Origin of the sequence: Cytobacillus sp. S13-E01 (genome assembly GCF_029193815.1) — a bacterium.
In the GTDB taxonomy this organism is placed as follows: domain Bacteria; phylum Bacillota; class Bacilli; order Bacillales; family Bacillaceae_L; genus Bacillus_BV.
The window spans coordinates 57,672-115,342 of record NZ_JARFVC010000006.1 but is presented as its reverse complement, the minus strand read 5'-3'; the positions used below and the strand labels follow the sequence as shown (position 1 = coordinate 115,342).

Sequence of the window (57,671 nt, the reverse complement as noted above, 5' to 3'; positions counted from 1 at the left end):
AATTGGTTTTGGCCACGGGAAACTAGTGAGTGGGTACCTTGCCCTCTTATTACTAGCTGTTACACTTTACGCAGGAAACTTACGGCACAAAAAGGCTTCTGGATTTCGGAAAAAGTTTCACCGTATCATGGCGTTTTCTTTTACAATTATTTTTACGATCCATATATTTTTCCCTTTGTAAGAGTAGATGTTTTCTATTTTAAAGGGTTTTTTCTTCTTTGATCGAAATACTAAATAATACTTAAAAAGAAGGAGTGCTTATTGTTGTTACATAAATTAGATCTAGAATCCCAAAACCTTCACGGTTCCTTCAAAAAAGACTATAAACCTATATTGACAGTCGAGTCTGGTGATTCCATTCAATTAAAAACACCTGATATTCAGTGGGGATATTCCATAGCAAAAAATGAGGAAAGAGTGGTTTTTGAATCACGTGAGAAAGAGGATAAGCTTGGTCACCCAATGATTGGACCAATTGCTGTGAACAACGCCAAAGCTGGAATGGTCTTAGAAGTAAGATTAAATGAAATTGTACCTGGGTGGTATGGACGAAATTGGGCCGGTGGCATTAAAAACTGGCAAAACGAGAAACTTGGCATTTCAAATACCGAGAGGCTTCAAGTCGACTGGGACCTTAATTCCACGACCATGACAGGTAGCTGTCAAATAGGTAAAAATAAGTTTCATGTTGGACTCTCTCCTTTTATGGGATTAATGGGCGTAGCTCCAAAAGAGCCTGGTACACATCCTACACCCCCACCTCGGTATTGTGGTGGGAACATAGACTGTAAAGAGTTAGTAAGAGGAAGTAGTTTATTTTTACCTATTTCTGTAGATGGTGCATTATTCTCGATTGGGGACGGTCATGCCTTACAAGGAGACGGTGAAAGCTCAGGTACAGCAATTGAGTGTCCAATGGACCAAGTTGATTTCACGTTAATTGTTCATGATGATATAGAGTTGAATATGCCAAGAGCTAATACTCCGGCGGGATGGGTCACATTTGGGTTTAGTGAAGACTTAAATGAAGCAACAGCAATAGCACTTGATGAAATGGTTCAACTTATCCAACAGTTTTTTGACATTAATAAAGTCGAAGCAACGGCGTTAGCAAGTGTAGCAGTTGATCTTAGAATAACTCAAGTAGTTAATGGTGTTAAAGGAGTACATGCCATATTACCACATGGTACGATTCGATAAACACTTAAGCCCCCATGGATCTTCATGCGGGGTTAAATTTTTTTACAATGTTTTCCAGTTCGTTACGGGTATTACCTTCAGTTCTCGTTTTTTTCATACAATAGGTCTATTTTTTCATCAAGCTTCTCAATAAGGATTAACTCTTTCTTCCTATCCACTTTAAGGTAATGATGTGAATCTCCTGGCTTTTTATCTTTTTCATCTGCTAAATGCACTACCTTTTGCAGGTTATTTAAGGTATAGTCACCATTTGGAAGGACAGAATCAGTATGAAATAAGATAGCATGAGCAATTTCTTTTGCTGCTTGTTTATCTTCTCCTAGTCGAACAAGGAGCTTATGTGCTCGTTCGGCGCCTTTTATTGGGTGTATATCATAATCCCGATAAAGTTGATAGTCCCATTCACCATCTCTATACCATTTATAATGACCAATATCATGTAAAAATCCTGCTTTTGCTGCCCAATCAGGATTCACATTATGTTCTTTTGCAAGATGAAAGGCATGATAAGCCACTGATATAGCATGTGCCATGCCAGAACGTCTAACATATTTTTGTGTAATCTGGTGTTTATATATATCTAGTAATCGAACATGTCTCATCATGTGCCTCCTTAACAGTAAATTATCGATATAATATCATCTATGTAGAAATAAAGCAAATAAAAGTTAGTCCCTTGAAATTAGATCTCTAGGATGTTTTTATTAGTGTTTTTTGTCTGTTAAGCTTACTCTTGGCCATTTGGCTAACGATGAACAAGAAAAGCGCAGGGCACCCGCCTATCCGCGCGTCGATTAAAACCCGCCACGTCCTGTGGCATTGTCGACACTTGCACATCGTGTGCTTCGGAGACTCCGCCGAAAGAAGCGTTCTTTGCTTCTGTAGGAGGAGTTGAAGTTTCTCCTCGTTTCTAGGCGCTGGGGCTAGACAGACTTATGACCTCAGGTCCGATGGCGCCCGGAGCTAGACACTAAAATTAGGTACAAACTTTTATACTTTTGTATCTTTTAAAAAAGTCATCACCAGATTCAACCGATGATGACATTGTTTATCTAGAGCAATGGTTTAGAAAGTTTTGGTATGCAAAACCCTTCACTTCTTCTTCAGAATAATACTTTAATAGTTCATTTATTAAGTTTTGATATTTAGATGCGTCTTCTAACCCTTTAATGTGAGTAGCTATTCCATCAAAATCCGACCCAAAACCAACACAATGAACACCGCCTAAACCGCAAAAGTGATCTATATGACTAATTAAATGAGAAATTGTTGCTTTCCCATCTTCTTTAACAAATGGTGGACAATAGACGACGTGAATCATTCCACCTTTTGCAAACATTGCTTTTGCCTGCTCATCATACAGATTCCTTGGGTGATTGCATAGTGCTCTAGCATTCGAATGACTAGCAATCGGATAGTCAGCAAGTTCCATAACGTCCCAAAAACCTTTTTCACTTAAGTGAGAAACATCTGTAAGTACACGATGCTTATTATTGAAACGAACAATCTCTTTTCCAAACAGAGTTAAACCAGCACCACGTGGTTCTCCTACACCATCTGCTGCTAAATTGGCATTGTTCCATGTTAATCCAACTGAACGAACACCTAAATGATATAAAAGACTTAACTTATCTAAGTCATTTCCGATAGCATCTACACCTTCGAGTGTCAGCATCGCACCGATTTCTCCTGGTTTTAAAGTGGTAAAATCCCCCCACTCCTTAATCTGCTTCATTTCGGAATTCTTTGCTAAAACCTCGTTATAAAAGTAATTGATTTGGTCAAGTGCTGCTTGAAACTTTTCATCTGCTCTCATATCAGGTCTGATAAAAATCGCAAAGCATTGAACGATAACCTCGCCTTTTTGTAGGCGTGATTTATTAGTCTCTAATTCGGTATCATCACTATAGTTAAGCTGTCCCATTGAATCCGAAATCTTCATCAATGCGTCACAGTGTAAATCGATAATCTTCATTAAGGTTCCCTCCTAGTTAACAGCTTTTAAAAATTTATGAAATATACCCATTAACAACTAATGGCTTTAGGATGTCATAGAACCCCTAAAACGAACGTATGCTTAGTACTTTCTATCGCTTCAATAATTACATCCGATGCTCTGCTCCTGATACAATAAGGGGTTCGTTTCATCAAGGCAAACATTTCTTTCCCTACATTAGAAGTTTACTTACTTAGCATATAATATTTTTCTGAATATTCCAACCTTAAAACTAGAGGCGGAGTTGCCCTTATGCGTTTTAGAGTTTATGGATATAAATTATGAAACTACAAAAAGGCTACTTTAAAAAAAGTAACCTTTTCAAACTAAAAGAAATTCGGGCCATACCCTGGAAATGTTCCTACACCTGGATATCCTATGCCACCAACCGGTCCATATCCATAACCAGCACCTGGAAAACCTCCTCCGTAACCGGCACCAACTCCTGGATAGCCAACTCCAAAACCAGGACCGACTCCCGGATAACCATATCCACCATAATCAGGCCCATCTAGCAGTTCCCCACCTAAATATCCTATACCAGCTCCAAGTAGTCCAGCAGTTAAAGGACCAAATCCACCAAAACCGGCGCCAATTCGTCTTGGCTGTACTAGTCTATTTCTTGTTAAACCGTACCCGTATCTATACATTTAATGTTCACCCTCCATAGGTATTTGTTTAGTTTGTCACTACATCCTATGGAATATAGCTCGACCTAGACTGGGCAAAACACCTCATTTCTGGATATTAGTGAAACAGCCTAAATAATTAAAATCGCCTAGTTCTTCTACTAAGATAAGTACTTGTTTCGATGGCGCATAGAGCTAGATGTAGATAGAAAGAGACACGAACTTATACACAACCTTACAATTTTATAAATTCCTAAACAACAAAAAAAGGTCGGCACTGTAAATGTGCCAACCTCTTCTTATACAATGTGATTAGAGAGTACGCTTTGAAATTCTAACACTTAAGCATAAGATAGCGTATTCAACAACCGTCTTAACCTTAAATTAACTCTTCGTAGTAAGAGGCTTGCTCTGACAATTGTAAAGTGTAATTTAGGAAACAAGTGAAATAGAATAGCCAAAGTATATCCCTCCACATTGGAAATTAGTGTTAGACACTAACACTAATTTTATTTTTCCCTTTTATCACAAAAAATATTACAAAAACACCATTTATGTTCTCACAACTACTAATTAGCATCAACGTTTTTTGCAACTACCTGCTACCCTTGACTAGTTACTTTTCGTACTACCATCATGCTTGTTTCAGCTTTTAAATATTTGACAATACTTGCAACTACAATTAATTCCGCTAATAACCCGACCGATTGTGCTAAAGCTCCAATTGAGCCATTCCAACCTGCATTAAATTTAACACCGAGAACTAGGATGATAACGGTAATTATCAGGTTTGTAGACTGTGAAACAATCGTAACTTTGGTTTGTCTTTGTAGCATTAACAAGCCATTAAAAAAGTCGACAAATGGGAATACTAAGGCCATGATCATAAAGATTTGTAATGTTTGCAAGCTCTCATCTAATAATTGACCCTTTACCCCCATGAAATGCTCCATAACAAATGGTCCGATTGCTGTGTAACTAAAGAGAGCGATCAACAAAACTGGGATAAAACCTACAATTAGAGTAAATCTTTTTACTTTCGCCTCATGATATTTATAAAAATTAATAACAATTTGATGGGTGTATGAAAAAAAGCTCAAAAATAAATAGGTAATACTTAATGCAATTGTATAACTCGCAATTGCTAAGGTAATATCTTCCGTTTTACCCAAAAACACATTTATTACAGGTCCAATAAGAACCGTAATAATTGAAGATAACATCAGTGGGCTATAAAACTTAAATATCTGCGACTTCGATCGGATTTTCTCTGTTTTTATTTCTGGCATTTTCCGCACTAGCGAACGAGCTTCAATCATACTTATCGTACATTCTATCATCATACCTGCAAGGAAAATATATGCACCCGTTTTACCAGAAATGGTACCAGCTTGGATAAAATAGAACGATAATAGATACATTGCTGTTAGTCGGATAAGCATTCCTATCGTCAGCCATTTTGTCTGTCGGTTATAAATGATGATTCCCTGCGTTAAACAACGTAACCCTGAAAAAACTGTTACATAGATTAATACTTGATAAATTGCTTTAATTTGTTCAACCATCTCACTGTCTTTTACTCCAAATATCATAGCGAAAATAAAGTTCCCAATTGGAGTATAGGCAATAGCAAATGATACTACTAGTAAACTACCGATTACATAATAGGTAAAGTGAGTCATTATTTTATAGGACGTTTTATCTCTTACTAGGGTTGAACATGTTTGACGAAGTATGACAGCAAGGCGCTCAGTGATTGTAAACAGACTCATCGCAATTGCATAGGTTGCAATGATTTGTTCGGCATTGGCTGCCCTTGCTAATGTACTATTTATAATGATATGTGATAATGTAACAAGACTCGCAGATAACCCTAATGGAATGAAAAATAACAATAATGTTTTGGTCGTGAGTGTCTCTTCTTTCAAACCAGTCATACTTATCCAGCACCTTTTTTGTTCTCAGGAAAAATGAGATTTTAATGATAAAACTTCGAATGTCGAAATAATTACTCTTTATTTTAAATAAACGAAGACATTTTAACAAGAAGAATTTGCTGTTTAATCTACAAAACTATATTGTGTGATAAAATCAAGTAGAATTTCTGTTTCTAATGAGGAGCGAAAACGATGTGGACTAACTATTTCAAAAATCTTTATTTTACATATAAAAACAATGAAACTAGCTTTGTTGGTTTAGGTGATAGCACCGAACTATTAAAAAAGATAAAAGATGATAGTATTGATTTGATATTTGCAGATCCTCCATACAATATTGGGAAGGATTTTGGAAATAACGTTGATAAATGGGATGACACAAAAAAGTACATTGAATGGTGCAAACTCTGGATTGATGAGTGTTTTCGCATATTAAAACCAACTGGTACCTTTTATTTTATGACAGCCACACAATACATCGCCTATTTAGATGTTTATGTTTCCCAAAAGTACAATGTATTGGCCAGAATCATTTGGTCCTATGATAGCTCAGGTGTGCAATCAAAAAAAATGTTTGGTTCACTCTATGAGCCAATAATTATGGCTAATAAATGTGCTAAAAGCTCCTATATCTTCAACTACAAGGACATCATGGTAGAAGCAAAAACTGGTTCTAAGCGGAAATTAATTGATTATTGGAAAACTCCTCCACAGCCCTATAATACAGAAAAAGTGCCCGGCAATGTATGGGATTTTTCAAGGGTCCGATTCAAAATGGATGAATACGAAAACCACCCAACCCAAAAGCCCGAAGCATTACTAGAGCGTGTGATTAAAGCTTCAAGTAATGAAGGGGATATCGTCTTAGATCCATTTTCAGGTTCATTCACCACATCAGCTGTTGCCGTAAACTTAAATAGAAAAGCGATTGGCTTTGATTTAAATGAGGATTTCTTTAAAATTGGACTACGACGAACTGGTATAGCTAACCATTTCAATGGGGATGCCTTAGGGAAGGATAAAAGTAGGAAAACAAAAAATAAGTCTAAAAAAAATCATTAAGGGAGCTTAGGTTTACTTGCTCCCTCAATCAAATTGGATCTACTTTATAAACCATACCTTTTCAATTTTATAGTCATTCACTTCAAAGCAATAGCCAGAGCTTCATTACCATCAGAACGTCCCGTTGGTACAAGTAAAATTATCCTTGAAGGTAAAGAAGCATTTTGAGAACGATATAAAAACTTGTTTGAAGCAAATCAAGTACATCTAAGGAGGCTTTTTAAATGAAGCTACAATTTGATCATATTGTTCACTTAACAAAAAATCCTGAAAAAGCAATGCTTACTTTTAATCAACTTGGTTTCAATGCTATTCAAGGTGGAAACCACCCCAACTGGGGCACTCACAATCGTCTTTGTTATTTTGAAGGTTTACGATATATAGAATGGATTGGCATGAAAGATAGGAAGGTTGCAGAAGTTTCTGATAATGTATTAATTCAACAAATCGTTGCAGACTCACGGCATGGCGAGGGCTTTTCACAACTAGCATTCCGAACAAATGAAATAGACAAACTAGCACTACACTTTAAAGAAAAGGGACTTCTTGTTATTGGCCCTGTTGCAGGAAGCAGAAAACGTGAAGATGGCTCTGTTTTGAAATGGTCAATGCTATTTATACATGAAGAAAATACGAATGATTTACGTTATCCTTTCTTCATCGAGTGGGGGCAGCCAGATGATTTCCGTTTAAAAGAAATGGATGCATTAATCCAACATAAGGCTAGTTCGCTGCAGCAGTTCACCTCCATTCATTTCATGGTTAAGGACCAACAAACTGCAGTTGAAAAATTCCGGACTTTATTTGGCACCGATGAGGGTCTTGTAAAAGGAGGATCTGATTATACCTATGGTGACTATTTAGGAATGTCAATTGGAGGAATTGCTCTAAAATTTTTTAAAGCAACATCTAACAATTTAGTCCACGATATCCGTTCAGAAAGACCATTTCTTTGCGAAATAACCTCTACATCTTATGAAAAAACTATTAACATTAGTGGTGGGCTGTATACGTTCACTAAAATAATAACTGACCTTTAATTTATAACCAGAAAATCTTTGGCAAAAATACAACACTAAGATTAAATTTTTCGGGAAAAACACAGGGCGCCTGCCTTAGGAACGTTGACTAAAACCCGCCACGTCCTGATGCGAACATTGACAGCACAGCCATCCTGTGCAAATCAAACATGGAAGCTGGTTTTTCCTTCTTATAGGGGATGGATAATGGCTTATGACCTCAAGCTGTAACCATGATTAGCTAATATGATGCTCATACTTCATTGTAAATAAAGGCTGATTTTCCTTCCATTCTGCATATAAAACATCTTTAAATTTCGTTATGCCTTGCTGCGCTAATTCATTTTTCAACCATAGTTCATCAACACCAGCTTCTTTTAAATTATCTTTAACGACCTCGCCATCAAGAATTAAGATGATTGGTATCTCTACGGGCTTAAGGGGTAGATTAAGATCACTGTTTTTAGGAGTATCATATTTTGCTTTAGGAAGGACACTTACAATCCCATTGGTTTCTAAAATAGCATACTCTACCTCTTGAATAGAGAAGTAACCTTGTTGTCTTATGAGACTTAATAATTGGTTAATATCCAATTTACTTTTCTTTAGGGCTCCATATTTAATGAGCCCCTTTTGTACTACAATATTAGGCTCACCTTCTAAAAGTTTTCTTGATCGATTAGATTTTTGCGTAATTATTTCTACTATATAAATGAGTAATCCCCAAACCAATGTAGCAAACACTATTTCTTGAATTTTCACTTCATGGTCATATACAGCATTTCCTACTAATTCACCCAAAATTAATGCCGAGATAAAATCAAACGGTGTAATCTGTGAGAATTGCGTTTTCCCTAACAATTTCGTAATGATAAACAAGAGTCCTAACCCTGCAATTAACTCCGTTGCGATTGTTAAATAATTATTCATACTGCTCTTAGCCACCTACTTTATTAATCTCCCCCCATTATTGCCGAAAGAAGTATACATATATACTTCTTTACCTTCTATTTTAAAAATGCTCCTCGAAGTTATCAATCGTCTGGCAAAAATGGAATCATGACAAATGCTTTATAAGTTGTTATTACATGCACTTTTAAAAGATTGAATAACAAACGAATTTATATAGAAGTAAAAAGCAATTCCTGGGAATTTTGCTTCACTGAACGTTTTTAGGAAGCTAGGATTTAAAGAAGAATACTACTTACGTAAGCATTTATGACATGTTGTTTGACCTACTTTTTTAAAAGAATTGGTAAAATGTATGTATTCCCGTTTATTTCCATAATATTTTTTGAAAAATATAGAGGATTTTATCATATTTAATCGAATAGTTTTGTCATAAAAGGATTATTGTTTCAAAACTTGGAAGTGGTGATTATGATTGAATAGAGTTACACAAGATCTAAATAATGAGTTATTAGTAGAATTCCTTGAAGATAAACAAACAGTGTTTTTAGAAGATTGGTATAAGAACATTATCATAGCCGATTTAGACACAAATAAAGAAAAAATCATAGAAAACGGTTTACGTATGTACACACTAACAAAGTTCGTCATTAAAGATTCTTTTTCAAAAGATGATCTTAAAGAATTTGCATATTCAGTCGCAAAAGAGCGCCTTGATTCCAATACCAATATTGGTGATTTCGTCTATAATGTTAACTTAGGCAGAAGTATTATCATGAAGCATGTTAGCCAATCCGACAAGCTCTTTAAGGTTCTACCAAACTCTATAGATAATATTAATCAGCTATTTGACCATTTTATTTTTCATGCGGTATCAAGGTATACATATCTAAAGGATAAAGAACTTCAGGAGAAAACGGTCTTTATTAATGAAAATCATAAAGACAAACTTGCAATTCTTGGGCAAATGTCTTCAAGCTTTGTACATGAGTTTCGAAATCCGTTAACATCCATTATTGGCTTTACAAAAATACTTAAAAACGAACATCCAGAGCTTCCCTATCTAGACATTATTGAAATGGAATTAAATCAATTAAAATTTAGAATAACTCAATTTCTTCATACATCAAAAGTAGAAATTAATGAGGATTATCGAGAGGATATTTTACTTGCAAACCTATTAGATGACATCTATCAACTAAGTTACCCTAGCATTGTGGATACTGATGTTATAGTGGACACAGATATCGACAACGAACTAGCTATATCGGCAAATAGAGATGAAATCAAGCAGGTATTACTTAACATCGTTATAAACTCTCTTGATGCACTAAGATATAAAGCAACGAAACCTAGGATGTTAACGATATCTTGTTTTAAAGAGGATAGTAACTTGGTAGTTGATATATCAAACAATGGCCCAGCTATACCAACAGAATTAGTTGAAACAATCTTTGATCCATTTTTTACAACAAAAGAATTAGGAACAGGTATTGGATTATTTGTTTGCAAAAAAATCATTGAAAAGCATGGTGGTACAATTACCTGCACGTCAAGTGAGACATTAACATCGTTTACTATCCATTTGCCATTGTAAGCGTGTAGTAGTCACATCCCTATTTTCCTTTTAATAAACGCAACCTTTTGCTATTATAAAAGCACAATGTTAATTTAGGGAGGATTCATGGACCATAAATATCCGTATTTTTTTATACTTGCTGGTGCTGCGTTATGGGGGATCATAGGAATATTTGTAACCTTCCTTTATGAACTAGGCTTTACACCCACACAGGTTGTTGCAATACGCGCTTTATCCGCAGCTTTTTTTCTGATTGTATATGTTCTCTATAAAAATCGTAAGCTCTTAAAAATTCAGTTTTCAGACAGTAAATATTTTGTAGGGACTGGTGTTATTAGTATTGTTTTTTTTAATTGGTTTTTGTTTAGCGCCATAAAAGAAACATCCATTTCGATTGCGGCTATCTTACTTTATACTGCACCAGCTTTTGTAACGATATTTTCTCGAGTATTGTTCAAGGAGTCGCTAACACCACGGAAAATACTAGCATTGGTTACAACTTTCCTAGGTTGCACCTTAGTAATTGGTGTATTACCTAACAACAATGAAACCGTCTCTTTTTATGGAATGATGTTAGGTCTTGGTTCGGGGCTTTTTTACGCTCTTTATAGTATTTTTGGTAAATATGCACTTAGAAAGTACGATTCACTGACGGTTACTGTTTACACCTTTATTTTTGCCGCTATTGCGATTACACCTTTGAGCGGCTTATGGACTGTGCTGCCCTTATTTGCAAATATGCAAGTCTGGTTTTACATAATTGGCCTTGGCTTTCTATCAACGATGTTAGCCTATATTTTATATACGAAAGGCTTACAATCCGTAGAAACTAGTCGTGCCTCCATTATTGCAACAATTGAACCAGTTGTTGCTGCACTATTAAGCTTTGTCGTTTTCCAAGAAAAACTAAATGCCTGGCAGTATCTTGGGATTATAATGGTCCTTTTAGCTGTCATAATTGTTCAAGAAACCAAAAAAGAAAAGAAGAACCTAATAACAACAAAGACACCGACCTTTTAAAGATAATTCGACACCTTCGTAGAAGGTGTCGAATTATCTTGGATTTTACTTATTTTTTAATGTAAGGTAATAAAAGCGTGAACGTAGTCCCATCCGGTGAACTTTCTTTCAACACCAAATCACCACCCATTGAGTTTGCAAGCATTTTACTAAAGGATAAGCCAAGTCCTAAGCCACGAACCTTGAATTTTTTGTTTTCACCACGATAAAATCGTTCGAAGATTAAGCCATGTTCCTCTTTCGGAATCCCGCTCCCTGTATCTTTTATGTCAATAGCTAATTGTCCATTCTGGGCTTCAATTACATTTACGGTTATTGTTCCAGTTCCTTCAATTGATTGCTTTGCATTATTTAATAAATTAACTAAAATTTGCTGTAGACGCATCGAGTCAATATAGACTTCATACTTTTGATTAGGTAAGGAAAAATCAAGTGTTATAAATTCATTATCTTGTACAATATTCCATTGGTATGTGATCTCTTTTAACAAGTCATTAATCACATATCTTTCATTACTAAGAGGAACTGCGTTAACACTAAATGTATTAAATTCTAACAGGTCACCAACCATTTTTTGCATACGCCCTGTTTCTTTTAACGATATATCTAAAAACTCTTTTGCATCATCTCCCGTCACAACATCATCTCTAACCGCTTGAAGTAGTCCGCTTATAGATGTAACTGGCGTTTTTAATTCATGGGTGACACCTGCTAATAACTCTGCCCTTAATGATTCTAAATGTTGAAGTCTACTAGCCATATTTTTAAAAGAGGAAACAAGATCATATACTTCCTTCTCTCTTGGATCCTGTGGTAAATGTATATCGTAATTTCCATCTTGAATTTTTTTAGCTGCATCCGATACATGTTGAATAGGCCTAGAAAGTTTTCTGGAAAGAAAATAGATAGCGATCCATCCGAGGACTGCTAAACTAACAAGCATAACCCCTAATAATCGGTATTCTTGATTAACCATTGTTAAATCCTGTTCAGTTTGTACAATAACTACCCAACCGAGTACTATCTCATCTGATTGTATTGGCGTTTTCACGACATAATAATTCATACGATTTAACAACTTTAGCTTATATATCTCTTTTTCACTTTGTAAAATGGTAAGTGAGAGAGGTTGAGATTGAGAGCGCTGTGCGGGTAAATTGGTAGCAAGTACTATACCGTTTGTATCAACAATATAGATAGAAGGCTTCGTATCTAAATCCAGAAATTGCTGGCGGTCCTCTACTATCCCAGGCACACTGCGTCTATGAATTTCCTGACCAGAGTCATTATACACAAACCGGTCAGCGATTTCTTCTGCTAAAAACTTCGTTATATTTAAGCGATTCTCTAGGGTTGTATTTCGAATCCAAAAAACGGATATGATCGCAATTACTAGTAAACCAATAAATAATGTCGCTAAATAGCGTGTAGTCCAATAACGAAGTAAGGTCCTTTTACGATCTGTTTTCATAAACACAAAATTGATACCCCAATCCTCTAAATGTCTTTATTTCCCCTTCTTTTTCTGGCCAGTTTCCCAAGGATTTTCTTATCCGTTTTATCGATAAATCAACTGCACGGTCACTTCCATCATAATCCATACCCCATACTTTATCTATCAACTGTTCTCTCGTAAATGTCTGATTAGGATGTTCTGATAGAAAAATAAACAATGATAAATCACGTGGAGTAAGCTCAACCTCTATTCCCTTTAATTTTACTGAATGTGCTTTCCTATCTATTTGTAAACTACCAAATTGTTTTATACCATTTTCTTTGCTTATGTTTCCAGATCGTCTTAACACAGCATGAACGCGAGCAACTACCTCATCTGCGACAAATGGCTTTGTAATATAATCATCTGCCCCACCGTGTAATCCTGATAGTCGGTAATTCACATCCCCAAGTGCAGTAAGCATAATTACAGGACACGAGCTTTTTTCACGAATTTCTTTTAGAATAGTCCAACCATCTCTTCCTGGCAGCATGACATCTAATAATACTAATGTGGGAGATTCTAGCTCAAATTTCACAATGGCTTCATCACCAGTAAACGCTTGTTCAACTTGAAAGCCTGCCTTCTGTAAATAAACCTTAAGCACCTGGCTAATCGCAGGTTCATCTTCTACTACTAAAATTGATTTCATCGCTTTGATCCCTTTCTACTATCATAAAATGTAATTATAGCTTAAATTTTTAGAAAAGTGTGTTTTATACTGTGAATTTTCTTATCCATTTTGAAAAAATGCTTGCCTAAAGTGTCTAACTACTACTTTTTTCTTCACTATAAAACCTAGGTACCTGTTCCTCACAAGCATACTTTAACTTGGCAATATGTCAGTATGATGTCAAAGCTAGAAAATTATTATTGTGTACATAATTTTTCCTGTTAAACCCAAAATAAATTAGAGTTGAATTAAAATTTAGGAGGTGTCACATGGATAATCAGACTAACCATATTTCTTTAACAGCGTCTGAACTCGCCAACCTTTGGACACAATACATGAACGATAGCATGGCATGCCACTTTCTAACACATTCTCTCAAAGTGTGTAAAGATAAAGAAGTATACGCAATCCTAGAATATGCTCTAAGTTTGTCCAAATCTCATTTGACAAAATTAAAGGATTTTTTCCAGAATGAAAACTATCCTGTCCCACAAGGGTTTAGCAAATCAGATGTAAATTTAGATGCGCCACGATTATTCTCAGATACATTTATGTTGGTTTATTTGCAAATCATGTCTCTTCACGGTTTGAGCGGATATGCTTTATCAGTCGGTACTTCGGTGCGATCTGATCAAAGACGTTATTACATCCAATGCAATAAAGAAACGATGGAATTACACAATCGGACCGTAACTGTGATGTTAAAAAAAGGGATATATAGTAGGACACCAGTCATTAATCCACCTGACAATGTAGATTTTGTTAAAAAACAAAATTTTATGTTTGGTTGGATTGGAGAAAGAAGACCTTTAAATGCAATCGAAATTAGTGGCATTCATTATAATATGCAGAAGACGGTTGTAAAGGTGGTTTTAGAAATTGCATTTAGTCAAGTTGCAAAGTCAGCTGAAATTCGAGATTATTTCATCCGAGGAATAGCCGTTTGCGAAAAGCAAAATGAAGTATTAGGATCGATCTTAGTTGAAGAGCATCTATCCCCTCCAAGGTTTTGGGCATCTGAGGTTACGAATTCTTCAGAAGCTCCCTTTTCAGATAAGCTTATGCTTTTCCAAATCGTTTCATTAGTGTCTGTTGCTTTAGGATACAATGGTGCCGCAATGTCAGTAAGTCAAAGGAAAGACCTATCGTTACAATACATACGCCTTATGGCTGAGATGGGCCAATATGCAGAGGATGGAGCAAATCTTTTGATAAAGAACGGGTGGTTGGAGCAGCCCCCAACAATAGACGACCGTGAGGCAATTGCAAAGAAAAAATAGCCCTTGATAGTTTGAGGGCTATTTTACTTTCAATATAAAGTATTAAATGGACTAAAAGATCGTCTTCGCTAAGGTTTACATGAATAACTTTAGAAACATTTAAACCGTTAGGTAATTACTTTTAAATTAAAATCTTTTATGTATCTTCAATATAAATGTTATCCTTTTCTTGCCCCAGTTTAAAAAACCAGCTATAAAATAATCGCAACAGACTAAGTGTTGCAAAAACACTAATCCAAGAAACGTACCATGTCCAGTGAACGTATTCAATTAAATCTGTATATCTTTCAATAATTACTTCAGGAATAATAATCCCAGTACAGATAGCACTGCTATATAAGAAACGCAAGAGACGGCTTCGGTTTTCCGGATAAAATAAATTAAAAAAAATTCCAATGACAGGGTAGACAAAAAACTCGAATGTGAAACTGGTTTTGTTTACTGAAGCGAGTTCCCGAACAGGGTATTTGATCAAGTTTAGTTCAACCACTAGTAGCCCTGCAAACCAGCTAACGAAAAGTAAAAACAGATAGGAAATACTAGCTTCACGTAATCTTGCTTGTGGAATAAAAAACAACGATATAGCGGTAACACCCCATACAAAATATAAGATAAACCATTCAATGCCCATAAACATCACGCTTCCTTGAATGATAAGAAAACGGTTTTTCCTTCTTAAGCCATCCAATGTATCTCCTAGACACTAATAATTCTAATGAAAAATTCAAAGCACTGCGATATAAATGATCTGGTTTTACAGTCATCAATTCGGTCGTTTTTCCTAGAACGAACATAAACAATAAAATCGCTCCAACACTATACACATAATGAAAGACTTGTCTCACCTTCCCACTATTTTCTGGATACCAAAGTTGAAATAATACTGCAAATGTGGGAAAAACAATATATTCAAAAGTGAAGTTAATTTTAGTAGCTTCTTGAAACTCGCGGACTGGTGCAGAAAGTAAGTCAAAGTATGTTAATCCAATGCTGAATAACCAGGTTAGCATCTGAAAAAATAAAAACACAGCAACCACTTCACGTATACGATATCTGGGAGTTACTTTGTAAAGTAGTAGCGGAAAGACAACCCATAATACAATTTGAGCTACACGTTCAACCGTCATAAGGGCACCACCCTTTTTTTGGTTAGTATGCGATTTTTCAGCAAATTATATCCTTAATAAACCTAACTATCTTGCAAAACGCTTATTCGGATGCTTGTTTTGTAGTTTAAAGTATAAACACAGCTGTTTTGTTGCAGATTACTTATTATTGAACACTAATCGGAGGTGTGTTTTATGCGCCATAAAAAAGACAAGTCGATTTTAGTTTCGACTTGGATTATATCTTTGTTGTTATGGCTTCTATTTGTACCAAGAGAAAAATTTCGTGAAGCCCAAGTATCTTTTCTTTTCAAACATATAATCACATGGCTTTTTGGTTTGCTCGTTGTGAAATTTAATCTAATTGAATACCCTGTCCGATTTTTTAAAAGGGTTAACAAAACAAGTTTTACGTTTGAATATATGGTTTATCCAACGTTATGTGCCCTTTTTAACCTTTACTACCCCGATAGAAAGAACAACTTTATCAAAGGTCTTTATTATATCCTTCATTCTTCATTAATTACCGTTTTTGAGGTCTATGCAGTTAAATACACTAAACTAATTAGATATAAAAATGGTTGGAAGTGGTACTGGAGTTTTACAACCATTATGTTGACCTATTACGTATCACGACTGTATCATAAATGGTTTTTCAAAGAAAAAGCTAAAAACTAAGTAAAATCATTTTCAAATTCTAGGGAACATTTGACTGATTAATTAATAGATTTATTATTCACCATCATTTATACTAAATAGAGAAGTGCATTTATTTGAATCTTAAGTCTTGCAGGTGAAATTTATTTCGCCTGTTTTTTTGTCTTTTAATGTTTCGAAACCCGAAAAATGTTACAATACTATTTATTAAATTCATAAAGATTGAAGGGAACGTTATGAATAAGAGGTTATGGCTTATATACGGAATGTTGACCTTAGCTACAGCTACTTGGGGGAGTGCTTTTATTGCAGGTAAATATGCGGTGCAAAGCTTTGAGCCAGCGACAGTTGCGTTTTTGCGATTCTTTGGGGCAGCGGTATTATTGTTCCCAATCATGTGGATCATGGAGAAAAAGCGAGTCAAGCCTACACTCAAAGACTATGGATTATTTGCAATATTAGGACTAACCGGGATTGCCATTTATAATATTTGTTTTTTTCTAGCAAGTAAATATGCACCTGTTATTAAAAGCTCATTATTTATAGCTTCCAATCCGGTGTTAATCGTACTCTTGTCAGGTTTATTTTTAAAAGAAACGATAACGAAAAACAATATAATCGGAATGATTATTGCCTTAACTGGAGTAACATTTATTATTACCGAAGGACAATTACTTTCTCTTTTCCAACTCGGCTTTGAACCAATCGATTGGGTATTACTAGGAGCTGTGATTAGCTGGGCGCTATATAGTGTAGTAGGAAAGATTGTTCTAAAAAAATATAGCTCAGTTGTTTCGACAACCTATGCAGTTGCATTTGGCACTTTATTTTTACTACCATTTGCGTTAGTTGAAACAACTTGGCAGGATGTTCGGCTAGCTACTTTTGATGCGTGGTTGGCAATTGCTCATATGAGTGTCTTTGTTACAGTCATTTCATTTATTATGTATTATCAAGGGATAAAAGAAATAGGAGCAGCCAAAGCCTCTATTTTTATAAATGTTATGCCCGTATCCGCTGTGTTGATGGCCACATTGCTTCTGGGTGAGACTTTCACTTTGGCACATGGGATTGGCGCCTTATTTGTCTTATCAGGGGTTTATGTTGGGACTAATACAAGAAAATGGTCACTTAAAAAGAAAACGTCATTACATGTTACAACTAAAGATAGTGCTTAATATTAACAATCCCACCTATTACGCTAGGTGGGTTTTTAATACCGTTAATAAAGAATAGTAGACTTCGCTGTAAATAATTTATTAAAAAGAGCATTTTAGTCGTTCAAGAATCATAAGTTTAATTTTGACAACTTTATTTTCTGAAATCCTCTTTAAAAAACATTTTAAAAAGGTGGGGTACTTATGCCTGCAGCGGACGGTTTAACTTTTCTAAATAGGATAAGTAAACTACATGCGGAAGTTTGGATTGACGGTCAAAAAATCACAGGGAATATTTGCGAACATTATGCCTTTAAAGGACTACTACAGAGCAAAGCAAATCTATTCGATTTACAATTGGATAAAACGAAGAAAGACTTTATGACGTTTCAATCCCCTATAACGGGTGATAGGGTGGGGACGTCATACTTGCAACCAAGATCAATAGAAGATTTAGAAAAAAGAAGGTTAACCACGCAAGAATGGGCAAAAACTTCTGGCGGCATGATGGGAAGATCACCTGACTATATGAATTCAGGAATTATGGCATTGGGTGCAGCTTCCGATTTTTTTCAAGATAAAGACAATCGCGGATCAAATATTAGAACACTATACGAACATGCAAGAGAAAATGACTTAACATTTTCTCATACATTTGTGAGTCCTCAGGTAAACCGATCGCTAGGTTATTATGAGGATAGCGACATTCCTATATCTGCTCAGGTTGTTAAAACAACAAGTGATGGTTTGATAATTAAAGGCGCCCGCTTGCTTGCTACCCAAGGCGGCATAACAGATGAATTAGTAGTGCTTCCAGTCGGTGGGAAGTTTATAGAAGAACCTTATGTATATGCTTTTTCAATTCCAAGTAATACCGCAAGCCTGAGATTTATTTGCCGTGAATCTTTCAGTTATCGTCCTTCCGCTTTTGATCATCCTCTAGGCTCACGATTTGAAGAAATGGACACAATCGTTGTGTTTGATAATGTATTGGTTCCTTGGGAGCGCGTCTTTTTATACAAGGACTATGAAATTGCCGCAAACATGTATGAAGAAACAAACTTTTATCCATTTTTACTTCATCAGACCGTTTCTAGGCAAGTCGTTAAGGTTGAGTTCCTGCTTGGCTTAGCGCAACTTATCGTAGAAACAATAGACATCGGTGGTTATCAGCACGTACAGGAAAAGGTTAGCGAATTAATTTCTGGGCTTGAAACATTAAAAGCACTTTTATTAACTTCTGAGATAAATGCAAAGCAGGATAAAAGAGGCACAATGATCCCGAATGCCGCTTCATTGTATGCAGCTATTACCTCATTTCCCGGGCTTTACCCCAGATATATCGAGATATTACAACTATTAGGGGCCAGTGGTTTAATTTCTATCCCAACAGAACAAGACTTTGACTCTAATTTAATCACTGACTTGAATAACTATTTACAGGGTGCTTCCTGTGATGCAAAAACACGAACCAAACTGTTTAGACTAGCTTGGGATGTTAGTTTAAGTGCATTTGGCGGCCGGCAACTGTTATATGAAAGGTTCTTTTTTGGTGATCCGCTCAGGCTCAAAGCTTCCTTCTACAATAGCTATGAAAAAGATAAAGCCGTTTCGTTAGCAAAATCTATATTGGATATCTAACTTAGTTTAGCCAGCTTAAATGTCGTTGAAACATCAAACACACCGTTTTAAATTCAGATTGAATTGGAGAGTGTGTTTTGTAATTTCCTTTGTATCCTATCACTGTGACTATAACCGCTTTTTCTTCCTAAATAATTACAATCAAAGCGCACTTCCATTTGCAAAAACAAAATATTTCTGACCAAAAGTAATTCTTAATATGCATTTGTATAGTCTAAAAACAATTAATACATTGTGGCTACCCTCGGTTTTGCAAGGCTAATTTCAAACCTAACGCAATATAAATCGACCCGACAACTCTACCCTGCCAGCGTGTAACAACACTGTTCTTTTTAAAAAGCTTATTACCTACTGAACTAGTAATAAACGCTAAGAGAGTAGTATACAATATGCTCATTAATACAAACGTCATTCCTAGAATTAATAGCTGAAACACTACAGGATATCCATCACTACGAACGAATTGTGGTAAGAACGCTAAGAAAAATAAAGCTGTTTTTGGATTGAGTAATTCGATTAAGATTGCCTGACGAAAAGATACGCTAGGTTTGGCCTTTTTTACAACTGTTTTATTCGTTTTTTTCGTTTTTTCAAGTATAGCTGTTACACCTAAATAGATTAAATATGCAGCACCTAGATATTTAATCGTTTCAAAAGCAAGTGCCGATGTCATTAATATCGCTGACAAACCAAGAACCGCAGCAATCGTATGGATTAAATCACCAATTGCGATCCCAACTCCTGTAACGATCCCAGCTTTTAATCCCCCTTTAGCCGTTTGGGTAATCGTTAATAACACAGCTGGACCTGGAACAAGAAATAATACCAATACAACTAAAATAAATGTAACCATTATCCCATCTCCTCAAATTGCATATATTTTCAGATTACCCCTTCATCTTTTTAAGTGCCCTGTCATTATTTCTGGATTAAATTTGATTTATTGAAATTTTTCGCGGGGATTTTTTTATGAGGATATAATCATAAGCTACACGCTAAAAGCTGCCAGTGTAAGAATTAAATCGATGTATGGGTAATTATTTATAAACATTACCGCGGGAACCAATTTTTTACTATAACTATTAATAAAACTTCATCCCTTATTGAATATAAAACACGGTAATCACCTATTCTTAATCTATAAAGATAGCTTTGTCCTTGTAACTTTTTAATGTCTAATTCTGGATGTCGAGGATTCCCGGAAAGTATTTTAATATGGTTTTGAATTCGAAAACTAGTATTTTTGTCGAGGTTTCTTAAATATTTTACTGATCTTTTCGTAAGTTCAATTCTATACCTCATACGGAATATGATAATCTTTTGGAGAAGTAATTAGTCTAGTTAACAGATATATACAAGTGGAATATCATTATCTGATAATCCTTTAACCATTTCTGATAGCTCCGTTTTTTTTTTAGCCATTCAAACCACCACTTATACTAATATTTTTTTTAATATAGCATACCACATGATGGTATAAAATGTAAAATGCAAAAACTTCTGGGTAATTTTAAAAAATGACATCTCGAAAGATGCCATTTTCTTCTTAAGTATTTTCACCTATTCTGCCAATTCCACAGACTTGTTTCGCCAACAGAACTACTATTCACCCACGCTTCAAATCGTAGTTTTAATAACTCCTTTGATGGGTAACAACTATACTATCCAAGTGCAACAATTTTTACTAGAAACTTTGCTTTTTTAGTTTCATGTCTAGAATTATGTTTCCAAACGGGATAAAGGCTACTAGCACAGCACTGAAAACCCATAAAACTGACCAGCGGATTTTATATGTAGTGTAAGCAATTATAAATAGATAAAGTACAAATAAAAAACCATGAACTGAACCCACTACCGTAACAACCTGAGGTAAGTCTGCAAAGTATTTTAGCGGCATCGCAATAAATACTAGAATTAACAACGAGGCTCCTTCTAGAAAGCCCATTGTTCTGAACCGGTTAATTGGAGTTTGAAGCATTGTGGATTTCCCCCTAAAAAGATATATCTATTTAATTTAATTATATATGATAAAGTGGATTTGTACTACCCTAGTAACCCTACCTATTGGCTACATATCATTAATTATCACTTCTCTTTTTTCCACGGTGGGTCTCCATATTCATGAAGTTTTGTATTCACCTTATAGATAAGATATGGAACCATAAAACTTAGAAAGGCACAAAGCAAAATTAACCCTGATGGAACTCTACCTAAAATATTTTCCAACATCTCTTATCACCTATTCATCCTTTGATTTATTTACGGAACCAGTTGTTCTTACTCTTACTTGAACATCAAAATCAATCTTCGCAGAAGAAAAATAGTTTTCACCACTATCCCAATCATCTTTTACTTCATTCCATAACTTATAATTATTTTGTCTGAGATATTCACCAAGATTTAAGTAGTCAACCTTATATTCATTTTGTGCCTTTTCAACAGCTTCGGTTGACTTTTGTAAAATTTCTTTTTTAATAGCTTCTTCAAATGCTGTAAAAGTTTCCTCATTTAAATAATCTTGTGAAAGGAAGGTCTCAGCCAAACCGCCTTCTGTCCTTATCTTAATCGTAAATGATATATTGTTTTTATCGCTCGCTTGCACTTCAACGTCTGAATAAAAGTTATATATATCGTATAGTATTGGTTTCTCTTCATGAAATGTTTTAATGAATCCACCATCAATTTCGTTCGTCACATAATTTAATGCAACAGTCTCATCCCGGTTCAATGTTCCAACCATTGTATTTGTTTTACCATGTATGACAGCTACCCCACTTAAATCAAGTTTTTCTTTGGTCTTTTCAATCATTGTTATAACAAAGCTTTTATTACTTAATAAATAGCCATGAACATCACCTATTCTTACTTTTGGCAAAATCTCTGCATTTTTATAATTATTTTCTGATATTGATTTTATATACATTGCCGGAGCACTTTCGATTTTTGGTTTCACTTCTAATATCTCCGCAGCTTTTCCTCTTGATATCGCTAGTATCGAACTACGTCTCATCACTGGACTCCGAATAAAATAATCTAATGTTTCAGCCATTTTATCAGACTCTGCAATGTCAGAAGAAATGACAATTACTTTTGTGTGTCCATAATGTGGAGTTCGACTTGTGCTTGTAGAAACCCCTCGGACAATTTCAAAGATACTATCACCAGCTTCCTGTACATTTAAAAATCTTTTACTTCCTCCTCCACCCCCTTGGCTATTAGATGAGCCATTCATGGCTTTGGGATTTATAAGTTGTTGGGTAAGTAGGATTTTATTTTCTTTTTCTGAATCAATTGCCACTGCAATTACAAACCCTCGCTCTTCTATTTCAATACGATCCCAGCAACCTGTTAAAAACATTAAAATAGTTAAAATAATTACCTTTTTCACTATTTTGTCCCCCCCTTGACTTTGGTAAGGATAAATAATATAGAAGGAATTATAATTGCAACTACTATCCCCGAATATCCAAGGTATTCTCCAGCTTGTTGTAGCTGCAGTAAATTTTGTGGAAGCATACTGCTAATATAGATTAAAGGTAAGAGAATTAATATACAGGTAATTCGTTTTACCTTTGGAATCAGGAATTGCAAACAATATACTGCTATGTCCATTGACATTGCAGTTGTGTTAAAAATAGTCATAACCCAAACAGTAAAGAATAATGATTCCAGTCTTTCTAAAATACCACCTGGAAATTCAACAACCTTTGCTAATTCAAGAGTTGGATACAATAACGCTCCCGCTCCTTCAACTGTAAAAATTGCAATTGAAAATATATAGACTAATACATAAATGAAAGTAAGCAGACCAATACCGATTATTGGATAAAGTGATATATTTTTACTTGATTGCTTCTTATCTAACATAGCAACATAAAAAAATAGGACTTCAAAACCAAGAAATGAAAAAATCGTATCATAGGAGCCCTTTAAAATACTAGGTATGTCGGTAACAAACATTGGTTTAATATTTCCAAATTCGAATTCACGCAAATTAAACAAAATAATCATAAATAGGATAAGTAATACAATTGGAAAAAACATAACATTTAGCCGAATCAAAGCTGTTCTTGAACCTGAAACTGCATAAAACACTAGCCATAGAAAAAGTAAAGCGATGACCTCTACCGGTGTTCTGTCAAATAAGAAATGCTTTGCTAGGTTGGCAAGTGCACGAGTTTCGTAAAAGCAATATGAAAAAAAATGGATGAAAAATAGAAATGCTAGAACATATCCAACTGGTTTAGCTAGAGTCTTGCTAGTAAATTGTAAGATGGAGTCATCACCAGCAGTAAGGGCTAACTTGATGATGACCCAAGAAAAAAATGCTGTTATACTACTAGCCAAAATAATCGATATCCATCCATCTGAAGTGTGTAATTGGGTTGAGAGTGCTCTTGGTAGGTTTAAGATTCCAACACCTAAAATCATAGATGGGACTGCAAGGAAAACTTCTTTATTACCAATTTTGTTATTAATACCATAATCAAGGTTTGAATTCGCCATCCCTACTTTTCCCTACCTTCTGTATCTTCTCGAATGGGATCTTCTGACTTAACTATTTCCGGTCGCCTAGAATTCATAATAAACGGAAGACGGATGAGCATATCCTTCCAATCCTTAAAGAATGTTGGTGCAAATGGCGCTGTAAATGGTACCCCAAAACTTTTCAAATTAGCCAAGTGTATATTAATAGCAATGTACGCTAAGATAATTCCGTAAAGCCCGAAGGATGCTGCAGACAGCATAAAGCCAAACCGCAATATTCGAAAGGTTACTCCAAAACTATAAGAAGGCATAGAAAATGAGGCAATCGCTGTTAATGCAACAACAATAACCATGATCGGACTTACAATACCAGCTGCTACAGCTGCCTCTCCAATAACCAAGCCACCTACTATCCCTATCGTTTGGCCAATTGGTCTAGGTAATCGTATTCCCGCTTCCCTTAAAAGCTCCATTGTTCCTTCCATTAACATCGCTTCAATAAAAGCTGGAACAGGTACACCTTCCCTTGTAGCAGCAATGGAAAAGGCCAGTTTTGAAGGTATCATTCCTGGATGAAACGCAACTAGCGCGATATAGATCGATGGCAAAAATAAGGCGATAAATGCTGCTACATATCTTAATGGCCTTATAAAAGAACCTGCCCACCAGCGTTCATAATAGTCCTCAGGTGATTGCAATAGACCAGAAAGTGTAACTGGAGCTATTAGGGCAAATGGCGTGCCATCAAGAAGAATGACAATTCGTCCTTGAATCAATGATGTAGACGCTTTATCTGGCCTTTCAGTATTCTGTATTTGCGGAAATGGAGACATAAAATTATCTTCAATCCATTGCTCAATAATACCCGATTCAGGTGCATCATCTATGTCAATCGACTGTAGTCTTCGTTTTGCTTCTGCAACTAATTCTTTATTTGTAATTCCATCAATATAGGCAAGTACGAGATCTTTTTTTGACCTCCTGCCAACTTTATAGGTTTCAAATCGTAAATTAGGATCTCTCACTCTTTGTCGTATTAACGTTATATTTGTTAGAATTGATTCTATAAATCCATCCCTAGGTCCTCTAACTACCCCTTCTGAAACCGGTTCCTCAATACTTCGCTTTTGTCTTTGTTGTGTACTTATTATTAACATCGTTTCCGATTCATCTAGACAGAGTAAGGTATCTCCTGAAAGTAGTGCGAGCATTACATTGTCTAAATCATTTGATTGCTCGACCTGACTACTCGACAACACTTCATTTATTAAAATCGCTCTCATATCTTCCGAGGATTGATTTGTAAACTTGACAGAGCTTTTATTAATATTTTTAAGAATGTCTTCAGCAATATACCTTTTGTTCACCAACCCATCTAGGAAAATAAGACAGCTTGAATGATGGTTCTCTCCTACCACGAAATGCCTAATTTTTAAATCTTTAGGATTATCGAGTAGTTTCTTTATTTTATCGATATTTTTATTTATATCGCTAAAAAGTCTGAACGAAGGATTATCTTCATTAGCTTGTGATGAAGCGTCATTTTGATTTGTAGACTTGTTACGGTTATACCGTCCAAACATAGCATCACACCTATCAATTACCTTTTTAGTAAGGCTGTTTTCATAAACATTACTTGCTATTGTCTATAGTGGCAGCTTTTCTTAAGTAACCCTTAGTGTTTTCATTAATTTCACAATTAGTCATCAATTGGTAATATTCTCTTTCGAAAAATCAAAAGAATTGATAAAAAGGAAATATCTCACGTCCTCGACAAATATAAACATAAAAAAACAACAGACCATATTAGGCACTGCTGTTGACTTTTATGTAGTAGGACTTGGTGGGCCTTGAACCCACAACATGCACAACCATATACGGTGATACGATTGGCCGCTCTATTTTTTGAGCTACAAGTCCTTATATAAAGTATCTGCAAATTTTCTTTCTTTATGCTCGTTTTGAAAAAAATAAAAATTTCGTATTGCGAAACAATTTACAAATCTTTAAAATATAGTTAATTACTACAGCATAAGACAGTACCTAAGGAGAAAACATGAACAGAAAAATTATTCTATACACAAAAGCCTTCTCTGATCTTGGAACATTTATGGATTTAATCGTGTTAAACGTTGTGATGTATGCGGCGACGGGAAGCACGCTTTGGTTAGCAGCCACAATGGCTGTCCGAACACTTGGTGGAGTGCTTTCCAGTTTATTTTCAGGAGTATTTGCTGATCGCTATGATCGGAGAAAAATAATGATTTACACGGATATTTTTCGTGCGATCATTATATTGTTGCTCATTCCGTTTCCAAATCCAACTATGATTCTACTAGTTGCGTTTTTCATCGGGTTATCAAGTACCTTTTTCATGGTAAGCTTTAATTCAGAAGTCCCGCAAATCTTTGGACAAGATAAAGTACTTGAAACAAACGCATTAATTTCACGCTTAACATCTATAGCCCTTGTTGCTGGCTTTATTGGTGCAGGAGTTATTACCGATTTCCTGGGATATAAAATAACGCTATTTATCGATGCAGCAACCTATGTATTATCTGCTGCAGTACTAGTCAAAGTGAAATGGAATACTAGCACAAGCACAAAAAAAGCTGCTCTAACTAGTGGAGTAAAAGAAAAACTAAAATCGGTTATCACTGACTTAAAGGAAGTCTATACATACATTATGGTTGCTCCGATGCTTCTTATGGTTAACATCGTTTTCCTTATCGGAGCATTTGCTGGTAGTTCTCATAATTTAGGAATCCCATTGCTCGCTGAAGATATAGATGCAACTCGCCAAGGATTTTATTATGGAATGATTTGGGGTGTATGGGGTATTGGTTCGGTTACGGCAACAATGATTTTACCCAGAATTAAGTGGTTACGTAGCGGTCGTTTATATTATGGATGTTTTATTACCGCAATCCTGATGTCAACGGGCTTCATCATCTTTTTATCTAATCTCAACCCTTGGATTATCTTCCCTTTCGCTTTTCTTACAGGAGTTTTTGATGCAGGGTTCACGACACTTCATGCAACTATTTTGCAAAAAACAGACAATCACATTAGAGGAAGAATTTTCGGAGTTGGTATGCTTTTAAAATCACTAGGCTTTGCACTTGGATTTATCGTAGCACCAATACTCCTCGAAGCTTTTACACTACCAAAAATGGTATGGATATTACATGGAACACTAATTACTACAACGATTATTATTTTTTACATCACAATTAGTTCGAAGCTTAAACCTAAAACTATGCCCCATATTAAACAAGGAGTCTAAAAAGCTATTGTTACCTGTTTGATTCTTAAACAATAGGTTTTTTTAATATTATTATATAGATAAAATTCAGTCATAGTAGAGGAGAGTATCCATGACTTCTGAAAACATCACCTTATCTTATACAAGAACAAAAGGGTTTGCACTCGTAATCATTGGTGCTTCGTTATGGGGAATATCAGGAACAGTCGCTCAATTCCTTTTTCAACAGCAGGGGTTTAGTGCGGAATGGTTAGTTGTGATTCGTTTATTATTCGCTGGCCTCATTTTATTAGGGTTTGCTTCAACTAAAGAAAAACAAAATATATGGCTGATATGGAAAAATAAACGAGATGTGTTGAGTCTATTATTGTTCAGTATTCTTGGCATGTTGGCTGTACAATACACGTACTTTGCGGCTATTAAACACTCAAACGCAGCTACTGCTACTGTTCTGCAATACTTAGCTCCTGTGTTAATTGCTTGTTATTTGGCCCTACGTTCTAAAAAAATGCCCACCTTTAAAGAAATGCTAGCTATTGTTTTAGCAATCTTAGGTACATTTCTGCTTGTTACACAGGGTAATTTTCAGAGTTTATCAATTTCTGGTTGGGCTTTATTTTTAGGAATAAGCTCGGCTGTTTCCTTGGCATTTTATACATTGCAGCCTCACACTCTACTATCTAAATGGAGTTCTACTCTTGTCATAGGTTGGGGTATGTTAGTTGGAGGCATTAGTTTTAGTTTTATCCATCCTCCCTGGGTGTTTCAGGGACAATGGTCTTTAACTTCCTATTTTGCCGTTATTTTCATAGTCATTTTTGGTACTCTTATTGCTTTTTACTGTTATCTAGAAAGCCTTAAATATATAAATGCCTCAGAGGCGAGCATACTTGCCTCTGTTGAACCGCTATCTGCAGCGTTACTCTCAGTAATATGGCTGCAGATAACCTTTGGATTAGAAGAGTGGATAGGTACATTAAGTATTATTAGCACTATTATTATTTTGTCATTAGTTAAAAAGAAAGAAGCTTAAGGAAAATCTCCCAGAGCGTATTAAATTAATAAACAGCCTCCGGGAGGATTCTTTACAAAGTTACGACTCTATTTCCTAGTCTTTTCATCAGTCGATCAACAAACAACTTACAACGCTCTATATCTTCTTTTTGTGGAAATAACTCTACCTTCAATGTAACTACCAACTCAGTATGGACAAAAAGCATATCTCTAAATTCATCCACAGCCCCACAATACTTTGGATAAAAACTGTCCCCTGTTCCAAATACACCAGTTATGACATTTTCTAAATTTCCACTTTCGATTGCCTTATAAAGTGAAACCATCTCACGTGGGATCTGGCCTTCTCCCCATGTGTATGTTCCAATCGCAATCACATCAAATTCTTCTAATTGCTCAAGTGGACACTCATGTATTTTATATGTTTGTACATGTATCGTATAATTTTTAAAAAACTCACTTATCACATCTACAAGTTCGTTGGTATTCCCTGTAACTGACGTATACACTATCGCAGCCTTCATACTTTGCCTACAATTCTTCAAAGCCGTTTGACTGAGTGACCTTTGAGTAAGTTCTTGATTTTTGTTCAAAGAAGTCCGATTTAGTTTGATTAATCATTCCATCACTAAAGACATGAATCCACGGCATTGGATTTTCCCTTGCTTCATAAAGGTTACCTAAACCAAGCTGACGCAATCTCTTATTTGCGAGATATTCTACATAGCCCTCAAATTCTAGTAAATCAATATCATTAATATCTTTTAGTATATAGCTAGCCCACTCTATCTCAAGCTTGACCGCTTGATCAATCGTATCATAGATATACTGTGTGTTTTCTTCTGTATTTAGCTGAGGATTCTCTGTTAATAAAATCCTTAAAAACTGAGAAATGAAATACGCATGCTGCATTTCATCACGTTGAATATAGCTAATCATCGTACTTGTCTTAAGCATCTTTTGTTGCCTAGCAAGACTATAGAAAAAAGCAAATCCAGCATAGAAATAAATGCCTTCAAGATTAATAGAATTTACCGCTAATTTAAATAAGGTTTGCGGCGTGGGCTGCTCTTTGAAACCATTATAAGCATCTAAAATAAGCTGGTTTCTTTTTCTCACGATCGGGTCATCTTTTGCTTGGTTGAATCTTTCATTTTGATCACGCAAAGGAATAAGTGAACTCAAAATATAGGAATATGATTCATTGTGAACGGCTTCTTGCTGTGAAATGACGGCGAAGATTGCTTTAAAGCTAGAATCAGTTACATAATCCATCACTTGACTCATTGTAGGAGTTTGTAAACTATCTAACGACGCTAGCTGAGTATTAATTCGTAAAAATACATCCTGTTCAATCTGGCTAAGCTGATCCCATTGCTTAATATCATCCTGCATGTTAATCTCTTGAGCTTTCCAAAAGTTGGATAAAAGAGTTTGATAAAGATCATACATTTGTGGATATGCGATATCATTCCAGTTTAAAATTCCCGATGATTTTCCATTGATAATACCAGTTGATTTATTAGGAAACTCAGGGTTTAATAATTTAATTCGTGTTAGTGATGTATTCATGACTTTTCATCCCCTTTAGCTTAACTATGACAAGCTTCACATTCCTCAATTTCAACCTGAGATGTACTACGAACATAGTAGGTTGTCTTTAAACCTTGTTTCCATGCTTCTAAATGAAGGTTTAGTAAATCACGAGCTTTAATATCGTGACGTACATAGATATTAAAACTAATCCCTTGATCAATGTGGCGTTGCCTAGCAGCATTTTGTCTGATACTCCATACTTGATCAAGTTCATGTCTAGCACGACGATAATAGTCATATGTTTCATGATTTAAGTCAGGTGCTGTCACATTAAATTTAAAATTTTTCTTTTCCTCAGCATATTCAACTGCATATAACGGATCGATTCCATCTGTAGATCCACCTATTTTAGCTGTCGAAGAATTAGGTGCAACAGCCATTAGCCAACCATTACGCAATCCATGCTTCGATATATTCTCTTGTAACCGAACCCAACGGTTAGAATTGTAGTTTTTTCGATAAAAGTATTCACCCGTATCCCATTCTGAACCGGTAAATTGCGAGTACTCTCCTTTTTCAATTGCTAGGTCATTAGAAGCACGAATTGTATAGTATGCAATGTCTTCATAAAGATTATCCGCATATTCAATTGCTTCTTCAGACTCCCAATGTATTCCCTCTACCGCAAGTAAATGATGCCAGCCAAATGTTCCTAATCCAATCGCACGGTATTTTTTATTCGTTACCCCGGCCTGTCCAACTGAAATGGTGTTAAGATCGATGACATTATCTAACATTCTAACTTGAATTTGAATTAAACGCTCCAATCCACCTTCATGAACAGCTTTCGGTAGATTAATTGAAGATAAATTACAGACCACAAAATCACCTGGTTTTCTAACCATAACAAGATTACCTTCTACGTCTTGATATTCTTGTACAATAGTAGTCACAGACATATTTTGAGCAATTTCGGTACATAGATTACTACAATAAATAGAAGTTCGGCCCTTTCCTACCATATGTTTATTAGGATTTTGACGGTTCACTTCATCCCGGTAAAACATATATGGTGTACCTGTTTCAAGCTGTGCCACCATAATACGTGACATTATATCCATAGCACGGTATGTTTTACGTGGAAGAAATGGATTATTCACTGCCTCTTCGTACTTTTCAGTAAAATACTTTATATCATTTTCATCGTAGAAATCTTCAAGTCCAAGTGGATTACCATAATCATCTTTCCAGCCCATCATTTGTTTTACTTGATATGGACAAAAGGTATGCCACTCTCCAATACTTCTCCCATTTTCATCAGCCTTCTCTAGCTGCTTCATAAAAAGGTCTGGGATCGCAACTCCTGTAAAAATGTCATGTGCTTTACGTCGTTCATCACCATTATTCGTTTTTAAATCTAAAAAACCATTCATGATGTCCTTATGAAAGATGTCAAGATAGACTGCTATCGCCCCTTGGCGTTGGCCTAATTGATCAACGCTAACCGCTGTATCATTTACTAACTTGATCCATGGAACAACACCGGAAGAATTTCCTTTGAATTTCTTAATATCAGAACCTAAGGCTCTCACTTTCCCGTAGTAGACGCCAATTCCACCGCCATCTTTACTTAATCTTGCAATATCCCAATTGTTTAGATAAATGCCATCAAGTGAATCGTCCACTGTATCAATAAAACATGACGATAATTGACCATAGCTTTTACCAGCATTTGATAATGTTGGAGTTGCAACCGTCATATATAAATTACTTAATGCCCAGTAAGCTTCTTTTACTAGGTGAAGGCGCTTTTTTGTGTTCTCATTTTTCATTAAGGTCATTGCAATAATCAAGAAACGCTCTTGCGGAAGCTCATATATATTCTTTTCATGGTCTTTTGCTATGTATCTATCTGCTAATAAAAACAATCCGATATAATTAAATAAGTAATCTCGATCAGGGATAATCACACCCTCAAGTTCATCTATTTCCTCTTTAGGATAGGAGTTTAGTAGTTCAGTAGAATAGATCCCTTTTGCTGTTAATTCCTTTATAAGTTCGTATAAGTTTCCGTACTTTAACTTGTGGTCATATCCACGATTGCTAGCTGCCTTTTCATATAATTCGTTCAAAAATAAATTCGCCGCTAAAAAAGTCCAACTCGGCTGGTCCATTGCAATGTTATTTAGTGCATAAAACAAAGCATGTTGATTTGCTTCAGCCCCTGTTATGCCCATCTCTTTTATTCGACCAATAAGTTCAGTTGTATCCAGATTATATTCTTTTGCTGCCCTACTAATAGCGTTTAATACAGAATTAAGATCTTCTTTAATTTGAGTTCTCATTTTTATTCCTCCATCCACATAAAAAAATCCGCTCAAGGAATTTGAGCGGATGAAACGATAACATTAAAAGGGATATATTAAATAAGCCTCTTGCTGCTATCATTTCATCTTCTCAATCCCCGAAGAAGTTGAAACATCTTAAAGTAAGACAGGTCTCCTGACTCGTGTATCAATCTACTTTAAGCCCTTCCCGTATAAGCACCATTAAAGTGTTCTTATACAGTGGATTTGCTTAGTTCGTCCACACTTACAGTTGCGGGGGCAGTTCTGGATTATTACCAGATTCCCAATTAAGCCTATTGGCATCTTATTTAAGGAAAAACACAATATACAGTTTTAAATCGATTCATTCATAACGACATGTTGTATTAATGTACCCTATACTAAATCATTAATGGTTTTATTACAAGACAATTTTTTTACAATATTCGTCGTTTAAGTTTAATATCCTATATGAAAAAAGTGACGTATCTAGAAACATCATACATAGAATTAACCTTCTAAGCTTTGTTCATACACCTTTAAATTACTATAAATAACCTGTAGCACAGGCACATTTAGCTTTTCTGTTTGAGCAATGTTATATATGTAGCCTTGGAGATGGTCCGCTTCTACCGCTTGTCCCTTTTCCATATCCCGTTGCATCGATGACTTCATATCGTACCCCATTGCCTGTACACGTTCTAACATGATTTGCTCTATTGTTTCTGCAATCGGTGCTTGAATTGCTCTCATTACAGTAGATAATTCTTTTACTAAACGTTCAATGGTTTCTTGACCACCTATAGACTCACGAATAGGACCAATTGGTGCACGCATCAAAGTTGTTACACCGGATAAGGTTGTGATGAATAAATATTTATGCCACATTTCACGAACGATTTCATCACTTAAGCGAAAATTAGCCTTTGTACCACTAAAAGCCTTTTCTAGCTTCTCAATTCTTTCCGTTCTCTCTCCACTTAATTCTCCAAAAACTAAATCATGAATAGGACTCGTTTGTACTACCTGTCCTGTTACATCAAGTGTTGACTCTATAAAACACAGCCCACCAATAACGTTTTCTTTTCCAAAACGATTTTGAAGGACCTCAACATGTGAGACCCCATTTAATAGTGGCAGTATCATCGTATTTTTAGCGACAAATGGTTCGATACTATCTACTACGTCGCTTAGGTGATATGCTTTAGTTGACACAATGACTACATCAAATGCCTCGGAAGTGTCTTTTACTGTTAAAACCTTTGGCTTGAGGTCAACATTTCCATGTACACTATTCAATTTCAATCCATTAGCTTGTAGTAATCCTTTTCTTTTTTCTCGCACTAAAAACGTGACATCTTCACCTTTTTCTAATAACCTACCACCAAAATATCCCCCAACTGCTCCTGCACCAACAATTAATATTCTCATATACACACCCCATTAATTTTTCTAACTCTAGTGTAATCCATCTCTCTTTATTTCGTCACCCTAAATTTAATTAATTCGCACGTTTGAAGCTATCGAAATGCTTTGGAAGAGCTGCAGATAAGATATTTTCAATTAAAAATGTTCTGTATACCAGTTTTTTCTCAAACCATTTTTTGATAGTGCTCTCCTTTTAGAGTATGTATTACTAAGTTATGTTAATTATAAATTACTATTACTCTATCAAAGCATATTCTAACAATCTGACGCATTTTTATGATAAAATTATCTTTACTAGCGTAGATTCTCTGGTCTTAGCTTTCCCTGTACCGGAGCATTTTTTACAAGTAAACCAAAGTAGTTCCCTTTTCATTTCCCCTTACATTTTTGACATACAATTAATACTATCAATTTTAATCCCTTCCTTTAAATAATTTTAAAAACAAAAAATTGGAGTTGAGGCTATAGGTGGACACATTGGAGCAACAATTAAAATCACATCAAAAACTAACAAAAACGAAAATCTTAAAACGTGGTAGTTTTACGTTTATCGGAGCAGTATTAATGGCTGTTGGCTTGGAAATCTTCCTCGTACCGAATCGAGTTATTGACGGTGGCATCGTTGGTATTTCAATCATCCTTTCATACTTAACTGATGTAAAACTGGGACTTTATATTTTCTTACTCAATATCCCTTTTTTCTATATAGGTTATAAACAAATAGGTAAAACGTTTGCACTTACGACATTGTTTGGTGTTGCTGTTCTTTCCATTACAACAACACTGTTACATCCAGTCCCAGAACTAACCGAAGATTTATTACTAGCCGCTGTATTTGGTGGGATTATATTAGGGATTGGAGTTGGACTTGTTATCCGTTATGGTGGCTCCTTAGATGGAACCGAAATATTAGCGATTTTATTTAATAAAAAACTTCCTTTTTCAGTTGGCGAAATTATTATGTTTTTTAACCTCTTTATCCTGGGAAGTGCGGGCTTTGTTTTCGGGTGGGACCGTGCGTTGTATTCATTAATCGCGTATTTTATTGCCTTTAAGACAATTGATATTGTCATCCAAGGAATTGATGAATCCAAATCCTCTTGGATTATAAGTGATCAATCTAAAGAAATTGGCGAAGCGATAATGGCCCGTCTTGGTCGAGGTGTTACATATTTAAATGGCGAAGGTGCCTACACAGGTGATGAAAAAAAAGTAATATTTTGTGTAATTACTCGTCTCGAAGAAGCAAAGCTAAAATCAATAGTTGAAGAAATTGATCCTTCTGCCTTTCTAGCTGTAGCAAATATTGCTGAAGTCCGTGGAGGTCGGTTTAAAAAGCGTGACATTCACTAATTAATGAACAACAAGGAGAAATGCTATGTTACAACATTTTGATACTGATTATTTTATTTTGTTATTATCCCTGCTGTTACTCTTAGGGGTTATCACAACCAAGTTCTCAACAAGACTAGGCGTTCCTGCTCTAGTGCTTTTCATAATTCTAGGTATGGTGATGGGAAGCGATGTTTTAGGTTTAATTTATTTTGATAATGCCAGTGTTGCACAATTAATTGGAGTACTAGCACTTATTATTATTTTATTTGAAGGTGGACTACAAACAAAGTGGAGTTCTGTTAAAAAAGTGGCTGGACCATCCCTATCCCTTGCAACTTTAGGTGTAATTTTAACTACAACCGTAGTGGCTATTGGTGCAAAGTTTATACTTGGAATAGACTGGCTAGAAGCATTTTTAATTGGATCAATTGTAGGCTCAACCGATGCTGCAGCTGTCTTTTCTGTATTAGCAGGACAAAATGTAAAAGAAAAACTTTCCGCAACATTAGAAGCCGAATCTGGCACAAACGATCCCATGGCTGTGTTTTTAACATTATCCGTTATTCAGCTCCTAGTTGGAGACAATTCAAACGTCTTCATATTAATTTTAACTTTTTTCTGGCAAATGGGGATTGGTTTACTACTCGGCCTTCTATTCGGAAAACTGGCATCAAGATCGATCAATAAAATTGCCCTAGATTCAAGTGGACTCTATCCCGTTCTCGCCTTAGCTTTTGCGATTTTAACGTACAGCGTAACAGCGATGGTCAATGCAAGTGGCTTATTAGCAGTATATGTTGCTGCACTTGTAATTGGAAACAGAGATTTAACCTACCGTCACTCAATTTTACGCTTTAATGAAGGATTCGCATGGATGATGCAAATTCTAATGTTTGTTATCTTAGGATTGTTAGTTTTCCCATCCCAATTAATGAATTGGGATATCATCTGGAAGGGACTTCTTTTATCTATTATCCTTATTGTAATTGCACGTCCAATTGCAGTCTTTGCGTCCATCCCTTTTTATAAATTTAATATAAGAGAAATGATTTTCATCTCATGGGCGGGATTACGGGGAGCAGTACCTATTGTTCTAGCAACATTCCCATTGATTGCAGGAGTTGAAAACAGTCAGCTCATCTTTAATATCGTCTTCTTCGTTGTCTTAACATCAGCACTAATACAAGGTTCAACGATCCCTTTATTTGCCAAAAAACTTAGGCTAACAGGTGAAACAAAACCTAAATCCCCACATACTTTGGAACTCGTATCAATTGGAAAAGCAAATGCTGAATTTATTGAGCTCGAGGTTAGTGGTGGCAATCAACTCATTAACAAACAATTGAAGGATGTTGAGTTACCAGAAAAGGCGTTGGTCAATGCCATTATCCGTAAAAATGAACTAATCCCACCCCGCGGTGATACGAAAATATACGAAGGTGACATCTTGTATATATTAACGGATAAAGGGAGTATCAAGTCGTTAAAGGACATGCTTAATATAGATGACCATTAAAAACAGTTCCCGTTGAGCTGTTTTTTTCTTGCATACATGAAAAATAATATTTAAAGTAATAGTCATTCTTTTTCATACCTTTGTGATAAAATGTAAGAAATTTATCGTACTAGGAGAGAATCTCCCATGTTTGAATTAATGATTACTATGTTGGAACGTCTAGGTATTATTGTAACGGTCGCTTTTGTTATCACAAGGTTTAAGTTTTTCCGAAGAATGATTGGCCAGGAAGATATAGGACGTAAACAACAATTTAGTGCGATTCTATTTTTTGGATTCTTTGGAATCATCGGTACGTATTCAGGGCTAGCTTTTAGCACAGATTCATTACAATTTAATCGCTGGGCACAAGGTCTAAATCCAGATGAAGCGATTGCAAATTCGCGTGTGATTGGCATTATTATTGCTGGTTTACTTGGTGGTTACAAAGTTGGAATTGGTGCCGGAATTATTGCTGGAGCCCACCGTTATACTCTTGGTGGATTTACTGATCTGGCATGTGGATTGTCCGCAGTTGTTGCAGGAATTGTTTCAGCTACCTTTCATAAAAAAAATAAAAAAAACATCTCGTTATCATCGGCATTTGTAATTGGGGCTCTAGCAGAAGCAATCCAAATGCTCATCATTTTACTTGTTGCTGATCCATATGAACGTTCGATTGCACTGGTCAAAGTGATCGGTGTACCAATGATTCTAGCAAATGGTATCGGATCTGCACTATTTCTGTTAATTATTAAAAATGTGATTCATGAAGAAGAAAAAGCAGGCTCACTTCAAGCACAAAAAGCATTACGTTTAGCTGAACTTACGATTACCCATCTTCGGAAAGGGCTGAACGTTGAGTCTGCAAAAGCAGTTTGTTCTATTCTTTACAAGGAAGTTGGTGCATCTGCGATTTCCATGACAGACGTGGAAAAAATATTAACCCATATTGGACTAGGTGATGATCACCATCAAGCAAATAGTCCACTTCAGACAGCTATTACAAAACGAGTAATAAAGGAAGGCCAATTACTTATTGCTAATCAAACTGATATTCATTGTGCAAAACCTGATTGTCCCCTTCATGCCGTTGTAGTTGCCCCTTTAAAACGGCGCGGGGAAACCATTGGTACCTTAAAATTTTATTTTCAAAACGAGAAGGATATTTCTAACCTCGTTATTCAATTAATTAAGGGCTTAAGCTCCTTATTAAGTCATCAGCTCGAAATTGCTGAGGTGGAGAAGGCTAATGAGTTGGCGAAGGAAGCAGAAATTAAAGCATTGCAAGCTCAAATCAGCCCTCATTTTCTATTTAATTCATTGAATATTATCGTCTCTTTAATTCGAATCAATCCGGTGAAAGCAAGGAATCTATTAATAGCACTTTCACATTTTTTCAGACAAAATTTAACGGCGACAACACAAAAGTGGACAACACTTGAGGTTGAACTAAATCATGTACGTGCATATCTTTCAATTGAAGAAGCTAGATTTATTGATAAGCTTGAGGTTTTATATGATATTGATGAGCGAGCTCTTACACAACAGATACCTCCTTTAACGCTCCAGCCTATTGTTGAAAATGCAATTAAGCATGGTATTAAAGACAAAGAAAAAAATTGCCATATTAAAATATCTATAAAAAGAAAGCAAGGAGCAACACTCGTATCCGTTGGGGACAACGGTAACGGCTTTAAACCAAATCGAATAAATGATGCCGGAAAAATTATCCTAGCTAATTCTGAATCTGGTACTGGAATAGGTTTATACAATGTAAATCGCCGTCTTATCTTGATGTTAGGTGATACTGCCGCAATAAATATCGATAGTAAAGTTGGAGAGGGAACAACCGTATATTTTATCTTGTAAGTTCTATATTTTACTCATTAAGATTCGGGGGAATAATGATGAAACATTCAATAAAGGTACTCATAATTGATGACGAACGCTATAGCCGTGAAGAATTGCGTCATCTTTTAAAAGAGTATGATTTTTTAGAAGTTATAGGAGAAGCTGATACAGGTGAAAATGGCATAATGAAGATCCTTCAGCTTCAGCCCGATGTCATTTTTTTAGATATAGAAATGCCAAAAATGAACGGGATTGAGGTTGCAAGAGCTGTTAAAGAATGCAAGCATATACCTTTAATCGTGTTTGCAACTGCCTATCCAAATTTTGCTGTCGAAGCTTTTCGCCATGAAGCAATTGATTATTTGCTAAAGCCTTTTGATGATGTTCAACTAAGAGAAACCATTTCAAGGATCCAACGTAGTTTAGGTATACCTACTAACGGAAATCAACCAAATACAAGCCCCCCTAGTAAATTGGCAGTTGAAGGTGATGACGAGATTCTTTATCTCCAACCGACTAACATTTTGTATGTTTACCGGGATGAGCGTTATACAAAAATTGTTACTAAAGAACATCTTTATGAAACAAAAACTGCTTTAAAGGACTTAGAAATGCGTTTGAAAGAACATTCATTTTTTCGGATTCATAAAAGCTATCTAGTCAATTTAACTTATGTGACACGGTTAACACCTTGGTTTAATGGCGCCTTTCAGTTGGAACTACAAGGGAAAAAGGAACTTCTTTCTGTCAGTCGGAATTATGTAAAGGAGCTGCGCACTCGACTTGAACTTTAACATGTTAAGTGGCTTTTGAAACATCTTAAACAGTAAAAACAACATGTCAGACACAAAACCGTCATATTTCCCCCTCTTTCTTTATAATGAGTGTAAGCGGATTCAAGAAAGGGGTTTTATGATGTTTACATTTATAGCTAGTATTATTTTATTAGTTGTAGGTTATTTCACTTATGGTAAATTCGTAGAAAAGGTTTTCGGTGTTAATGAAGGACGCAAGACACCTGCCTACTCTAATAGTGATGGTGTAGATTACATGCCAATGGGCAAAAAAAATAATTCATTGATACAGCTTTTAAACATTGCTGGTGTTGGTCCAATATTTGGTCCAATCATGGGTGCTTTATACGGCCCTGTAGCTTTCGTTTGGATAGTAGTAGGTTGTATATTTGCAGGAGCTGTACATGATTATTTAACAGGTATGATCTCCATTCGAAATCGTGGTGCCCATTTGCCAGAACTTGCGGGTAAATTTTTAGGTAAAGTAATGAAGCACGTTGTGAATGCGTTTGCAATTCTACTCCTTTTATTAGTAGGAACTGTGTTTGTAACTGCACCAGCTGGCCTCCTTTACACATTAATGGACGGCAAAGTAGCATTGGGTCTTATTATCGCAGCAATTTTTGTTTACTATGTTTTAGCTACTCTATTACCAGTTGATAAAATTATTGGACGTTTATATCCATACTTCGGCGCTCTACTAGTCATTAGTGCTGTTGGTGTAGGGGGAGCTTTAATTATAACAGGTGCTCCTATCCCTGAATTAACATTTGAGAACATGCATCCTGGTAATGCGGCAATCTTTCCGTTATTATTTTTAACCATTTCATGTGGTGCTCTTTCAGGCTTCCATGCAACACAAACACCAATTATCTCACGTACAACTCAAAATGAAAGTCAAGGACGTTTCATTTTCTACGGAATGATGATTGCTGAAGGTATCATTGCAATGATCTGGGCTGCAGCAGCAATGAGTTTATTTGATGGGGTAACATTAAGCGAAATTCTTGCAACAGGTGGACCTGGAGCAGTTGTTAGCGAAGTTTCAATCGCAATGCTTGGCGCAATTGGTGGAACGCTTGCTGTACTTGGGGTAATTATTCTCCCAATTACTTCTGGTGACACTGCATTCCGAAGTGCACGTATGATTATTGCTGACTATATGAATATTGCGCAAAAGAAAATTACTAGCCGTTTATGGATTGCCCTTCCTTTATTCGTCATTTCATTTGCATTAACCAAAATAGATTTCACACTGTTATGGCGCTACTTCTCATGGGCTAACCAATCAACTGCAGTAATTGCCCTCTGGGTTGGTGCAATGTACTTGTTTATTGCAAAGAAACAATACTGGATTGCCATGATTCCAGCAATTTTTATGACAACGGCAACATCAACTTATATTTTAAACGCCAAAATTGGATTAGGTTTAGCGATGAACGTTTCCTATATTGGAGCAGCAATTATAACAGTCGCTATTATAGTACTCTTCTTCAAAGCAGCTGTTAAAGCTCGAAATAATAACGTAAAACTTGACGAAGATGTATTTGATAAGGCTGCATAAGGATGGGTTGCTGTAATCCTAATTATCGTAAAGCCGTCAATGACTCTGAGCAAAAAATAAATGCAAAAGGTAAAGATACTCTTCCTAAAGGTATCAAACTACTCATTGTAGTAGTGCTCGTTATTACTTTGACTATCATCATAACAACATAAACAAGAAAAGTGCAGGGCGCCGGGAGCTAGACATCCAAACTAAGTTCAAATTTTATGCTTATAATTTAAGAAAAGCGCAGGGCGCCCGCCTATCGGCGACAAGCATAAGACGAGCCCTGACTGAAGGCGTTTTTTGCCTTCGGGAAGGGATTGGCTTATGACCTCGAGCCGATGGCGCCCGGAGCTAGACACTAAAACTAGGTTCAAATTTTTATACTTTCTTATCTTTTGAAAAAGAGCTTGTTTCCAAGCTCTTTTTCATTTTCTATTAACGTATTTACACCTTTTTATAAAATAAAAACAAAGAACAAAACAGGAGAATTAGCGCCAAACCTCTTTTATAATCAAATGGAATTTGACGGCTACCAAACAAGCCAAAGTGATCAATTACAGCACTCATTACCAATTGCCCTACTATAACAGCAGTTAACCCTGCAGCAACTCCAATTTTTGGTACAACAAGAATAATTGCAAACACATAAAATGCCCCGAGTAATCCTCCAGTCAGCTGCCACTTCGGAATTGTCGTAACAGACGCAATATTTCCTTTTCCAAAAAAGATGACGATGAACAGTAATGCGAGAGTACCAATCGAAAATGACACGACAGATCCTTCAAGAGTACCAATTTTTTTACCAAGTCCACCATTTATACTCGCCTGAATTGCAACAGCCACCCCACCGATCACCGCTAGGAGTGGAAAAATCCATTTAATTAGCATGATTTTGCCTCCAAATTAGTAGATATATAGATTGATTATATAGGGGATTGTTGATTTTTGCCAATGGGGTGGACTGTGGAAGGTTATTAATTGTAAAAAAAAGGTAATTCTCGTATAAATTGAGGAAATACTCGTGGTTTTAGCCAAATACTCGTCAATAACTATGAAATAGTCTTGAAATTTTCAGATATACTCGTACTCCAACTAATCTAGTCTACCGATTAGTGATCCTAGATTATACACCCTATCCTTAAAGCTACCCGTAAATGGTAGATTTAAGGAAGTTAATAGTTTTCCTGCAACGTCTTTAGAGCTTATCTGCAAAAACTCCCTACACTCCCTATTAGTAATCGTGTCTCCCTTTAGAAGAAAATAATCTACCAACGAAGCAATATGCGCATCAACCGAATAGTGCTCACACACTCGGCAATACCATTTACCTTTTGCCCTAGTTAACGGTAGCGAATTACAGGTTCGGCAATGCACTCCAGTTAAAAGCTCAGATTGGCTTATTTTAAATTTTTGTAAATAACCTGGCAGTAATGGAGTGTTTTGCTTGATGAGTAGTTTTGAAAGTTTATTTACTTGAGAAGTTGTAAGTATGTCCTTTTGGTAGGCTTTTTCAAGTGATTCTAAGATAAAGGGAAGTTTCGCACTGTGGAAGACAACCTTTTGTACTAATTTTATATGTTGGGGTGCGGTTTTAATAATGGAGGAAGGATTACTTATCAGAACAAGTGAGACGATAGGTACGGGTGGAAACTTATGCTTTTTTAACCATGACTGAAGTTGAAGCTCTTGCCTTTGTACTTGTAGAATTGGATTTAAAAAAGCTTCAACTTTTCCATTTTGACCTGTTCGAATAAGCTGGTCAAAGTCTTGATCAAAATAAAGTGTTCCGGACATATTTTTCGCATCGAGATTAAGAATAAAACGGCCCGACAAAATGAGTGTATCCATTTGAAAATATAAATCTTCTAAATGATTTAATCGAATATCCTTTACTATTTGATAGTTTTTATGTTGAATAAATTTTAAATGGTAAGCTAATGATTGCTCCCCCCTGTGGCCTGCTTTACTAATTGCTAACTCTTCCTCAATTTTTGGCCTCCTGTCGTAAATTGGTGGTAGCCTCCTTAAAAGAGCCTCTAACTTAAGTATTTTTGTAGGTTTTTTAGTCAAAATCTGTCACTGCTCCTTTCATACATAGTATTTCTACATCTATCTTGGCCGTACCTGTTAGATATTGTGACAAATTTTTAAATACTCGTTTATTTAGCAAAAATACTCGCCAATTCTTTCAAAATACTCATCTATTTTTCTATATACTCGTCTACTCAACTAAAATACTCGCCAAAATGCTAAAAATACTCGTCTAAGAACAGCCCGTTCTAAATGGTGCACAAAATTCACTACCACACTACATTCCCAATTCCCCGTCCCCAAAACAAATGATACAATAGTAAAGTGAAAAATACATACCAAAGGAGCCAAATTATGTCTACTTTTGAACAGAACTTAACAAAATACGCCGACCTAGCTGTGCGCGTTGGTGTCAATATCCAAAAAGGGCAAACTCTTGTTGTGAATGCCCCTATTTCTACTGCTGAGTTTGTACGAAAGGTTGCAAAAAGTGCATATGAAGCTGGTGCGAAAAATGTTCATGTGGAGTGGAATGATGATGAACTAACTCGCACGAAATTTGATCTTGCTCCAGACGAAGCATTTACTGAGTATCCACTATGGAAAGCAAAAGGCTTTGAAGAGCTTGCTGAAGGCGGCGCAGCATTTTTATCAATCGTCTCATCAAACCCTGACTTATTGAAGGGTGTAGATCCTAATCGTATTGCTGCAGCACAAAAAGCAGCAGGTGTAGCAATGGAAAAATACCGTAGCTATGCTCAAGCTGATAAAATTAGTTGGTCTGTCATCGCTGTTCCCTCAAGCGAATGGGCCGCAAAAGTATTCCCGGATCTTCCACACGAAGAGCAATCTGAAAAACTATGGAGTGCGATCTTCCAAGCCACTCGTTCTGATTTAGACGATCCAGTTCAAGCATGGAAAGAGCATAATGCAACACTACATAGCAAGGTAGAGTATCTAAACAACAAAAAATACAAAACACTACACTACAAAGCAACCGGTACTGACCTTAAAGTTGATCTTCCTGACACACATGTTTGGATTGGTGGCGGAAGCGAAAATGAACAAAACGTTCCATTTGTTGCAAATATGCCAACAGAGGAAGTTTTCACAGTACCGCAAAAAGACGGAGTCAACGGTGTAGTAGCAAGCTCTAAGCCTTTAAGCTATGGTGGAAACTTAATCGAAAACTTCTCGCTCACTTTTGAAAATGGACGTATCATTGATGTGAAAGCAGAAGCTGGCGCAGAGACATTAAAACGTTTAGTGGAAACAGATGATGGCTCCCACTATCTAGGTGAGGTTGCACTTGTACCACATAACTCACCAATTTCTAACACAAACATCATTTTCTTCAATACATTATTTGATGAAAACGCATCGAACCATTTTGCGATTGGAAATGCGTATGCATTCTGTATCGAGGGTGGAAAAACAATGCCTAAAGCTGAGCTTGAAAAACGTGGTGCGAACTCAAGTATCACTCACGTTGACTTCATGGTTGGCTCTGCTGATATGGATATCGATGGGATTACAACTGACGGAAAAGTTGAACCTGTTTTCCGTAACGGAAGCTGGGCATTTTAAAGAATAAAAAGGATAGAACGCAGAATCTCCTGCCACTCTATCCTTTTTCCTTTAATTCGCTAACTCTATCGGCTCAACCTCATGTAAAGGCTTTCGAATTTCCTTTACCATCCAAGAAACAACCGTAGACAACATCAATAGTAAGCCGCATACCCCCAATGCAACACGAGGACTCAACAACTCTGAAACCCCACCAGCAAACAGGGTCCCTCCAACTGCAACCAATCCACTTAGCAAAATCCCACCACTCCCAACTCGAGCAAGAAAGTCATCTGGTGTAATCGCTTGCCGAGCTGCACCATTTACCACAAACCCCATGGATAAGGCACCATCAAATAAAAACATGCCAAGTGCAGCCGTAATAAATGAATCGGTAACAACTAGTAATCCAACTCCAACACCAGAAACCAACATGATACTTCCATTTAAAAAACCCCAGCTCAGACCATTTAACCTACTAAGCAAAAATACACCGGCCACATTCCCTACTCCTGCAGCTGATAACAATAATCCTGTTCTCACTACACTTAACTCTAGTGTTTGATTTGCAAAAATAATGACTGTCAAAACAACAGCAGTTGTAGAAAAATTTAAAATCACATGATTGAACGTAATAAAACGTTGTATTCTATTCCCAATTAAGTACCGTAGACCTTTTACTGTGTCCTTATAAGCCGAATGACGTTCTTTCGTTACTTTCATCTTCTCATCATACTGAAGCAACATAATCCCAATAAATGAAATTAAAAAAGTAACCGAATCAATCGCTAAAGTCCATCCAATTCCAAAGGTAGCAAATACCAGACCCGCTAGTGCTGGACCGGATAATGTACTAATCGCATCGGCTCCTTCAAAGTAATTGTGGGCCTGAACGAGCTGTTTTCTACCAACAATAACCGGTACCATTGTATTAAAAGAAATCCTAAAAAACACTCCCGCAGCTCCCATAATAAGAAGTGTCCAGGCCATTAACCAAACATTGATTACATCAAAACTAACAGCAAATACTAAACCCGTCATCGCAAAAACACGAACGATTTCGGCTGTCATAGCGATCCTTTTCTTTGATTTATTTTCAATCCACGTCCCAGCTGGAATGGCCAATACCAAGGGAGCAACCTGTGAACAGACGGCTACTAAACCAGCTTGCCAAGGTGATCCAGTTAATTGTAAAACAATAAGCGGTATCGCAAATTCACTAAAGCGATTACCGAAAATTGATGCCAACTGCCCAACCCATAATACAAAAAAGTTCCGTTCATTTAATAATTGCATCCGAAATCCCCTTTAATAAATTATCTACAAGAGAAGCGCCGGCCGCCCGCCTACGATGAACGTCGACTAAAACCCACGTCCTGTAGCGAACATCGGCACTAGCACATCCAGTGCAAGTCAGGCATAAGACAAGCCGGATGGAAGGTTGTTCTTTGACTTTCCGGACCGATTTATACAACTTTCTTTCATTGTATTTTTTAATTTAACAGATATTTTTTAGGAACGTGCATGTAAATATCCTCATAGGTCAAAACTAAAAATAAAATGGTTAAAGGAGAGTCTCTCATGAGTAACAACAACCAATTTGATCATCAAGGTGAAGCATATGAAAACATCCCAAATCTTGATGTTCAAAATAGTAAAAAAAATTTGTTTCATACACTACAAAAGCATCTTGATGTCTTACATACCGAGTTCACCAATGATTACCCCTATGAAGTGAGACAAGCAATTAAAAGTAGAATTGCTGAACTTGAAAGAACGAGTACATCATTACAAAATGATTTCGACAAAGTTCGCGATTAAGATGGTATTTTTACGGCGTATATGTAGTAAATAACAGATCCTAGCAAAAGATCCAAGTCACCTGAAAAAGCTAACATTGGAACATTTTCAATACCAAGACTTGCCCATGCATCTTGACTGAAAAGGTTTAAAAGTGCTTATAATAGTGTTCAAAAAGATTAGACGGCAGTGGTTACCCTGCCGTCTTTCTTTCTTTAAACATAAACATATAAATAAGGCACCATAGGGAACTCTAGACATCCCCTATTTTTCACTGCTAATTAGCCAATACTGTTGTATCCCCAAATCCTATTAGAATGTCTCTAATTCTTATGATTGTCATAAATCACCCCAAGTCAATGTCTCCTGGAGGTAAAAAAAAACTCTCAGGGCATGTAACCCAGAGAGGTGTCAAATTCATTTTTATTCATATGAAAAACAACTATAGCTATGAAATTAGCATGCAAACATTGCGTATCAAAAAAAAACGCACTATCCCATGTATTCATGCTTAAATACACTATAGTATTTCGTATAAATGGATAAATGGACAGACTAACCCTTTTCTCTAAGTTCCAAATTTTTCTTCAATTGAAAACTGTGTTAGAAAATAAGATTACCTCTTCATCGGCCCTTTTTTCCATTCCCTTCAACACTAATGTTAATTAAAGTATATTATTGTGCACTCTCTTCTGTCAACTACCTTATTGATTTGGAACTCCAGTAGGGCTTGTTTGGCGTATGTGATCACCTTTAAAATTATTCTCTCTCGCCTTTTTCACCTTGTCATCAAGTAATTCCTTTTGATCGACTTCTTTTGATGGAGTTTGAGTTTTTCTAGACATAGTATTCCCTCCTTTTTTTTATAAACTTCCACAATAGTATGCATAGATTAATGAATATTATTAGGCCTTTTAATTGAAATTTACACAATTAATCTAAAAAAAACATTTTGGTATATAATAAAGTGAAGTTAAATGAAGAGGTGATCTCAATTGAAGAAAAATTTTTCAGTGAATGAAGATAAAAAAAGGGTAGTTGGTGAAAAGGCTGCGGACTATATTAAAGACGGTATGACTATCGGGTTGGGTTCTGGCTCAACAGTATATTGGACTTTAAAAAAACTAGGTCAATTTGTTGAAAATGGAATGAGCCTTAGTGGGATACCATCCTCAAAACGGACTGAAGGCTGGGCAAAGGAATTTGGCATACCATTAATTGACTTTACCGACGTCGATTATCTAGACATTGCCATCGATGGTGCAGATGAAGTTGATTCTAATTTAAACCTTTCTAAAGGTGGCGGAGGCTCACTTTTACGTGAAAAATTAGTTGACGTTTATGCAAATAAATTAATTATTGTGGTTGACCAGTCTAAGATGGTTACACAGCTTGGTAAGTTTCCATTGCCAGTGGAAGTCGTTCCTTTTGGATGGGAGGTCACTGCTAAACGAATCGAAAGTCTCGGTAGTGTACCCAAACTAAGAATGAATGAAAATGAATTTTTTATAACAAATAACGGTAATTATATATTGGATTGTCAATTTGACACAATTGAAAATCCAGCAGAACTACATAATCAATTAAAGCTTTTATTAGGTGTTGTAGAAACGGGACTATTTGTTGATATGACTGACATTGTCATCGTTGGAGAAGATGATGGTGTGAGAATAGTGGAGAAGAAAAATTAAATTTAATCTCATGTGGGGTAGTTTTTTTATTCAATTGCCCCATATTGGCCCAAAGAACGCTAAGTTGTTGGAATATACCTTTTTACCATATTACGCCTCTTTAATTTATTTTGAACCTATTCATTTCGTCAATCTTCAGAAAACACCTGTAAAAAAAGGACCCATCCGCAAGGTGCGAATAGGTCTTATCACACATTATTTCAATAAATCCTCACGAAGTGGTGTAAATACGTCAAGAATGACACATTCCTCGATTACTTTTACACGATGTACTACGTTTGAAGGAATGTATTGTACATCACCTTGTTTTAAAATATCCTTCTTGCCATCAACCTCAAATTCTACGATTCCTTTTTCGATATAACTGAGTTGCTCATGTGGATGTTGGTCGATATCTCCTTCAAAACCTTTTACTAATTCTACTTTCACTAGCATTAACGTTCCATTTGCGTTTAAAATTTCTCTATTTACCATGATGTCATTCCTTTCAAAAGAAGGCTAAAATAGTTGCGGATTAAATAGTTTCGGAATATAAAATGCTACCGATGGGAAAAAGGCAACAAACATTAAAACAATAAGAACAATCAAAATATATGGCATTACTGCCTTCATCGATCTTTCAATTGACAAGTCCCCTATTTTTGCAGCTAAAAGTAAACACAATCCATATGGTGGAGTAACAAGTCCGATTGCTAGTGTAATTACTACGATTAAACCTAAGTGAACTGGATCTATTCCGAATTGTAATGCTGTTGGTAGAATTACAGGAACAAATAGAATCATTGCTGGAATTGCATCCATAAACGTTCCGATAAATAGGAAGAATGCGATGATAATTATAATGAAGATCCACTTTTCACCAACATTGTTTACAAAGAATTCTTGTGCCATTGTTGCTAATTGGAAATAGCTCATTAATTCACCTAGCGCACTTGCTGCTGCTAATGCAAATAGTGATAAAGAGCTTAATGATAAGGTGTCTACTAAAATCTTTGGAAGATCCTTTACCTTAAGTGTCTTATAAATAAACATACTAATTAATAATGTATATAATGATGCTACCGCTGCTGCTTCTGTTGCTGTAAAGAAACCTGATATAATTCCCCCAACAATTATAATCGGTGTAAGTAATGCAGGAAGAGTTTCGTATACTAGTTTTATAAACTTTTTAAAAGATGAGCGTGCGTATTTCGGGTAGCCTCTTTTAATAGAAATGAATAATACGAATAACATCATTCCTAACCCAATTAATACTCCCGGTACAATTCCGGCCAAGAACAATGCACCAACAGATGCATTTGTTAATCCAGCATAAATGATCATTGGAATACTAGGTGGAATAATTACTCCAATGGTTGATGACGCAGCTGTTACACCAACCGCAGTTTCTTTGTCATAGCCTTTTTCTTTCATATTAGGAATGAGAATCTTACCTACACCTGCTGTATCTGCCTGTGCGGCTCCAGATACACCAGCAAACATCATTGAAACTAATATATTAGCATGGGCTAACCCGCCTCTTATAGGTCCAACGATAGTAAGTGAAAGATCAATAAGCTTTTGTGAAATTTTCCCATGATTCATTAAATTTGCTGCTAAAATAAAGAGTGGTACTGCAAGAAGTACAAATGAGTCAATTCCATTTAACATTTTTACAGGAATCGTTACTTCTGGAATGTAGGGAATATTTAATATCCCGAGTAGTGCTACAATCCCAATTACAAATGCAATTGGTATCCCGATAAACATTAGAATTAGAAATAATGCAAGCAAAGCAAATCCAATCATTCACTTACCTCCTTTCCCCTAAGTTCTTTTATACTAGTTAGTAAGTGTGATAAAGAGTAGATAAACATTGTGATTGCCATAATCGGTAATGAAATCCATACATAGCCCATTTTCAAAAATGGTAAGGAAACCCAATTGTAGTTCCAAAAATTAGTAACTGCTTGTATACCATAAAAGAAAATTGCAAAGTTAAACATTAATAAAACAAGGTCATTAAAGATTCGTAAATATATTTTTTTCTTCCCTGTTAATTTTTGCGCTAAGAAATCAAAATTAAAATGTTCACGTTTATTTACCATTACAGCGGCACCCATAAAAACCGCCCAGATGAATGAATAGTTTGCAACTTCTTCCGTCCAAATGACTGAAATACCAAGGTATCTAGAGGTAATTTGGATGATAATCGCAATAAAAAATATCGTTAAGCTTATAACACCCACTGTTAGCTGTATTCTCTCAAGCATTTTTATAAACATAACTATTCTTACCCTCCTTAAAAAGGCATACTCGTAAGCTGCAAACACATCACGTGTTCGAAATAGTTTCTAACTGTTGGTTTGCCCCCACTTTATTGTCAGGAACCCACCGACAGTTAGAAGATTAAAAAGGGAAGGACACGAGTAGTGTCCTTATCCCAATTGGTAATATCAATTATTTTAAACCTTTAATAATATTAAATAACTCTTCAGCACCCATCTCTTTAGCTGCTTTCTCTTGTAGAGGCACAGCAAATTCGATAAATGGGGTTCTATCAATCTCGTTAATTACTGCACCGTCAGCAATTGCCATTTCTTTATATTCTTCCTCTTGATCATATAATGATTGTCTTTCAGCTTCTACTGAAGCTTTTGCTGCTTCTAAAATGATGTCTTGTTGTTCTTTTGTGTATGAATCGAACTTTTTACCATTGACTAATAAGAAACGAGTTGTGTAATCATGGCCTGTTTCTGTAATATATTTACCATTATCTGTTTTGTGGTGATTTTGCTGCACAAAGTATGGATACGCATTTTCAGAAGAATCTACAACTTTTTGTTGTAATGCTTGGTATAACTCTCCCCACGCTACAGATGTTGGAATTGCGCCAATACCTTTCCAATAATCAGCTACAACACCTGAAGTTTGAGTTCTAATTGTCATACCTTTAAGATCTTCAATTGAGTTTAGTGGCTTTTTACCATAGTAATGTCTTACCCCAGCAGTCCAATATCCAATGATTTTAAAGTCGTTATTTGATTTTTCATTTACGATTTGAGCCATCTTTTCGCCAACTTCACCATCTACAACTTTTTCCCAATGTTCATAGCTATCAAACAAATATGGAAGTGCTAATAGATCAACTTCTTTAATACCCGTTTGTGTCATAAAACCAGGTGATACTAATACAACATCAGCAGCGCCTAATTTAAGTTTTTCAACTAATTCTGACTCTTCTGTTCCAAGAGTTCCAGCATGTACTTCTACTTCAATTGAACCGTTTGATTCGCTTTCAGCAACTTCTTTAAATTTTAATAGTCCATCTTGATATGGGTTTTCAGGTGATGTTTGGTTATGTGCAGCAAGAATTTTTATTTTGTCTCCACCTTCTTCAGAACCTGTTTCACTACTACAACCAGCTAAAATCGCGGATAAACTTAAAAGTAAGATCATCGATAATGAGAATAGTTTTTTCATTTAATTTTCCCCCTTATTGTTAGTAAACTATCAAACGCTTTAAAAACTAGACTACGTAATCTACCAGATTAATAGATTACACATCACCCCTTTAAAAGAATTACTTACGTTTATTCAAGATTTGCATGACGCATAGTCATCTTAGCATTCGCAGATTCATGATTATCACCTTGAATGGTTGCAATGATTACTGCATCTAGCAAAAGGTGTACAGATTGATCAAATTGATTCCCAAGTGGTTGAATGGTCTTCGGTTCCTCACGTAGACGATATTTTGTAGCAGCAGGAATAACTAATATCCCATCACTAATTGCTGCAATCTTTGATTCTCTATTAGTTGTCACTAAGAATAGCTTAGCTCCAATTTCTTTAGCTTTGGAGGCAAATTGTAGCATCGAACCAGTCGAACCTGATCCTGAGATGGCCACTAATAGGTCACCATCTTCAATACTTGGCGTTATCGTTTCACCTGTAACATACACATGGTACCCACCGTGCATAAGGCGCATTGCAATCGCTTTTCCCATTAAACCTGAACGTCCTTCGCCACTGATAAAAATCCGTTTTGCCTTTTGTAGCTCTTTAGATAAAGCGATAGCTTCTTCTTCATTTACCATTGATAAAACAGTCGATATTTCATTAGCAACCCTATTAATGATTGACTTCATACTCATTGATCATCCCCTTCATTTTCAAAGCAACCTCACTGCAGTCAGTAGCTTTTGTGATTGCGCTTCCAACGATTATGGTCTCTGGTTTCTTTTTTAGGATTTCAGGGAGTGAATGTAAATCAATTCCGCCTGCAACCGCAACTTCAAACTCTGAAAAGTCTTGCACCAATGAAAATAGGTCCGTATGAAGTTCTCCCTCTAATTGCATGTCTTTCCCAAAATGTAAGCTTACAAGATCTACACCAAAGTCACTTAGCTCCACCATTCTTTGCTGCTGTGTTACACCTAGTAGATCGATCATGATTTTTTTCCTATAGGTTCGTGCTACATCCAGCGAATCTGTAATGGTTTTATCTGCTGAAAATGACATAACGGTAGTAATATCAGCACCTGCTTCAAATGCTTGTATTGCCTCATGTTTACCTGCATCACATGTTTTCATGTCTGCAACGATTATTTTATCTGGATAGGCTTCTTTTATGTCACGTATGATGGACATCCCATATTCTTTTATAACTCCAGTACCAACCTCAATCCAATCAACACTTTCTTTTGTTTCTTTTAAAATTCGGAAACATTGTTCCTTGTTCAAGCGATCAAGTGCTAGTTGTATGTTCATTTCTTCACCTCAAGACTATCTTTCTATTAACTCTTTTGCTCCCATTTGAATAAGTACTTCATCAATATAAGGTAGACCTTCATTATCACCTGAGACACTTACTACCATTGACCCCACTGTATTCGCAAATCGTAAAGTTTGTTCAAGGGACCATTTGTTCAAATAACCGTAGAGAAAAGCCGCATCGAAACCATCTCCAGCACCTACAGTATCAACCACTTTTTTAGGTGGTATAGGCGGTGCCACAATATATTTTCCACCGTGATAACCGATCGATCCTTTTTCCCCTTGCTTAATTGCAATATAAGGAATACCGATTACTTTACATCTCTCAACGATTTCAAAAGGATCACTTACACCAAATAGAAGCTCAGCTTCTTCCACACTTGTTAGAAAGATATCTACAAGTGGTAGTATATCTACTAAGGCTTCCTTCGCTTCTTCTTTAGACCATAATTTTAGACGAATATTTGGATCAAACGAAACGATTACACCATTTTCTTTAGCTATCTTGATTGCGTGTTTAATTAAATCAACATTCTTTTCTTTATCAACTGCTTGAAAAACACCTGTTATATGAAGCACTTTTGCTTGTTTAATATACTCAGCATCAAGTGTTTCCTTTGTTAACGTAGTTGTAGGTGAATTCAAACGGTAATAAAATGTTCTTCCACTACCATCCTCTAAAATTTCCTTAAAATGTACCGATGTGGGATAGTCATCTTCAAATTTCACTTGAGAGACATCAATACCTTCACCACGTACAAAGTTGTATATATATCTTCCAAATTCATCGTTTCCTAAACGGCTAATCCAACCTGTTTTTAAACCTAATCGTGAACAACCAATCGCGACATTTAACTCTGCTCCTCCAACTTTTCGATCAAAAGAGGCAACATGTCTTAAAGGTCCTTTGGAGCATGGATTAAAGGATATCATGGCATCTCCGATTGTTATTATATCGTTCATTTAATTGACCTCCCTGTCTTGTACTACTAACGCTTTATAAGTATTGGCTCAAATCGATACACATGGTGTTGTTCTTCACTATCTTCTTTTTTAATTTTTGCTAATAAAAGTTCAGCTGCCTTTTTCCCCATTTCAAACGTTGGTTGAGCAACTGTTGTTAATAGTGGACTATAAAAGCTGGCAAATGAAACATCATCAATACTTACTACATCTAAGTGTTGTGGGATTTTCAAACCTTGTTCACTTACAAACTTTAAAATTTCAATCAGTGTTAAATCATTACCTGCAATTATAGCTTGTGGTGGTTTTGCTAACGATAACATTTCTTTAAGACATTCCTGTACCTGTTGACGTTCCACACTTTTTATGTAAGATTCGTTAATCTCTAGATCGTTTTCTTGTAGTGCTTTTTTGTACCCGTTTATTCGTTCAATACGTGGTGTCACATGTTCAATTATGGATGACGTTATGATTCCAATCCGTACATGCCCTTTCTCTATGAAATGTTTGACCGCTAAACTGGATGCCTTTTCATTATCAAGCATTATAGATGGTATCTGTATATTAGGCACTATTCTATCTACAAAAATAACAGGATAGTTTTCCGCTACCATCTTCTCGTATAGCGAAACATTTCCTCCAGTCGGGAAAATAATGAGTCCATCTAGTTGTTTTGCACGTAACATATTGATATATCTCTTTTCCTTTTTGGAGTCATCATCTGCATTGCATACGATAATGTGAAAGTCATATTCATGGCAGATATCTTCAATAGCTCGTATTACCTGTGTTGAGAACGCATGCAAAATATTAGCTACAATAACACCAATTGTTGACGTTGATTTTTGTTTTAAGCTTCTTGCAACAATATTTGGTTGGTATCCTAGTTCTTTTATTGCCTTTTCAATTCGCTCTTTCGTCTTTTCACCCATATAATCGTAACGCTGATTTAAGTATTGAGAGATTGTGCTTTTAGATACCTCTGCATGTTTAGCCACATCCGCCATCGTAACCGTTTTCATTTTATCTTCTCCAAATTCCTACTAAATTCGATTAAACGAATATTACTAAACCGGTTTAGTAAATCGATTTAGTTGAATTATAAGACAACTGAAAGCGCTTTACAAGTATTTTCTATAATTTCTCTAAAGAAAAAAGAACTACTCCTTTAAAGTAGTTCTCCAGTACACTATACGTATTACTTATCTGAAGGATAAACAACCCCAGTTTGCTTCCTTGCGATATCTATAATCTTAGTGGTGATTCTTGAATGTTCATACGAATTCACAGTCGACTCTGATTTTCCGGTCTTTATTAAATCAATAAACTCTTTAGCCTCATAATACATCGCATTTTCTTCTTGTGGTTCGCTTATTTTTTCAACCCGCCCATCTCTGTAACGAATCTCAACATGTTCTGGTTCAGAAATACTATCTATGACAATTGTTGCTTCTTCCCCGATAATTTCAGACACCGAATAAGAATTTGAGATTTTAGAATGCATAATAATCGCATCCATCCCATCATACTCAAGGATCATGCTCCCTTCTCCATCTACTCCTGACTCTAGTAATAAACTTGAGGCTTTAAGCTCTCGAGGTTCTCCAAATAAAACAACCATTGGATAAATGCAGTACACGCCAAGATCCATTAATGATCCGTTTGAGAATGCTGGATTAAATGCGTTTAAAACGGTACCTTGTCGATAAGCATCATAACGGGATGAATATTTACTATAATTAGCGACATATCTACGGATTTTCCCAAGTTTATGTAAGTTATTCTCTATCATTTTAAAGTTTGGAAGGAAAGTTGTTTTTAATGCTTCCATTAGTAAAACATTGTTTCTCTTTGCTACTTCAAAAAGCAAGTCTAACTCAGCAGTGTTTGTTGCCATAGGTTTTTCGCAAAGAACATGCTTTCCATAGTTCATAAATATAATAGCTTGCTTTACATGAAATGAATTTGGGCTAGCTATATAGACAGCATCAATTTCATCACTCTTAGCCATTTCCTCAAGGTCCGTAAAAGTTAACTCTATTTCGTGCAGAACCGCGTACTCTCTAGCTCTTTCCTCCGTTCTAGAATATACCGCTGTCAAAGCAAAGTCTTCATTCTTTTTACCTGCATCAATCAAACGATCTGTTATCCAATTAGTACCAATGAAACCGAATCGTATCAATTCTACTCATCCCCTTTTATGCTAAAAAAACTCTATAGTCCAAACTTCACTTGGTGCGAAGACATTAGGTTCTTCTATGTATTTTTCAATAATATTACCCTACCCTTCTTTTAGTTTGCAACTTTATTTTTGGCGTACCCTTTTTGTAGATGATACGTAAATAGTAGTAGAGGTGACTTTTACGATAACTAACTAAAACCGTCAATGTTTTGGCAGTTTTTTCTTGATAGGATCACATCTACCACTATTCTAAACTGATGAATTATACTTAAACATTTGTCACATTCTAATATAAGGAGTGTGAACCTTGGTGATGAATATGTTTTCTGTTCTAAATACGAGCCATAATTCGTCTTTTGAAAAAGTTCTCGAGGCTGAAGGGAACCTTTTTAAAATGATTCAACAATACTGGTATCAGCATAATTTCATGACTTTACCTTGGTGGTTACTTGTACTGTTTACAATATTTCCACCAATTATATGGTGGCTTTTACTAGATAAAACAAGAATTTTTGAAGTAATGACTTATGGACTTTTTTTAGGTACGATCGCAACCATATTAGACTCGATAGGTAGTAATATGATGCTGTGGACATACCCAGTCCGCTTGTCATCCTACTTATTTCCACAATTTTATCCATATGATGTTACCTTAGTGATCATCCCATTTATGCTTATCTATCAATGGGTCAATGATCAAAAAAATTCATTATTGCAACGATTATTCTTGCTGGTTTTATCTCATACGTAGCAGAGCCACTCGCCCAATTGGCTGGTGTATATAAGATGTTAACTTGGCGTCATATTTATTCACTTTTCATTTATTCGTTAATTAGTATATTTACTAAATATGTAATGCTCTTTCTGAAAATGAAATCCGTAAAGAAATAAGTAAAAAATATATATTTTAAGCCATTCTCAATGATGGTTCAGTTTTAATTCTATCACATAGCTTTTAATCCCTTTAATACTTGCTCGCCTGGTTATCCGATCGGGAAACAGACAGTGTACATATAACCGATGCACACTTTCTTACTTTGGTATACTATTATCCTTTTCTGCCCATAATGTAAAAATGTACTAATTATGATTAACAAGGAGATAAAAATGGGCACCAATTCAAGCATTAAAGGTATAACTGGTAGTTTTGTAATAGGATTCGGTTTTTTAGGTGCTCTTGACGGAATTATCTTTCATCAACTATTACAATGGCACAGTGTTGTTATGGATACAAACCGTTCTGGGCAAATCATTAGTGATGGAATATTCAATTTTGCAGTTACCATTGCCTTAGTGGTTGGTGGAGTTCTTTTATGGCTAGCGGGAAAACCAACTGATCTTGCCAAAGGAGTAAGTCTACTAATTGGAGGAATTTTGATTGGTGGAGGTGCTTTTAATTTAATAGAAGGGATAACAAATCATCATATCTTTCAAATCCATCGTATAAAACCAGGCGATCCAAACGCAATTATCTATGATCTAACGTTCCTTGTACTAGGAGTTATTCTCATTATTATTGGGTTAATCGTGAAGAGAAGAGGAACTAGTCCAGATTCCTCTCTACCACTATAAATTAATTAGTCAATCAATATTATACATTATATTAACTCTTCATACTGCGATCCACACCGGATCTTATCCATAACCAGACAATTTAAAACAAGAAAAGCGCAAGGCGCGCCCGCTTACCTGATCGTCGATTAAAACCCACCACGTCCTGTGGCGAACATCGACATCAGCACATCTTGTGCAAGTCAAGCATAAGACAAACCTCAAGGACCAAGAGATGAGGGAATCAGCATGGTTTAATAAGCGGAGAAATTAATTACGAAATAGCACTTAAAATAGCTTAAATAGACGGAAGGATTCCGACTATTTACACAAAAAACGTCAAAATGGATCATTTTGCATTGCATAAGCGGAAAACCTCCGCTTATATACCCCGAACCAAGCCTTATTACGTAATTTAACCGGAAAATCTCCTCTTATTTTAACGATCACTGGTTACTAAATTTAGGAGATGACTTCTGATGTATATGGAAATGTGTAATAATTGACATCCCAATTGACACTTAATTTTGAGTGTCCAAGTAAGCATTGTCCTTTAAATTTATTTTGTCATTAGTGGTTTTATTTTACTATAAGAGGTATTATAAATCCCTATATAAAAGGAAAATGGCATACATTGATTCGTATGCCATTTCTAATGTCAATTTACCGCCTGTGTACCTCAAA

Annotated in this window: 55 protein-coding genes and 1 riboswitch (1 of these 56 only partly in view); of the genes, 23 read left to right on the top strand and 32 right to left on the bottom strand. The window is 35.9% G+C overall.

All coding sequences use genetic code 11. The features are described from left to right. Both PY093_RS06600 and PY093_RS06595 read left to right on the top strand, forming a co-directional pair. Positions 1-181: the 3' portion of a hypothetical protein gene (locus PY093_RS06600; RefSeq protein WP_275645093.1), read on the top strand. 320 nt of this gene lie to the left of the window's left edge; only the last 181 of its 501 coding nucleotides appear in the window; its start codon lies beyond the left edge, outside the window; its stop codon occupies positions 179-181. Between the two features lie 83 nt (positions 182-264). Next, a complete protein-coding gene (locus PY093_RS06595; protein ID WP_275645092.1) occupies positions 265-1,200 on the top strand; it encodes an acetamidase/formamidase family protein in 936 nt (311 codons plus the stop codon). A 77-nt stretch (positions 1,201-1,277) separates the two neighbouring features. On the opposite strand, the gene PY093_RS06590 is transcribed toward PY093_RS06595, so the two are convergent. The 4 genes from PY093_RS06590 to PY093_RS06575 all read right to left on the bottom strand — a co-directional run bounded on the left by PY093_RS06590 (position 1,278) and on the right by PY093_RS06575 (position 5,762). After that, positions 1,278-1,802 (bottom strand): HD domain-containing protein, encoded by a 525-nt coding sequence (locus PY093_RS06590; RefSeq protein ID WP_275645091.1) that lies wholly within the window; start codon positions 1,800-1,802, stop codon positions 1,278-1,280. A 446-nt stretch (positions 1,803-2,248) separates the two neighbouring features. Then, positions 2,249-3,175: a dipeptidase gene (locus tag PY093_RS06585; protein WP_275645090.1), complete on the bottom strand. Its 927-nt coding sequence runs from the start codon at positions 3,173-3,175 to the stop codon at positions 2,249-2,251. Positions 3,176-3,522: 347 nt separating this feature from the next. After that, a complete protein-coding gene (locus tag PY093_RS06580; protein ID WP_275645089.1) occupies positions 3,523-3,846 on the bottom strand; it encodes a hypothetical protein in 324 nt (107 codons plus the stop codon). Positions 3,847-4,427: 581 nt separating this feature from the next. Continuing rightward, positions 4,428-5,762 (bottom strand): multi antimicrobial extrusion protein MatE, encoded by a 1,335-nt coding sequence (locus tag PY093_RS06575; RefSeq protein ID WP_275645088.1) that lies wholly within the window; start codon positions 5,760-5,762, stop codon positions 4,428-4,430. 192 nt (positions 5,763-5,954) lie between these two features. Between PY093_RS06575 and yhdJ the strand changes: the two genes are divergently transcribed. Then, entirely contained in the window at positions 5,955-6,824 is an 870-nt protein-coding gene (gene yhdJ / locus PY093_RS06570; RefSeq protein ID WP_275645087.1) for an adenine-specific DNA-methyltransferase, read from the top strand. Between the two features lie 224 nt (positions 6,825-7,048). Continuing rightward, positions 7,049-7,864 (top strand): VOC family protein, encoded by an 816-nt coding sequence (locus tag PY093_RS06565; RefSeq protein WP_275645086.1) that lies wholly within the window; start codon positions 7,049-7,051, stop codon positions 7,862-7,864. Positions 7,865-8,080: 216 nt separating this feature from the next. On the opposite strand, the gene PY093_RS06560 is transcribed toward PY093_RS06565, so the two are convergent. Then, the gene (locus PY093_RS06560) at positions 8,081-8,773 is read right to left on the bottom strand and encodes a YetF domain-containing protein (protein ID WP_275645085.1); all 693 of its coding nucleotides are present in this window, start codon (positions 8,771-8,773) and stop codon (positions 8,081-8,083) included. Between the two features lie 454 nt (positions 8,774-9,227). On the opposite strand from PY093_RS06560, the gene PY093_RS06555 reads away from it, so the two are divergent. Together PY093_RS06555 and PY093_RS06550 are read left to right on the top strand one after the other, a co-directional pair. After that, positions 9,228-10,349, top strand: coding sequence for a histidine kinase N-terminal domain-containing protein (locus PY093_RS06555; RefSeq protein WP_275645084.1), 1,122 nt, complete (start codon positions 9,228-9,230; stop codon positions 10,347-10,349). 87 nt (positions 10,350-10,436) lie between these two features. Then, positions 10,437-11,351 carry a DMT family transporter gene (locus PY093_RS06550; protein ID WP_275645083.1) on the top strand — a complete coding sequence of 305 codons (915 nt, stop codon included), beginning with the start codon at positions 10,437-10,439 and terminating at the stop codon, positions 11,349-11,351. Positions 11,352-11,400: 49 nt separating this feature from the next. Here the strand turns inward: PY093_RS06550 and PY093_RS06545 are convergent, their stop codons facing one another. Then, complete coding sequence (locus tag PY093_RS06545) at positions 11,401-12,822, bottom strand: HAMP domain-containing sensor histidine kinase (protein WP_275645132.1); 1,422 nt, start codon at positions 12,820-12,822, stop codon at positions 11,401-11,403. Then, positions 12,806-13,498, bottom strand: a complete 693-nt coding sequence (locus PY093_RS06540; RefSeq protein ID WP_275645082.1) for a response regulator transcription factor — start codon at positions 13,496-13,498, stop codon at positions 12,806-12,808. The genes PY093_RS06545 and PY093_RS06540 overlap by 17 nt, the downstream gene beginning before the upstream one ends. Before the next feature lie 290 nt (positions 13,499-13,788). Between PY093_RS06540 and PY093_RS06535 the strand changes: the two genes are divergently transcribed. After that, complete coding sequence (locus tag PY093_RS06535) at positions 13,789-14,799, top strand: DUF3231 family protein (protein WP_275645081.1); 1,011 nt, start codon at positions 13,789-13,791, stop codon at positions 14,797-14,799. A 136-nt stretch (positions 14,800-14,935) separates the two neighbouring features. On the opposite strand, the gene PY093_RS06530 is transcribed toward PY093_RS06535, so the two are convergent. Continuing rightward, positions 14,936-15,430: a CBO0543 family protein gene (locus tag PY093_RS06530; RefSeq protein ID WP_275645080.1), complete on the bottom strand. Its 495-nt coding sequence runs from the start codon at positions 15,428-15,430 to the stop codon at positions 14,936-14,938. Next, positions 15,420-15,926, bottom strand: coding sequence for a CBO0543 family protein (locus PY093_RS06525; protein ID WP_275645079.1), 507 nt, complete (start codon positions 15,924-15,926; stop codon positions 15,420-15,422). The genes PY093_RS06530 and PY093_RS06525 overlap by 11 nt, the downstream gene beginning before the upstream one ends. A 174-nt stretch (positions 15,927-16,100) precedes the next feature. Between PY093_RS06525 and PY093_RS21280 the strand changes: the two genes are divergently transcribed. From PY093_RS21280 to hpaB, 3 genes are all read left to right on the top strand, one after another. Further along, complete coding sequence (locus PY093_RS21280) at positions 16,101-16,583, top strand: CBO0543 family protein (protein WP_345774222.1); 483 nt, start codon at positions 16,101-16,103, stop codon at positions 16,581-16,583. A 215-nt stretch (positions 16,584-16,798) separates the two neighbouring features. Then, on the top strand, positions 16,799-17,740 hold the full coding sequence (locus tag PY093_RS06520) for a DMT family transporter (protein WP_275645078.1): 942 nt from the start codon (positions 16,799-16,801) through the stop codon (positions 17,738-17,740). Between the two features lie 183 nt (positions 17,741-17,923). Continuing rightward, complete coding sequence (hpaB, locus tag PY093_RS06515) at positions 17,924-19,360, top strand: 4-hydroxyphenylacetate 3-monooxygenase, oxygenase component (protein ID WP_275645077.1); 1,437 nt, start codon at positions 17,924-17,926, stop codon at positions 19,358-19,360. A gap of 238 nt (positions 19,361-19,598) precedes the next feature. Here hpaB and PY093_RS06510 read toward each other — a convergent pair whose 3' ends face one another. The 6 genes from PY093_RS06510 to PY093_RS06490 form a co-directional block, all read right to left on the bottom strand. After that, entirely contained in the window at positions 19,599-20,213 is a 615-nt protein-coding gene (locus tag PY093_RS06510) for a LysE family translocator (RefSeq protein WP_275645076.1), read from the bottom strand. A gap of 197 nt (positions 20,214-20,410) precedes the next feature. Then, complete coding sequence (locus PY093_RS21380) at positions 20,411-20,662, bottom strand: type II toxin-antitoxin system RelE family toxin (protein ID WP_481769280.1); 252 nt, start codon at positions 20,660-20,662, stop codon at positions 20,411-20,413. A gap of 382 nt (positions 20,663-21,044) precedes the next feature. After that, positions 21,045-21,338, bottom strand: a complete 294-nt coding sequence (locus PY093_RS06505) for a DUF3817 domain-containing protein (RefSeq protein WP_275645075.1) — start codon at positions 21,336-21,338, stop codon at positions 21,045-21,047. A 261-nt stretch (positions 21,339-21,599) separates the two neighbouring features. Continuing rightward, positions 21,600-22,748 carry a Ger(x)C family spore germination protein gene (locus PY093_RS06500; protein WP_275645074.1) on the bottom strand — a complete coding sequence of 383 codons (1,149 nt, stop codon included), beginning with the start codon at positions 22,746-22,748 and terminating at the stop codon, positions 21,600-21,602. Further along, a complete protein-coding gene (locus tag PY093_RS06495; protein WP_275645073.1) occupies positions 22,748-23,866 on the bottom strand; it encodes a GerAB/ArcD/ProY family transporter in 1,119 nt (372 codons plus the stop codon). The genes PY093_RS06500 and PY093_RS06495 overlap by 1 nt, the downstream gene beginning before the upstream one ends. A 2-nt stretch (positions 23,867-23,868) precedes the next feature. Beyond that, the gene (locus PY093_RS06490) at positions 23,869-25,431 is read right to left on the bottom strand and encodes a spore germination protein (RefSeq protein ID WP_275645072.1); all 1,563 of its coding nucleotides are present in this window, start codon (positions 25,429-25,431) and stop codon (positions 23,869-23,871) included. Between the two features lie 473 nt (positions 25,432-25,904). Here PY093_RS06490 and PY093_RS06485 point away from each other — a divergent pair, with 473 nt between their 5' ends. Next, complete coding sequence (locus PY093_RS06485; protein WP_275645071.1) at positions 25,905-27,134, top strand: MFS transporter; 1,230 nt, start codon at positions 25,905-25,907, stop codon at positions 27,132-27,134. A gap of 91 nt (positions 27,135-27,225) precedes the next feature. Further along, a complete protein-coding gene (locus PY093_RS06480; protein ID WP_275645070.1) occupies positions 27,226-28,146 on the top strand; it encodes a DMT family transporter in 921 nt (306 codons plus the stop codon). A gap of 52 nt (positions 28,147-28,198) precedes the next feature. On the opposite strand, the gene PY093_RS06475 is transcribed toward PY093_RS06480, so the two are convergent. From PY093_RS06475 to PY093_RS06460, 4 genes are all read right to left on the bottom strand, one after another. Continuing rightward, on the bottom strand, positions 28,199-28,651 hold the full coding sequence (locus PY093_RS06475; RefSeq protein WP_275645069.1) for a flavodoxin domain-containing protein: 453 nt from the start codon (positions 28,649-28,651) through the stop codon (positions 28,199-28,201). 7 nt (positions 28,652-28,658) lie between these two features. Further along, positions 28,659-29,699 (bottom strand): ribonucleotide-diphosphate reductase subunit beta, encoded by a 1,041-nt coding sequence (locus tag PY093_RS06470; protein WP_275645068.1) that lies wholly within the window; start codon positions 29,697-29,699, stop codon positions 28,659-28,661. Between the two features lie 20 nt (positions 29,700-29,719). Continuing rightward, on the bottom strand, positions 29,720-32,008 hold the full coding sequence (locus PY093_RS06465) for a ribonucleoside-diphosphate reductase subunit alpha (RefSeq protein ID WP_275645067.1): 2,289 nt from the start codon (positions 32,006-32,008) through the stop codon (positions 29,720-29,722). A gap of 130 nt (positions 32,009-32,138) precedes the next feature. After that, positions 32,139-32,333: riboswitch (cobalamin riboswitch) on the bottom strand. 167 nt (positions 32,334-32,500) lie between these two features. Further along, entirely contained in the window at positions 32,501-33,421 is a 921-nt protein-coding gene (locus tag PY093_RS06460; protein WP_275645066.1) for a ketopantoate reductase family protein, read from the bottom strand. Between the two features lie 519 nt (positions 33,422-33,940). Here PY093_RS06460 and PY093_RS06455 point away from each other — a divergent pair. From PY093_RS06455 to PY093_RS06430, 6 genes are all read left to right on the top strand, one after another. After that, positions 33,941-34,771, top strand: a complete 831-nt coding sequence (locus PY093_RS06455; protein WP_481769281.1) for a YitT family protein — start codon at positions 33,941-33,943, stop codon at positions 34,769-34,771. 25 nt (positions 34,772-34,796) lie between these two features. Beyond that, complete coding sequence (locus PY093_RS06450) at positions 34,797-36,269, top strand: potassium/proton antiporter (RefSeq protein ID WP_275645064.1); 1,473 nt, start codon at positions 34,797-34,799, stop codon at positions 36,267-36,269. A 126-nt stretch (positions 36,270-36,395) separates the two neighbouring features. Beyond that, entirely contained in the window at positions 36,396-38,120 is a 1,725-nt protein-coding gene (locus tag PY093_RS06445) for a sensor histidine kinase (RefSeq protein WP_275645063.1), read from the top strand. A 38-nt stretch (positions 38,121-38,158) separates the two neighbouring features. Continuing rightward, entirely contained in the window at positions 38,159-38,896 is a 738-nt protein-coding gene (locus tag PY093_RS06440) for a LytR/AlgR family response regulator transcription factor (protein ID WP_275645062.1), read from the top strand. Between the two features lie 121 nt (positions 38,897-39,017). Further along, on the top strand, positions 39,018-40,460 hold the full coding sequence (locus PY093_RS06435; protein WP_275645061.1) for a carbon starvation CstA family protein: 1,443 nt from the start codon (positions 39,018-39,020) through the stop codon (positions 40,458-40,460). 2 nt (positions 40,461-40,462) lie between these two features. Then, entirely contained in the window at positions 40,463-40,612 is a 150-nt protein-coding gene (locus tag PY093_RS06430; RefSeq protein WP_275645060.1) for a hypothetical protein, read from the top strand. Positions 40,613-40,889: 277 nt separating this feature from the next. On the opposite strand, the gene PY093_RS06425 is transcribed toward PY093_RS06430, so the two are convergent. After that, positions 40,890-41,327 (bottom strand): DMT family transporter, encoded by a 438-nt coding sequence (locus PY093_RS06425; protein WP_275645131.1) that lies wholly within the window; start codon positions 41,325-41,327, stop codon positions 40,890-40,892. A 210-nt stretch (positions 41,328-41,537) separates the two neighbouring features. Continuing rightward, entirely contained in the window at positions 41,538-42,515 is a 978-nt protein-coding gene (locus tag PY093_RS06420; protein WP_275645059.1) for a nuclease-related domain-containing protein, read from the bottom strand. A gap of 315 nt (positions 42,516-42,830) precedes the next feature. Here PY093_RS06420 and PY093_RS06415 point away from each other — a divergent pair, with 315 nt between their 5' ends. Further along, on the top strand, positions 42,831-44,063 hold the full coding sequence (locus tag PY093_RS06415) for an aminopeptidase (RefSeq protein WP_275645058.1): 1,233 nt from the start codon (positions 42,831-42,833) through the stop codon (positions 44,061-44,063). Positions 44,064-44,114: 51 nt separating this feature from the next. Here PY093_RS06415 and PY093_RS06410 read toward each other — a convergent pair whose 3' ends face one another. Beyond that, positions 44,115-45,338 carry an MFS transporter gene (locus PY093_RS06410; protein WP_275645057.1) on the bottom strand — a complete coding sequence of 408 codons (1,224 nt, stop codon included), beginning with the start codon at positions 45,336-45,338 and terminating at the stop codon, positions 44,115-44,117. A gap of 285 nt (positions 45,339-45,623) precedes the next feature. On the opposite strand from PY093_RS06410, the gene PY093_RS06405 reads away from it, so the two are divergent. After that, positions 45,624-45,863 carry a hypothetical protein gene (locus PY093_RS06405; RefSeq protein ID WP_275645056.1) on the top strand — a complete coding sequence of 80 codons (240 nt, stop codon included), beginning with the start codon at positions 45,624-45,626 and terminating at the stop codon, positions 45,861-45,863. 683 nt (positions 45,864-46,546) lie between these two features. On the opposite strand, the gene PY093_RS06400 is transcribed toward PY093_RS06405, so the two are convergent. Further along, on the bottom strand, positions 46,547-46,687 hold the full coding sequence (locus PY093_RS06400; protein ID WP_275645055.1) for a hypothetical protein: 141 nt from the start codon (positions 46,685-46,687) through the stop codon (positions 46,547-46,549). 150 nt (positions 46,688-46,837) lie between these two features. Here PY093_RS06400 and rpiA point away from each other — a divergent pair, with 150 nt between their 5' ends. Further along, positions 46,838-47,533, top strand: a complete 696-nt coding sequence (rpiA, locus tag PY093_RS06395) for a ribose-5-phosphate isomerase RpiA (RefSeq protein WP_275645054.1) — start codon at positions 46,838-46,840, stop codon at positions 47,531-47,533. A 195-nt stretch (positions 47,534-47,728) separates the two neighbouring features. Here rpiA and PY093_RS06390 read toward each other — a convergent pair whose 3' ends face one another. The 9 genes from PY093_RS06390 to PY093_RS06350 all read right to left on the bottom strand — a co-directional run bounded on the left by PY093_RS06390 (position 47,729) and on the right by PY093_RS06350 (position 55,436). Next, a complete protein-coding gene (locus tag PY093_RS06390) occupies positions 47,729-48,007 on the bottom strand; it encodes a cupin domain-containing protein (protein ID WP_275645053.1) in 279 nt (92 codons plus the stop codon). 24 nt (positions 48,008-48,031) lie between these two features. Beyond that, the gene (locus tag PY093_RS06385; RefSeq protein WP_275645052.1) at positions 48,032-49,321 is read right to left on the bottom strand and encodes a TRAP transporter large permease; all 1,290 of its coding nucleotides are present in this window, start codon (positions 49,319-49,321) and stop codon (positions 48,032-48,034) included. Next, complete coding sequence (locus PY093_RS06380; protein WP_275645051.1) at positions 49,318-49,797, bottom strand: TRAP transporter small permease; 480 nt, start codon at positions 49,795-49,797, stop codon at positions 49,318-49,320. The genes PY093_RS06385 and PY093_RS06380 overlap by 4 nt, the downstream gene beginning before the upstream one ends. A 175-nt stretch (positions 49,798-49,972) precedes the next feature. Next, complete coding sequence (locus PY093_RS06375) at positions 49,973-50,995, bottom strand: TRAP transporter substrate-binding protein (protein WP_275645050.1); 1,023 nt, start codon at positions 50,993-50,995, stop codon at positions 49,973-49,975. Between the two features lie 110 nt (positions 50,996-51,105). Further along, complete coding sequence (gene hxlB, locus PY093_RS06370; RefSeq protein WP_345774221.1) at positions 51,106-51,669, bottom strand: 6-phospho-3-hexuloisomerase; 564 nt, start codon at positions 51,667-51,669, stop codon at positions 51,106-51,108. Further along, complete coding sequence (gene hxlA, locus PY093_RS06365; RefSeq protein WP_275645049.1) at positions 51,647-52,285, bottom strand: 3-hexulose-6-phosphate synthase; 639 nt, start codon at positions 52,283-52,285, stop codon at positions 51,647-51,649. The genes hxlB and hxlA overlap by 23 nt, the downstream gene beginning before the upstream one ends. A gap of 15 nt (positions 52,286-52,300) precedes the next feature. Beyond that, positions 52,301-53,254, bottom strand: a complete 954-nt coding sequence (locus PY093_RS06360; RefSeq protein WP_275645048.1) for a sugar kinase — start codon at positions 53,252-53,254, stop codon at positions 52,301-52,303. 26 nt (positions 53,255-53,280) lie between these two features. Beyond that, positions 53,281-54,276: a LacI family DNA-binding transcriptional regulator gene (locus tag PY093_RS06355; protein WP_275645047.1), complete on the bottom strand. Its 996-nt coding sequence runs from the start codon at positions 54,274-54,276 to the stop codon at positions 53,281-53,283. 176 nt (positions 54,277-54,452) lie between these two features. Beyond that, positions 54,453-55,436, bottom strand: coding sequence for a Gfo/Idh/MocA family protein (locus tag PY093_RS06350; RefSeq protein WP_275645046.1), 984 nt, complete (start codon positions 55,434-55,436; stop codon positions 54,453-54,455). A 313-nt stretch (positions 55,437-55,749) separates the two neighbouring features. Here PY093_RS06350 and PY093_RS06345 point away from each other — a divergent pair, with 313 nt between their 5' ends. Both PY093_RS06345 and PY093_RS06340 read left to right on the top strand, forming a co-directional pair. After that, a complete protein-coding gene (locus PY093_RS06345) occupies positions 55,750-56,187 on the top strand; it encodes a CBO0543 family protein (protein WP_345774227.1) in 438 nt (145 codons plus the stop codon). A gap of 356 nt (positions 56,188-56,543) precedes the next feature. After that, positions 56,544-57,008, top strand: a complete 465-nt coding sequence (locus tag PY093_RS06340) for a DUF2243 domain-containing protein (protein WP_275645044.1) — start codon at positions 56,544-56,546, stop codon at positions 57,006-57,008. The last annotated feature ends 663 nt before the right edge of the window (positions 57,009-57,671 follow it).

Excerpts from the sequence above, each read along its gene's own strand:
- PY093_RS06590 (WP_275645091.1), bottom strand. The coding sequence starts at position 1,802 with ATGAGACATGTTCGATTACTAGATATATATAAACACCAGATTACACAA.
- PY093_RS06585 (WP_275645090.1), bottom strand. The coding sequence starts at position 3,175 with ATGAAGATTATCGATTTACACTGTGACGCATTGATGAAGATTTCGGAT.
- PY093_RS06580 (WP_275645089.1), bottom strand. The coding sequence starts at position 3,846 with ATGTATAGATACGGGTACGGTTTAACAAGAAATAGACTAGTACAGCCA.
- PY093_RS06575 (WP_275645088.1), bottom strand. The coding sequence starts at position 5,762 with ATGACTGGTTTGAAAGAAGAGACACTCACGACCAAAACATTATTGTTA.
- yhdJ (WP_275645087.1), top strand. The coding sequence starts at position 5,955 with ATGTGGACTAACTATTTCAAAAATCTTTATTTTACATATAAAAACAAT.
- PY093_RS06565 (WP_275645086.1), top strand. The coding sequence starts at position 7,049 with ATGAAGCTACAATTTGATCATATTGTTCACTTAACAAAAAATCCTGAA.
- PY093_RS06560 (WP_275645085.1), bottom strand. The coding sequence starts at position 8,773 with ATGAATAATTATTTAACAATCGCAACGGAGTTAATTGCAGGGTTAGGA.
- PY093_RS06550 (WP_275645083.1), top strand. The coding sequence starts at position 10,437 with ATGGACCATAAATATCCGTATTTTTTTATACTTGCTGGTGCTGCGTTA.
- PY093_RS06545 (WP_275645132.1), bottom strand. The coding sequence starts at position 12,822 with ATGAAAACAGATCGTAAAAGGACCTTACTTCGTTATTGGACTACACGC.
- PY093_RS06540 (WP_275645082.1), bottom strand. The coding sequence starts at position 13,498 with ATGAAATCAATTTTAGTAGTAGAAGATGAACCTGCGATTAGCCAGGTG.
- PY093_RS06535 (WP_275645081.1), top strand. The coding sequence starts at position 13,789 with ATGGATAATCAGACTAACCATATTTCTTTAACAGCGTCTGAACTCGCC.
- PY093_RS06530 (WP_275645080.1), bottom strand. The coding sequence starts at position 15,430 with ATGGGCATTGAATGGTTTATCTTATATTTTGTATGGGGTGTTACCGCT.
- PY093_RS06525 (WP_275645079.1), bottom strand. The coding sequence starts at position 15,926 with ATGACGGTTGAACGTGTAGCTCAAATTGTATTATGGGTTGTCTTTCCG.
- PY093_RS21280 (WP_345774222.1), top strand. The coding sequence starts at position 16,101 with ATGCGCCATAAAAAAGACAAGTCGATTTTAGTTTCGACTTGGATTATA.
- PY093_RS06520 (WP_275645078.1), top strand. The coding sequence starts at position 16,799 with ATGAATAAGAGGTTATGGCTTATATACGGAATGTTGACCTTAGCTACA.
- hpaB (WP_275645077.1), top strand. The coding sequence starts at position 17,924 with ATGCCTGCAGCGGACGGTTTAACTTTTCTAAATAGGATAAGTAAACTA.
- PY093_RS06510 (WP_275645076.1), bottom strand. The coding sequence starts at position 20,213 with ATGGTTACATTTATTTTAGTTGTATTGGTATTATTTCTTGTTCCAGGT.
- PY093_RS21380 (WP_481769280.1), bottom strand. The coding sequence starts at position 20,662 with ATGAGGTATAGAATTGAACTTACGAAAAGATCAGTAAAATATTTAAGA.
- PY093_RS06505 (WP_275645075.1), bottom strand. The coding sequence starts at position 21,338 with ATGCTTCAAACTCCAATTAACCGGTTCAGAACAATGGGCTTTCTAGAA.
- PY093_RS06495 (WP_275645073.1), bottom strand. The coding sequence starts at position 23,866 with ATGGCGAATTCAAACCTTGATTATGGTATTAATAACAAAATTGGTAAT.
- PY093_RS06490 (WP_275645072.1), bottom strand. The coding sequence starts at position 25,431 with ATGTTTGGACGGTATAACCGTAACAAGTCTACAAATCAAAATGACGCT.
- PY093_RS06485 (WP_275645071.1), top strand. The coding sequence starts at position 25,905 with ATGAACAGAAAAATTATTCTATACACAAAAGCCTTCTCTGATCTTGGA.
- PY093_RS06480 (WP_275645070.1), top strand. The coding sequence starts at position 27,226 with ATGACTTCTGAAAACATCACCTTATCTTATACAAGAACAAAAGGGTTT.
- PY093_RS06475 (WP_275645069.1), bottom strand. The coding sequence starts at position 28,651 with ATGAAGGCTGCGATAGTGTATACGTCAGTTACAGGGAATACCAACGAA.
- PY093_RS06470 (WP_275645068.1), bottom strand. The coding sequence starts at position 29,699 with ATGAATACATCACTAACACGAATTAAATTATTAAACCCTGAGTTTCCT.
- PY093_RS06465 (WP_275645067.1), bottom strand. The coding sequence starts at position 32,008 with ATGAGAACTCAAATTAAAGAAGATCTTAATTCTGTATTAAACGCTATT.
- PY093_RS06460 (WP_275645066.1), bottom strand. The coding sequence starts at position 33,421 with ATGAGAATATTAATTGTTGGTGCAGGAGCAGTTGGGGGATATTTTGGT.
- PY093_RS06450 (WP_275645064.1), top strand. The coding sequence starts at position 34,797 with ATGTTACAACATTTTGATACTGATTATTTTATTTTGTTATTATCCCTG.
- PY093_RS06445 (WP_275645063.1), top strand. The coding sequence starts at position 36,396 with ATGTTTGAATTAATGATTACTATGTTGGAACGTCTAGGTATTATTGTA.
- PY093_RS06440 (WP_275645062.1), top strand. The coding sequence starts at position 38,159 with ATGAAACATTCAATAAAGGTACTCATAATTGATGACGAACGCTATAGC.
- PY093_RS06435 (WP_275645061.1), top strand. The coding sequence starts at position 39,018 with ATGTTTACATTTATAGCTAGTATTATTTTATTAGTTGTAGGTTATTTC.
- PY093_RS06430 (WP_275645060.1), top strand. The coding sequence starts at position 40,463 with ATGGGTTGCTGTAATCCTAATTATCGTAAAGCCGTCAATGACTCTGAG.
- PY093_RS06415 (WP_275645058.1), top strand. The coding sequence starts at position 42,831 with ATGTCTACTTTTGAACAGAACTTAACAAAATACGCCGACCTAGCTGTG.
- PY093_RS06410 (WP_275645057.1), bottom strand. The coding sequence starts at position 45,338 with ATGCAATTATTAAATGAACGGAACTTTTTTGTATTATGGGTTGGGCAG.
- PY093_RS06405 (WP_275645056.1), top strand. The coding sequence starts at position 45,624 with ATGAGTAACAACAACCAATTTGATCATCAAGGTGAAGCATATGAAAAC.
- PY093_RS06400 (WP_275645055.1), bottom strand. The coding sequence starts at position 46,687 with ATGTCTAGAAAAACTCAAACTCCATCAAAAGAAGTCGATCAAAAGGAA.
- PY093_RS06390 (WP_275645053.1), bottom strand. The coding sequence starts at position 48,007 with ATGGTAAATAGAGAAATTTTAAACGCAAATGGAACGTTAATGCTAGTG.
- PY093_RS06385 (WP_275645052.1), bottom strand. The coding sequence starts at position 49,321 with ATGATTGGATTTGCTTTGCTTGCATTATTTCTAATTCTAATGTTTATC.
- PY093_RS06380 (WP_275645051.1), bottom strand. The coding sequence starts at position 49,797 with ATGTTTATAAAAATGCTTGAGAGAATACAGCTAACAGTGGGTGTTATA.
- PY093_RS06375 (WP_275645050.1), bottom strand. The coding sequence starts at position 50,995 with ATGAAAAAACTATTCTCATTATCGATGATCTTACTTTTAAGTTTATCC.
- hxlB (WP_345774221.1), bottom strand. The coding sequence starts at position 51,669 with ATGAGTATGAAGTCAATCATTAATAGGGTTGCTAATGAAATATCGACT.
- hxlA (WP_275645049.1), bottom strand. The coding sequence starts at position 52,285 with ATGAACATACAACTAGCACTTGATCGCTTGAACAAGGAACAATGTTTC.
- PY093_RS06360 (WP_275645048.1), bottom strand. The coding sequence starts at position 53,254 with ATGAACGATATAATAACAATCGGAGATGCCATGATATCCTTTAATCCA.
- PY093_RS06355 (WP_275645047.1), bottom strand. The coding sequence starts at position 54,276 with ATGAAAACGGTTACGATGGCGGATGTGGCTAAACATGCAGAGGTATCT.
- PY093_RS06345 (WP_345774227.1), top strand. The coding sequence starts at position 55,750 with ATGAATATGTTTTCTGTTCTAAATACGAGCCATAATTCGTCTTTTGAA.
- PY093_RS06340 (WP_275645044.1), top strand. The coding sequence starts at position 56,544 with ATGGGCACCAATTCAAGCATTAAAGGTATAACTGGTAGTTTTGTAATA.